At 48.8% G+C, this 57,671-nt stretch carries 49 protein-coding genes and 1 riboswitch (2 of these 50 only partly in view); of the genes, 23 read left to right on the forward strand and 26 right to left on the reverse strand.

What is annotated here, in order from left to right; translation table 11 throughout:
- The 3 genes from QCB44_RS03695 to QCB44_RS03705 all read left to right on the forward strand — a co-directional run.
- Positions 1-794 carry the 3' portion of a methyl-accepting chemotaxis protein gene (locus QCB44_RS03695; RefSeq protein WP_279407985.1) on the forward strand. 1,432 nt of this gene lie to the left of the window's left edge, so only the last 794 of its 2,226 coding nucleotides appear in the window; the start codon falls outside the window, past its left edge; its stop codon occupies positions 792-794.
- Complete coding sequence (locus QCB44_RS03700; protein WP_279407986.1) at positions 794-1,330, forward strand: chemotaxis protein CheW; 537 nt, start codon at positions 794-796, stop codon at positions 1,328-1,330. The genes QCB44_RS03695 and QCB44_RS03700 overlap by 1 nt, the downstream gene beginning before the upstream one ends.
- Positions 1,331-1,588: 258 nt before the next feature.
- A complete protein-coding gene (locus QCB44_RS03705; protein WP_279407987.1) occupies positions 1,589-3,685 on the forward strand; it encodes an EAL domain-containing protein in 2,097 nt (698 codons plus the stop codon).
- A gap of 259 nt (positions 3,686-3,944) precedes the next feature.
- Here the strand turns inward: QCB44_RS03705 and QCB44_RS03710 are convergent, their stop codons facing one another.
- From QCB44_RS03710 to QCB44_RS03725, 4 genes are all read right to left on the reverse strand, one after another.
- A complete protein-coding gene (locus QCB44_RS03710; RefSeq protein WP_279407988.1) occupies positions 3,945-5,162 on the reverse strand; it encodes an efflux RND transporter periplasmic adaptor subunit in 1,218 nt (405 codons plus the stop codon).
- A 3-nt stretch (positions 5,163-5,165) separates the two neighbouring features.
- Positions 5,166-7,529 carry an ABC transporter permease gene (locus QCB44_RS03715; protein WP_279407989.1) on the reverse strand — a complete coding sequence of 788 codons (2,364 nt, stop codon included), beginning with the start codon at positions 7,527-7,529 and terminating at the stop codon, positions 5,166-5,168.
- A gap of 6 nt (positions 7,530-7,535) precedes the next feature.
- A complete protein-coding gene (locus QCB44_RS03720; RefSeq protein ID WP_279407990.1) occupies positions 7,536-8,279 on the reverse strand; it encodes an ABC transporter ATP-binding protein in 744 nt (247 codons plus the stop codon).
- Positions 8,280-8,480: 201 nt separating this feature from the next.
- Positions 8,481-9,713 (reverse strand): hypothetical protein, encoded by a 1,233-nt coding sequence (locus QCB44_RS03725; protein WP_279407991.1) that lies wholly within the window; start codon positions 9,711-9,713, stop codon positions 8,481-8,483.
- Positions 9,714-9,913: 200 nt separating this feature from the next.
- On the opposite strand from QCB44_RS03725, the gene QCB44_RS03730 reads away from it, so the two are divergent.
- Positions 9,914-10,555: an arylesterase gene (locus QCB44_RS03730; RefSeq protein WP_279407992.1), complete on the forward strand. Its 642-nt coding sequence runs from the start codon at positions 9,914-9,916 to the stop codon at positions 10,553-10,555.
- A 58-nt stretch (positions 10,556-10,613) separates the two neighbouring features.
- Here the strand turns inward: QCB44_RS03730 and greB are convergent, their stop codons facing one another.
- The 5 genes from greB to QCB44_RS03755 form a co-directional block, all read right to left on the reverse strand.
- Positions 10,614-11,105 (reverse strand): transcription elongation factor GreB, encoded by a 492-nt coding sequence (gene greB / locus QCB44_RS03735; protein ID WP_279407993.1) that lies wholly within the window; start codon positions 11,103-11,105, stop codon positions 10,614-10,616.
- A gap of 106 nt (positions 11,106-11,211) precedes the next feature.
- Positions 11,212-11,622 carry a hypothetical protein gene (locus QCB44_RS03740; RefSeq protein ID WP_279407994.1) on the reverse strand — a complete coding sequence of 137 codons (411 nt, stop codon included), beginning with the start codon at positions 11,620-11,622 and terminating at the stop codon, positions 11,212-11,214.
- Between the two features lie 351 nt (positions 11,623-11,973).
- Positions 11,974-12,360, reverse strand: a complete 387-nt coding sequence (locus QCB44_RS03745) for a DUF6858 family protein (protein ID WP_279407995.1) — start codon at positions 12,358-12,360, stop codon at positions 11,974-11,976.
- A gap of 47 nt (positions 12,361-12,407) precedes the next feature.
- Positions 12,408-13,532 carry an FAD-dependent oxidoreductase gene (locus QCB44_RS03750; RefSeq protein ID WP_279407996.1) on the reverse strand — a complete coding sequence of 375 codons (1,125 nt, stop codon included), beginning with the start codon at positions 13,530-13,532 and terminating at the stop codon, positions 12,408-12,410.
- Positions 13,533-13,648: 116 nt separating this feature from the next.
- Entirely contained in the window at positions 13,649-14,587 is a 939-nt protein-coding gene (locus QCB44_RS03755; RefSeq protein ID WP_347710084.1) for a pyridoxal-phosphate dependent enzyme, read from the reverse strand.
- 75 nt (positions 14,588-14,662) lie between these two features.
- Here QCB44_RS03755 and QCB44_RS03760 point away from each other — a divergent pair, with 75 nt between their 5' ends.
- Both QCB44_RS03760 and QCB44_RS03765 read left to right on the forward strand, forming a co-directional pair.
- On the forward strand, positions 14,663-15,880 hold the full coding sequence (locus QCB44_RS03760; RefSeq protein ID WP_279407998.1) for an ammonium transporter: 1,218 nt from the start codon (positions 14,663-14,665) through the stop codon (positions 15,878-15,880).
- Between the two features lie 157 nt (positions 15,881-16,037).
- A complete protein-coding gene (locus QCB44_RS03765; protein ID WP_279407999.1) occupies positions 16,038-18,458 on the forward strand; it encodes an ATP-binding protein in 2,421 nt (806 codons plus the stop codon).
- A gap of 55 nt (positions 18,459-18,513) precedes the next feature.
- Here the strand turns inward: QCB44_RS03765 and QCB44_RS03770 are convergent, their stop codons facing one another.
- On the reverse strand, positions 18,514-19,080 hold the full coding sequence (locus QCB44_RS03770) for a DUF2062 domain-containing protein (RefSeq protein ID WP_279408000.1): 567 nt from the start codon (positions 19,078-19,080) through the stop codon (positions 18,514-18,516).
- Here QCB44_RS03770 and QCB44_RS03775 point away from each other — a divergent pair.
- The 6 genes from QCB44_RS03775 to QCB44_RS03800 all read left to right on the forward strand — a co-directional run bounded on the left by QCB44_RS03775 (position 19,079) and on the right by QCB44_RS03800 (position 25,626).
- Complete coding sequence (locus QCB44_RS03775; protein WP_279408001.1) at positions 19,079-21,661, forward strand: DNA internalization-related competence protein ComEC/Rec2; 2,583 nt, start codon at positions 19,079-19,081, stop codon at positions 21,659-21,661. The two genes, QCB44_RS03770 and QCB44_RS03775, sit on opposite strands and share 2 nt — an antisense overlap.
- A gap of 7 nt (positions 21,662-21,668) precedes the next feature.
- A complete protein-coding gene (lpxK, locus tag QCB44_RS03780) occupies positions 21,669-22,727 on the forward strand; it encodes a tetraacyldisaccharide 4'-kinase (RefSeq protein WP_279408002.1) in 1,059 nt (352 codons plus the stop codon).
- 109 nt (positions 22,728-22,836) lie between these two features.
- On the forward strand, positions 22,837-23,037 hold the full coding sequence (locus tag QCB44_RS03785; protein ID WP_279408003.1) for a Trm112 family protein: 201 nt from the start codon (positions 22,837-22,839) through the stop codon (positions 23,035-23,037).
- 34 nt (positions 23,038-23,071) lie between these two features.
- Positions 23,072-23,827: a 3-deoxy-manno-octulosonate cytidylyltransferase gene (gene kdsB / locus QCB44_RS03790; protein WP_279408004.1), complete on the forward strand. Its 756-nt coding sequence runs from the start codon at positions 23,072-23,074 to the stop codon at positions 23,825-23,827.
- 14 nt (positions 23,828-23,841) lie between these two features.
- The gene (locus tag QCB44_RS03795) at positions 23,842-24,039 is read left to right on the forward strand and encodes a hypothetical protein (RefSeq protein ID WP_279408005.1); all 198 of its coding nucleotides are present in this window, start codon (positions 23,842-23,844) and stop codon (positions 24,037-24,039) included.
- Between the two features lie 171 nt (positions 24,040-24,210).
- Positions 24,211-25,626, forward strand: coding sequence for a PilZ domain-containing protein (locus QCB44_RS03800; protein WP_279408006.1), 1,416 nt, complete (start codon positions 24,211-24,213; stop codon positions 25,624-25,626).
- 18 nt (positions 25,627-25,644) lie between these two features.
- Here the strand turns inward: QCB44_RS03800 and QCB44_RS03805 are convergent, their stop codons facing one another.
- The 4 genes from QCB44_RS03805 to QCB44_RS03820 form a co-directional block, all read right to left on the reverse strand.
- A complete protein-coding gene (locus QCB44_RS03805) occupies positions 25,645-26,550 on the reverse strand; it encodes a cobalamin-binding protein (protein WP_279408007.1) in 906 nt (301 codons plus the stop codon).
- A 62-nt stretch (positions 26,551-26,612) separates the two neighbouring features.
- Complete coding sequence (gene cobO, locus QCB44_RS03810) at positions 26,613-27,221, reverse strand: cob(I)yrinic acid a,c-diamide adenosyltransferase (protein ID WP_279408008.1); 609 nt, start codon at positions 27,219-27,221, stop codon at positions 26,613-26,615.
- Positions 27,222-27,326: 105 nt separating this feature from the next.
- Positions 27,327-29,315, reverse strand: a complete 1,989-nt coding sequence (locus tag QCB44_RS03815; protein WP_279408009.1) for a TonB-dependent receptor — start codon at positions 29,313-29,315, stop codon at positions 27,327-27,329.
- A gap of 222 nt (positions 29,316-29,537) precedes the next feature.
- Positions 29,538-29,773: riboswitch (cobalamin riboswitch) on the reverse strand.
- A 34-nt stretch (positions 29,774-29,807) separates the two neighbouring features.
- On the reverse strand, positions 29,808-31,958 hold the full coding sequence (locus tag QCB44_RS03820; RefSeq protein ID WP_279408010.1) for a copper-translocating P-type ATPase: 2,151 nt from the start codon (positions 31,956-31,958) through the stop codon (positions 29,808-29,810).
- 200 nt (positions 31,959-32,158) lie between these two features.
- On the opposite strand from QCB44_RS03820, the gene QCB44_RS03825 reads away from it, so the two are divergent.
- From QCB44_RS03825 to QCB44_RS03845, 5 genes are all read left to right on the forward strand, one after another.
- Positions 32,159-32,740, forward strand: coding sequence for a hypothetical protein (locus QCB44_RS03825; RefSeq protein WP_279408011.1), 582 nt, complete (start codon positions 32,159-32,161; stop codon positions 32,738-32,740).
- Positions 32,741-32,866: 126 nt separating this feature from the next.
- Positions 32,867-34,546 (forward strand): glutamine--tRNA ligase/YqeY domain fusion protein, encoded by a 1,680-nt coding sequence (locus QCB44_RS03830; RefSeq protein ID WP_279408012.1) that lies wholly within the window; start codon positions 32,867-32,869, stop codon positions 34,544-34,546.
- Between the two features lie 177 nt (positions 34,547-34,723).
- Positions 34,724-37,312 (forward strand): CHASE domain-containing protein, encoded by a 2,589-nt coding sequence (locus tag QCB44_RS03835; protein WP_279408013.1) that lies wholly within the window; start codon positions 34,724-34,726, stop codon positions 37,310-37,312.
- Entirely contained in the window at positions 37,305-38,423 is a 1,119-nt protein-coding gene (locus tag QCB44_RS03840) for a fused response regulator/phosphatase (RefSeq protein ID WP_279408014.1), read from the forward strand. The genes QCB44_RS03835 and QCB44_RS03840 overlap by 8 nt, the downstream gene beginning before the upstream one ends.
- A 275-nt stretch (positions 38,424-38,698) precedes the next feature.
- Positions 38,699-39,766, forward strand: a complete 1,068-nt coding sequence (locus QCB44_RS03845; protein ID WP_279408015.1) for a HAMP domain-containing methyl-accepting chemotaxis protein — start codon at positions 38,699-38,701, stop codon at positions 39,764-39,766.
- A 505-nt stretch (positions 39,767-40,271) separates the two neighbouring features.
- Here QCB44_RS03845 and QCB44_RS03850 read toward each other — a convergent pair.
- The 11 genes from QCB44_RS03850 to metG are packed head-to-tail and all read right to left on the reverse strand — an operon-like array spanning position 40,272 to position 50,582.
- A complete protein-coding gene (locus QCB44_RS03850; protein ID WP_279408016.1) occupies positions 40,272-40,520 on the reverse strand; it encodes a hypothetical protein in 249 nt (82 codons plus the stop codon).
- 19 nt (positions 40,521-40,539) lie between these two features.
- Positions 40,540-41,475 (reverse strand): rhodanese-like domain-containing protein, encoded by a 936-nt coding sequence (locus QCB44_RS03855; RefSeq protein WP_279408017.1) that lies wholly within the window; start codon positions 41,473-41,475, stop codon positions 40,540-40,542.
- Positions 41,476-41,489: 14 nt separating this feature from the next.
- Positions 41,490-41,924: a DUF1841 family protein gene (locus QCB44_RS03860; protein WP_279408018.1), complete on the reverse strand. Its 435-nt coding sequence runs from the start codon at positions 41,922-41,924 to the stop codon at positions 41,490-41,492.
- A 37-nt stretch (positions 41,925-41,961) separates the two neighbouring features.
- Positions 41,962-42,594: an endonuclease III gene (nth, locus tag QCB44_RS03865; protein ID WP_279408019.1), complete on the reverse strand. Its 633-nt coding sequence runs from the start codon at positions 42,592-42,594 to the stop codon at positions 41,962-41,964.
- Between the two features lie 2 nt (positions 42,595-42,596).
- Positions 42,597-43,364, reverse strand: a complete 768-nt coding sequence (locus tag QCB44_RS03870) for an electron transport complex subunit E (RefSeq protein ID WP_279408020.1) — start codon at positions 43,362-43,364, stop codon at positions 42,597-42,599.
- Entirely contained in the window at positions 43,357-43,995 is a 639-nt protein-coding gene (gene rsxG / locus QCB44_RS03875) for an electron transport complex subunit RsxG (RefSeq protein ID WP_279408021.1), read from the reverse strand. The genes QCB44_RS03870 and rsxG overlap by 8 nt, the downstream gene beginning before the upstream one ends.
- Positions 43,996-44,011: 16 nt before the next feature.
- On the reverse strand, positions 44,012-45,052 hold the full coding sequence (locus tag QCB44_RS03880) for an RnfABCDGE type electron transport complex subunit D (protein ID WP_279408022.1): 1,041 nt from the start codon (positions 45,050-45,052) through the stop codon (positions 44,012-44,014).
- Positions 45,053-47,356 (reverse strand): electron transport complex subunit RsxC, encoded by a 2,304-nt coding sequence (rsxC, locus tag QCB44_RS03885; RefSeq protein ID WP_279408023.1) that lies wholly within the window; start codon positions 47,354-47,356, stop codon positions 45,053-45,055.
- A complete protein-coding gene (gene rsxB / locus QCB44_RS03890; protein ID WP_279408024.1) occupies positions 47,353-47,901 on the reverse strand; it encodes an electron transport complex subunit RsxB in 549 nt (182 codons plus the stop codon). The genes rsxC and rsxB overlap by 4 nt, the downstream gene beginning before the upstream one ends.
- On the reverse strand, positions 47,898-48,476 hold the full coding sequence (gene rsxA / locus QCB44_RS03895; RefSeq protein WP_279408025.1) for an electron transport complex subunit RsxA: 579 nt from the start codon (positions 48,474-48,476) through the stop codon (positions 47,898-47,900). Before rsxA ends, rsxB begins: the two co-directional genes overlap by 4 nt.
- Positions 48,477-48,506: 30 nt before the next feature.
- On the reverse strand, positions 48,507-50,582 hold the full coding sequence (gene metG, locus QCB44_RS03900) for a methionine--tRNA ligase (protein WP_279408026.1): 2,076 nt from the start codon (positions 50,580-50,582) through the stop codon (positions 48,507-48,509).
- Positions 50,583-50,916: 334 nt separating this feature from the next.
- Here metG and QCB44_RS03905 point away from each other — a divergent pair, with 334 nt between their 5' ends.
- A complete protein-coding gene (locus QCB44_RS03905) occupies positions 50,917-51,219 on the forward strand; it encodes an STAS domain-containing protein (protein ID WP_279408027.1) in 303 nt (100 codons plus the stop codon).
- A gap of 63 nt (positions 51,220-51,282) precedes the next feature.
- On the opposite strand, the gene apbC is transcribed toward QCB44_RS03905, so the two are convergent.
- Positions 51,283-52,407 carry an iron-sulfur cluster carrier protein ApbC gene (gene apbC, locus QCB44_RS03910; protein ID WP_279408028.1) on the reverse strand — a complete coding sequence of 375 codons (1,125 nt, stop codon included), beginning with the start codon at positions 52,405-52,407 and terminating at the stop codon, positions 51,283-51,285.
- Between the two features lie 267 nt (positions 52,408-52,674).
- Here apbC and mutL point away from each other — a divergent pair, with 267 nt between their 5' ends.
- The 5 genes from mutL to hflK all read left to right on the forward strand — a co-directional run.
- Positions 52,675-54,567, forward strand: a complete 1,893-nt coding sequence (gene mutL / locus QCB44_RS03915) for a DNA mismatch repair endonuclease MutL (protein ID WP_347710085.1) — start codon at positions 52,675-52,677, stop codon at positions 54,565-54,567.
- A gap of 50 nt (positions 54,568-54,617) precedes the next feature.
- Entirely contained in the window at positions 54,618-55,568 is a 951-nt protein-coding gene (gene miaA / locus QCB44_RS03920; protein WP_279408029.1) for a tRNA (adenosine(37)-N6)-dimethylallyltransferase MiaA, read from the forward strand.
- 243 nt (positions 55,569-55,811) lie between these two features.
- Positions 55,812-56,060 (forward strand): RNA chaperone Hfq, encoded by a 249-nt coding sequence (hfq, locus tag QCB44_RS03925; protein WP_279409183.1) that lies wholly within the window; start codon positions 55,812-55,814, stop codon positions 56,058-56,060.
- 65 nt (positions 56,061-56,125) lie between these two features.
- Complete coding sequence (gene hflX / locus QCB44_RS03930) at positions 56,126-57,421, forward strand: ribosome rescue GTPase HflX (RefSeq protein ID WP_279408030.1); 1,296 nt, start codon at positions 56,126-56,128, stop codon at positions 57,419-57,421.
- Positions 57,422-57,569: 148 nt separating this feature from the next.
- Positions 57,570-57,671: the start of an FtsH protease activity modulator HflK gene (hflK, locus tag QCB44_RS03935; RefSeq protein ID WP_279408031.1), read on the forward strand. Its footprint extends 1,134 nt past the window's final position; the window shows 102 of its 1,236 coding nt (coding positions 1-102); its start codon is at positions 57,570-57,572; its stop codon lies off the right edge, out of view.

Consider the following 57,671-nt stretch of genomic DNA (forward strand, 5'->3'; position numbering starts at 1 on the left):
CCTCTGCAACCATGAACGAAATGAGTTCGGCGGTTGAGGCGAATACCAAAAACGCACAGGAAGCTGCCGGCGTGGCCAATGGCGTGCAGGCGCAAGCCAATGAAGGCAGCGAAGTCATGAGCAAAACCATCGAAGCGATGAACGCGATTCAGGAATCGAGTCACAAGATTGCGGATATTGTAACCCTGATCGACGGCATTGCTTTCCAAACCAACCTGTTGGCGTTGAATGCAGCGGTTGAGGCGGCTCGTGCGGGTGATCACGGACGCGGTTTTGCGGTGGTTGCCGGTGAGGTTCGTGCTTTGGCTCAAAAATCGGCCGAAGCCGCCAAGGATATCAAAAACCTGATTGACGAAAGCGTTACCCGTATCAGTCAGGGAACGGAGTTGGCTTCGCAATCCGGAGAGATGTTGAATACTATCAACGAATCGATTGATTCGGTTACGCAAATGGTTCAGCAGATTGCAGAGGCCTCTTCGGAACAGGCAAACGGCGTGGCTCAGGTGCATGTGGCCATTACCCAGATTGACCAAGTAACGCAGCAGAATGCGGCGCTGGTTGAAGAAACCACTGCTGCGGCAGAGAGCATGAGTGAACAGTCGAATGCATTGCGTGATGATATGGCATTTTTTAAAACAGGAGCGCCTGCCGTACCTGCTCGAGTGGAAGCCCGTAAGATCGCGCCGCAGATTGTGAATAAGCCTGTCGATGGTAATTCACCAAAGATGAACTCGAGCATTGAATCCAAGCCGGTTCACAAAGGCGATGACTCTGACGAATGGAGTAGCTTCTAATGGATATGGAAACTCAAAGAACTCAACAAGTGCCGGATACTGACGTTTTGAAAAAAGACAGGCGATCAGGCCAGTATCTGACATTTTTACTTGCCTCAGAGACTTATGGCATTGATATTTTACGGGTTCAGGAGATTCGCGGTTGGGAAAAAACTACCCAACTGCCTAGCGTACCAGATTATGTCAAAGGGGTGATCAATATGCGTGGGGCGGTGGTACCCATTGTGGATTTGCGTGAACGTTTTCACATAGGGCAAGCAACCTACGATGAGAGCACTGTTGTGATTATCACAAAGATGGAAAGCGGATCTGTTGAGAATTTGCACAAAACTATCGGTTTGGTGGTTGATGGGGTCAGTGATGTTGAGGATATAGATCTTGCAAGTTTGCATGAGGCCCCATCATTTCAATCGGACGAGCGAGTCAGTGATGAGTATATTCAGGGGCTGGCCTCTATTGGTGATAAGATGGCCATTGTTTTAAATGTCGATCATTTACTGAAAAAAGGGGTTTTTCAGAAGCTCGCTAAAGCATAAAAACGCCAATTTATCTTCTAAACGGATCTGCAAAATTCTCTCTAAAGATCCGTTTTTCAACTTAGCTATTAGCTTATATTTTTCTAGTTGATTATCACTAAGTAAATTTTTTGCGATTGTCCTTCTTTAAAGTTATATTGTCGTATAATTACTTATCACTTTGTTTGTGAAACGATTTATAAAGTGAGTTATAGGTGCATTTTTGACCTGTTTTTGTAAAAACAAAATTGATTTTCTTTCCATCCGGAAGCTTTAAAAATGAATCAACCTAGACATAGTGCACAACAACACAGTTTTTCTCTATTAAAACATATTCTAGAAGCTTTTCCCGATGGCGTTTTTACCCTCGATCATAACATGTGTTTTACTTACGTGAACCCTGCTTTTTGCAAGATGATGGGCTTTAGCGAGCAGGAGTTGCTCGAAAGCAAGATTACCGACTATCTCAGCGATTTAAATATTTTGTCTGCCTGTCAAGCTGAAGTTATGGAGAAGGGGGCTTGTCGTGACCAGGAAACTGTGTTTAAGCGTAAAGACGGGACCCTGATTAATATTTCCAAAAATGTGCAGATGTTACTGGATGACGAGGGAAAACCTGGAGTCATTGTCAGTATCCGTGATATGACGGAGCTCCATGAACTTAACAAGCAACTGGTTAAGACGAGCAGAACACTGGAAGGCTATAACCAGAATCTTGAAGCGATGGTTGAGGAACGCACTCATGACCTGAACCAGAAAATGGCCTTTTTAAGCGGTTACAAAAAGGCGTTGGATGTAAGCAGTCTTGTCAGTAAATGTAGCTTGGATAAAGAGATTACCCATGTTAATCCCGCTTTTTGTCATTTAACCGGCTATTTTGAAGCAGAGCTGTTGGGGCAGCCGTGTACCCTGTTATGGAGCGAAGCCTCGAAAAAGAAACTTCCTGAAATCATGAATTTGATCGGTAAAGGACACTCTTGGAAAGGGCGCCTTGTGTTCCATACCAAGTTTGGCGAAGCGGTGTATCTGGAAATGTGCATTGTTCCAATCAATGATGAAAACAATCATTTGAGAGAGGTGGTCAATATCGGCTATGACGTGACGCCTTTGGTGGAGTCATCCAATGCATTGTGTCATCGTCTGCATCATGATGCACTAACCGAGTTGCCCAATCGTTTGAAGCTGTTAGACGATACGGAAAACAATGCCAACGGTATTTTGATCGCTTTATTCAATATTGATAGTTTTAATGAAATTAACGCGTTTTACGGGATGGATGTTGCAGACAAGTTACTCAAACTTGTGGCCGAATGCCTGCAAAGCTGGGTAAAGGAGTTGCCAGCCAATGTTTACAAACTGCCTGTAGACGAATACGCACTGGTGTTGCATGCGGATTGGCCGCCGGCTCAATTTGAGCGCTATATTCAGGGATTTCTGGAAAAACTCTCTTCCCAGTGTTTTGTGGTGGAAGGGGCAGAAATTAATATTACCTCTACTGCTGGGTTGGCCTCTTCGGCCGAGTTTGACGGCAATACATCTGAGGTTCTGATCGCTGCGGATATGGCGCTGAAACGTGCTAAAAGAGAGCGCAAGCCCTGTTTGCTTTATGACCCGGAACTGAACATTAAGCAGGGGTATAAGGAAAATCAGCGCTCCATTAAACGTTTGCGCAGTGCGATGGAAGAGGATCGTTTGCAGCCATTCTATCAGCCGATTGTTAACAGGCTGACCTTGGAGGTTGAACGCTATGAGTGTCTGGTACGCATTGTAGAAGAGAGCGGAGAGGTCATTTCGCCGTATTACTTTTTGGATGTGTCTAAAAAGTTGAAACTCTATTCGCAATTGACGATGCGTGTGATTGAAAAATCCTTGGCGCGGTTTGCCAACGAATCTTATGAATTTTCCATCAATTTGTCGATAGAGGATATTACCGATCCCGTCATCAGTAGCTGGATTCTTAACAAGGTGCAAAATTGCCGGTTTGCGGAACGCATCATTTTTGAGATTGTGGAATCTGAAGGGATTCAAAATTATGACGATGTGAACCATTTTATTCAGAAGGTAAAGCGATATGGGGTAAAGATCGCAATTGATGATTTTGGAGCCGGGTATTCCAATTTTGCCTACATTATGCAGCTGGATGTGGATTACATTAAAATCGACGGTTCTATCATTCGCGACATTCATCGTAATCCCTCTTCTCAGGTGATTACGCAAACCATTTTGGATTTTGCCCGTAAACTGAATATAAAAACCGTTGCCGAATTTGTCTCTGACGAAGAGGTCTACCAGTACGTCAAAGAATTGCCGGTTGACAGTTTGCAAGGCTATCTTTTCGGCGAGCCAAGAGACGACATACTGGATTCGGTTTCTTAAAGTTTCAAGAGGGATGGGGCAGTCGTGAGAGTGTGAAAGTGCTAAGGAATTAGGTAAGAGGGTGAAAATAGTTGGGTTAAGTCTTTATTGTCCTTTTTGATTGATTTCATTATTTTTGTTACACATACTCCTTAGCCCACGAGACAGTGAATAAGGTGAATACGTTTCTATCGACTTCAACTGTCGTCGAAATTAGACAATATTCCGTATATCGTAGAAATCTTAAAGAGTGCGTGGTTTGCCTGCAAACAGTTTGTTTTTATGAGGATATACGTTCTTTAATGGCTACGCCGTCATCAACGGCATCGCTCGGATGACTAATGATCTTCTGGTTTTCCGAGAGGCCGGTCAAAATTTGAGCGGTAAGGCCATTGCGTTCTCCAATGGTCACCGTTTGACGCTTCGCATAGCCGTTTTCAACAGTAAAGACCGCCCAGCCTCCCTGATAGCGGAAGAGCGCGTTGGAGGGAATCTGTAATACATCGTCTTCATGCCAGAGGATGAACTTGGCTTCTACACGGTAGCCGTCACCGAGGCGTTGCCATTTTTCAGTCGGAGAGGTGAAATCAGAAATGACCAGAACGCGCTGTTCTTCTACGCCCAAAGCAGACACTTTGGTAAAGCCGACCGGCTCGACTCTGCGTACCATGCCCTCAAGTGGCTCAGGCCCGCCCCAGCGGTCAAATAGCACGGTCATGCCCGGTTTGATTTTGACGGCATCGGCGGAGAGCACGTCCACTTCGACCTCCAAAGCGGAAGGGTCTCCCACCTCGAGAAGCGACTCGCCGATCGTGACCGGGCCTTCGCATTCACGGGACACTTTTAAAATTTTACCGTCGATTGGAGAAGTCACCGGGACCCGTTCAGAGGGCGGCTCGTCTGATAGCGAAGGATTGCCAGCGGAGTACTCAAGTGCGGTTTGAGCCGCTTTTAACTCGTATTTCGCCACCTCAACCGCGAAGTCGGCTGAACGTTTGGCCGCTGTTGCGGTCATGGCTTCGGTTTTAGCTTGATCAAAGGTTTCTTGAGAGACCAGGCCTTTTTTAATTAACGGCTGATAACGCTTATATTTGTCATCGGCCAGTTGTGCCGATGCCGAGGCAGCAAGGGCCTGCTCTTTCGCGGCTTGCAGGGCAGAACGCGCGGCTAGCACTTGTGCTTCCGCCTGAGCGCGGCTGCGAGCGTCCAGCACCGGTGAATCCAAAGGGGTAATCCCGAGCAGTTCTTGTCCGCGGCTCACCGGATCGCCCACCTTAAGATGCATGCGACAGGTCATACCGTTAACGGGAGAGGAGATCACGTAGCGATCGATTACGCGGGTGCGTCCTTCTTCTTCAATCGTTACGGTGAGTGGCCCACGTTTGACTACGGTGGTTTCTACCATCACGGGTTGTGGCCAAAATCCCCATGCCAGCAGCGCCATGATGACTGCGCTGACAATCAGAATGCCGGGATGGTTGCGCAGGGGCATCTGCATGAATTACTCCTTGGTTTTTAATACCGCTACCATATCAAGATGCGCTAAATTGCGCCAGATCATCATAGCGGAAAGAATCGAAGAGACAATAACGACGGTGGCGGCAAAGGCATAGACATCCGTTTCCAGCACCAATGGAATTCGGTAGAGTTCGCTTTCAAACTTTTTAGCCAGATAAGCGCATAACCCAATCCCAAATGCGAAACCTAACGGAATTGCCGCCAGAGTCAACAGTGCCATTTCACCTAGTAGAATATAAGCGACTTCCGCGCGGGTAAAACCAAGTACCCTGAGACTGGCCAGCTCCCGATTTCTTTCCGAGAGGGCGATGCGCATACTGTTATAGACCACCCCAAATGCAATGCTTCCGCCTAAGAGAGTGCTGATAAAGGTAAAAAACAGGATGGTGTCATCCATCATTTCGTAGAAGCCCTCAATGGAGGATTTTTGTTCCACCGCGCCGACAATGCGCGGCATCTCCTTGAGTTTGGTAAAGATCTGTTTACGGTATTTTTCGTCAACCTGGAGGTAAGCGCCGGAAATCACATCGCCTTCTTTGAGCAGACGGTTAAGCGTTTGACGCTGCAGATAGACATTCATCCCTAAATATTCTTTGGCTGTCCCTATTACCGGCACCTGGAAAGTTGGGCGATTACCTTCCAAGACTTCAACGGTTAATAGGTCACCGGGCTGGATATGCATGTGCTTAGCCAAGTAATCGGTGATGATCGCACCTTCCTCTGGGATTTTGATTTCCTTGAGATCCTTATCCAATAAGCGAACTAACTGGCTGCCAGATTCGATTCCTCTGATCGAGGTACGGTAACTACGATGCTCGAAGGTAAGCCGTACGTTGGCGCTACGGAAACCTTCAGCATGTTCGACACCTTGCAGGTGTTCAAGCGAGTAGAGGGATTTATGAGCGGTCGGTTCGGAAAACAGCGCCATAAAGTCTTCACGCTGACTCATGTTATATTGCACTTCAACCATTTCGTTGATGGCACTCTCCTGAAAACTGCCCACCATCATAATGCCGCATGACATGCCGATACCGAGCGTGGTCAGCAACGATTTCAGTGGGCGGCGTTCAATATGGCGCAGAATCATGCGCGACGGCTGTGAAAAATGTTTTTGCAGTCCCAGGCGTTCGACCAGCGTGGCACGGTAGGCCGTCGGCAGCTCCGGACGCATGCCTTGGGCGGGAGGCAGTTTAATCGCTTTTTGCACTGCATACAGCGTGCCGACCAATGCCACGAAAATGCTGATCAGAGCGCCTGAAGCAATCACATGGGGGTTGAGCGTGTAATGCATAAACGGAAAGCTGTAGACTTCCATATAGAGTTTACTTAATCCTGTGCCCATCCAGATGCCGACGCCGGTACCGGCAATGATCCCGACGGTCACGATCATGAGCACCAGCTTGCTGTAGTGCAGACCCACATCAAAATTGCTGTAGCCAAATGCTTTGAGGACGGATATCTGTTCGCGCTCCAGGGAAATCAGGCGGCTAATAACCACATTCAATAAAAAAGCCGCCACTCCGAAAAAAATAATCGGAAACATGGTTGCCATATTTTGCAGGCCTTTGAGCTCTTCAGATATAAAACGGTTGGACAGTTGATCTTTACGCTCATAGGCTCCGGTACCGCCATAAGGTTTGAGAATGTCATCCACCCGGTCAATGACATCCTGTTCATTGATGCCTTTGCTGAGCGTCAGGCTCACATCGTTAAACGCGCCGGCCATGTCGTAGGCACTGGCTAACGGTTTGCGTGCCATCCACATGACACCGTAGCTTTTATAGTCGGGAAACATCGCGCCAGGCGCGATTTGAGAGATGTATTCGGGGGAATAACCGCTGCCGACGATCGTGAGGGTTTTACTGCGCCCATTGATGATTGCACGGATTTTATCGCCGGGTTTGAGGTGATGAGCATTGGCAAATTCCTGGCTGATAATGATTTCATTGTCGCGGCCGGATTCCGGAATGCGCCCGTCACGTAAAAAAAGCTGGTTAAGCAGTCCCAGACTGTTATCCGGCAGGGAAATGAGGTGGCCGCTGACCGGATCGTCGTATCCCTCAATATCCAAGTTAACATAGGTGACTACGCGGGTTTCTACCTTGTCGACTCCAGGAATGGCTTCAATGCGCTTGGCTACGGAAAGGGGCGCGCGCTTTAATGACGAAAAGATTTCAGCAAAATGGTGCTCCCGATAATAGTCTTCACGCGTTTCATAGAGCGAATCATAAGTACTCAGCGACATAATGAAAATGGCCACACCGCTTACAATGACCAGTGCGATGGCAATCGCCTGCATACGCATATTCCACAGTTCTCGCCAGAGTTTGATATCAATGGCTAACATCGCTTCTTACCAGCTCAGTTCGCGCGGCGAAACGCGGGTTTCATTTTGGTAGATCTGGGTGATTCGGCCGTCAGCCAGATGGATGACGCGGTCTGCCATTTGTGCGATCCCGGCATTGTGAGTAATCACCGCGGTGGTCGTGCCCAGTTCTTTATTGACCTGCTGCAACGCTTCTAAGACAAGAATCCCGGTTTGCGAGTCAAGCGCTCCGGTGGGTTCATCGCACAGCAGAACATCCGGATTTTTGGCAATGGCGCGGGCAATGGCCACCCGTTGCTGTTCCCCGCCGGAGAGTTGCGCGGGAAAGTGGTCCAATCGTTCGCTCAAGCCGACGAGTTCCAGTGCTTCTTCCGGCGTCATGGGGTGATGAGCAATTTCCGTGACGACAGCGACATTTTCGCGTGCGGTCAGACTGGGGATGAGGTTGTAAAATTGGAAGACGAAGCCGACATGGTAACGACGGTATTCGGTCAACTGGCTTTCGTTTGCGCGCGTCAAGTCGTGATCGGCATAGAGTACCTGCCCGTCGGTTGGCGTATCCAAGCCGCCGAGAATATTAAGCAGGGTGGATTTGCCACTCCCAGAGGCACCGAGCAGGACGGCGAGCTCGCCGCGATACAGGTCGAGATCGATGCCGCGCAGAGCTTGAACCTGGACTTCGCCCATCTGGTAAATTTTGGTGACACCGTGGACATGAAACACCGCTTCTTTTGTGGTTGGTGTATGTAATCCATTGTGCTGTTCGGACATGGGGACTCTCTTGCAGATATTGTCCCTAAAAGTATAGCAGTTCAAAGACAGTAATTCAGACGCAATAAGCAGATTATAGAAAGAAGATTCTAGGCGCGTGAAAAGAGGCCTCAAAGGATTGAAACCGGAATGACGGAAACGCAACAGGCCTGGAGGGGAACCAATCAGGCCTGTTGCGTTTTTGGAGAGTGATGAATGGACTTATACCGCCAAATCGATCTGTTGCACACTGCCGGCGCCGGAGCCGTCTTCAAACAAGAACAGGCCGGAACTGACGACCTGGCCTTGAAGTTGATTCTGCGCGTCTCTATGGCTGAATGGCGTATCGATGTTCTGCAAGGCAATGGCGCCGATGTTTAACTCTAAAATACCCTGCAACTGTTCCATGCCATTCGCGTCTTTATGCCAAATTTGCAGTTGAGAAAAAATGGCATCGTTTTCGTCAATCCAGCCGTTTTGATCTTCATCATACTGGCTTAAATCGGCAAAGCCATTACCGCTCTGGGTACCGAACAGTTCGAGACCATCATTGATCTGGCCGTCCTGATTGCGGTCCAGAGCCAAAAAACCTGAGCCGCTGCTCACAAAAGAGATGGAATCCTGGACACCATCGGCATCGAGATCGAATGCGGTTTTCTCAATGGCTAAACTGGCCGGACTGCCGCCGAAATTGACCACCAACGGGTCTTTAAGCACAAAACCTTGCTCTTTCTGCATGGCCATGTTCTGGCTAAAGCTGCGGCTCATCTGCAGTTTCATATCAAAGGAAATTTCCTGTCCGTCAGCCGTCGTAACGCGTCCAGCCGCCTCAAACTGCATCTGTTCCTGTTCGCGATAGGCACTTTGCAGTGTCCAACGTTCACCCGCTTGGTCTAAATTTAGGGATCGAGTCGGGTGTCCGAAACCTGAGGATAGGTTTAAAGCCAGTTCGGTTTCTGCATCGTGTACGGAAGACTCCGTTTTTACTTCGGTTGAGGTTTGCTTTACAGTTGGTTCATAGCCATAGACTTTGAGGTGGTAGGGTTTGCCAGTCATCTTTTCCATCAGCGATTCGATCGCTTCAATCATTTTCATCAGCTGAGGTGGTAGCGTGGCTTTAGGTTCCGCAGCGTTTTCGCTCACTGCTCTGTTGTCTAGCGCAAATTGCTGGAATCCTCTTTTGGGATGATCAGCAGTTATTTGTGGTTTGAACGGCTGGCTTTCCAAATGATGGCGATGCTGATTCTGTTGCGTTTCATTGGAAGCGAACTGCAGTGCATTTTTGGAAAAATTGAGAGAAGCTTCCGATTGCGTAAAGGAGGATTCCGACAGTTTTTCACTGCTTCTGGATGTCAGCATCCCTCCCGAATAGGTTTCGTGAGTACGCTGCATGCGACTTTCGCTCAGCGCACTATGACGTGAGGAAAGTTGCAGATTCTGGTCTAAAATGATCATGGTACAGTCCCATTTATTATTGTTTAGTGAACTTCCCTTGGGCGGTCTGTACTTGGTTATTATTTTTTGTTTCAATTCGTTAACGGCCAAAACCAGAGAAACTTGAGTTCAAATTTGTGTTTAAGCCGGTGGGTGTAATGAGTGGATGTAATGGGTGAAGAGGTGTGAGGATGAGAATCCTAGCCTGCAACGGTGTCGGAATGGTCTCTATACGATTCTCCAAAATGATTCGCTGGTGGCAAATTGGGCTGCTTGTCAGCCTGTTGACCGGATTAGGAGGTTGTAGCGACGTCCGGCTGACGCCGCTTGCTGAAGATGCGACTATTCTCGCCTTTGGCGACAGTTTAACCGCCGGCGTGGGCGTCAGGCCCGAATTCAGCTACCCGTCGATTCTGGCACAATTGAGTGGCCGCACGGTGGTGAATGCCGGTGTTTCCGGAGAAACCACCGGGCAGGGGGTAAAACGCTTTGCCAAGCTGATTGTCGAGCATCAGCCACAATTGGTGATTATTCTGGAAGGGGGGAATGATCTGCTGCGTAACGAACCAGAGTCTAAGATTGCAACGAATCTGGGGAAAATGATTCAACTGGCTCAGTCGCAGGGTATCCAGGTGCTTTTAGTCGGGGTACCGGAAAAGAAACTGTTCTCCGGCGCCGCCGACTTTTACGAGGAGCTGGCGGAAACCTATGAGGTGCCACTGGAAGAGGAGATCGTGCCGGACCTGATGGGGCGGTTGTCGATGAAATCGGACTATGTGCATTTCAACCAGAACGGCTACCGAGCGCTGGCGGAAGCGATTTATGAAAAATTGCGCAACAGCGGCGCCTTTCCAGATCAATAACCTGTCTAAAAACGTCTAAAAAACCGAACAGGCCTGGTCCGTTAGGTGTGTTTGAAGCTCAATCAGTGTGAAAAGGCTGATATTGAATGGCATTGATATACCAGATTTTTTTGCCTTCCGGCGTCTGTACCGTAACTTCGTCGTCGACCTCTTTGCCGATCAGCGCGCGCGCCATGGGGGAGTTGACACTGATGGCGTTTTTCTGCGGATCGAATTCGTCGGTGCCGACGATGCGGTAACGCGCAGTCTGGCCGTTTTCATTTTCCAGTTCCACCCAAGCACCAAAAAACACCTTGCCATTTTGTGCCGGGTCGTATTCGACCACTTTGACCACATCCAACCGTTTTCTGAGAAAACGAATGCGGCGATCGATTTCACGCAGGCGGCGTTTACCTTCTTTGTATTCGGCATTCTCTGAGCGGTCGCCGTGTGCGGCGGCTTCGGTCACCGCTTGAGTCACTTGACGGCGTTCCACGCGCCATAAATGATCCAACTCTTTTTCCAGTGCGATGCGTCCTTCTTGGGTAATCAGGTGAGAACGTGAATGCATAGAGCTCGATACTTCCTTTTAGCTAACTTTAAATAACCGTGATGTTGTAAACAGCCTTAAACCGTTTAAGACTTTTGTTATTTTATGAGGTGTTACTGGGTTTAGGCTATGACTCTAAGGGAAACCAGGTGGATTTATCGGCCTGGTCATACAAGAACTGAAAACGCTCTTGAAAGTTTTCCAACAGGCCTTTGTCTTTAGCCAGGTTGCAACCACCGAGTTCATTCAGTTTTTGGTAGAGAGATTGTTTGAGCTGTTCTTGGTGAGTACGCGGATTACGATTGATGTGTTGTTTGACAAAGTTATTCACGGTCAGCCCGTATTTTTGCAAGAACAGCCGGTTCACCTGATTGACTTCCTTGGAAACGCTAATGCCTCGGCAGCGTTTATTGTATAGGTCGTACTGTAAAGCGGTATTGACCAGTTCAATATGCAGCGCTTCACCATGCAGTTGCGTCAGGCTGGCTTTGGCTGAAAGCGGTTCCAGGGTCACTTCCGTTTGAGCCTGTGCATTCATAGCTAAGGCTGTCAGCAAAAGGAGAACCGTAGAGCGTGAAAACAATGTGATAAACCGAATGATCATAAAAACGATGATTTTATTTATTGTGGATTACAAATGGATTATAGCGTACCGCATAGAGTATAGCGTTAATCGGCGGCGGCAAAAAGCTTTAGTCGTATTAAGAACGCACCGCCTCATTAGTCATCTAAATAAAAGAATCAGGTTGAATTAAAAAATACAAGCGGATTTTAAATCTGAGCCGGCTTGATAAAGGTTGGCTGTGTATAAGGTTGGCTGTGTATAAAGAGAGGGGGGACAAAAAAGCCCTCTTTATGAGGGCGTTTAAAAAGCAGCCTAAGGAGTGGTTTATTTAACCAGCGCGTTTACCCAAGCTTCCATCGTTTCTTGAGCAACCGGGTTGGGTGCTTCCATAAAGTTGACCACAAAAGCGTCGCCTAAATCGGTGGCACCGATCGCACGTGGTCGTACTGCAACAGGGTCTGCGCCTGGAATTTGAAAGCCAAAACAGAAAATGATGTTCTGTGCGTCTTGGATTTGCGGGTTGATTTCGCCGTCAATGCTTTTAGTGTGGCTGAAATGGTCGAAACGCGAGATGTACACCGCTTTTGGGTGGGCATCGATTTGCGCTTGCAACTCATCCAGGATGGCGGGCACCGAATCAAACTTACAGTCGGTTTTGGCGATTTTCAGTTCATAGATCGGATATTTATCCTGGAACATTTTTTTTTGCATGGTGTGTTTCCTTAGTTGGTTACTTTCAATGAGGTTTAAATAAAACGTTAACGGTACTGGCGCAGGTAGAGCCATTCAAAAGCACGTTTGGCGATGTGCAACAAGCGGCACGGTGGCAGCAGGGTGGTGCCTTTTTCGGTGCGCTTGATCAGGATGCCGTGTTTAAGGGTATCGACAATACAGATCAGTTCGTGCTTAAAGTGTTCAAAGTCTGTTTCGCCGTTCAGTGACTTCACCAGGTTTTTGGCTGCCACCGTCGCTTGAAGATCGGCGGCATGTGCTTGTTTAGCTTGCCAGTCAGGGCCTGGGAAGCTTCCAGCATCTCCGGCTACAAACGTGTGCTGATAACCTTCCACTTGACAGGTCTGGCCGGCGACGATCATGCCGCCGGCTGATTTGGGCAGGTCACTGTTTGGCAACCAGGCCGGGCCGGTCATGCCCGGCATAAACAGGATCAGATCTGCATGGAATTCGCCACCTTCGGTTTTGACGGTGTTTTCATCAAAGCCGACCATTTTGTGGCCAAGGTGGGTTTCAATGCCTTTTTTGCGCATCATCTTAACCAGGTTTTCAGGCACTTTGGGCCCTAAACGTTTGCCTGGCTCTGGCGCCGGATTGAAAAATACCAGTTTGAATTTGTCGCGACGTCCCTGTTTTCGCAGTAAGTTGTCGATACCGAATAAAAACTCGAACATCGGACCACCACGCATTGCAGAGGGTTCGTTCGGGTTGGCGCCGAAGCCAATGGCAATGGTGCCGCCTGACATGGATTCCAAACGCTGCTTGATTTTTTCCGCAGCCGGAATGCCTTCACAAGGGGTAATCGCATGTTCGATCCCCGGTAGTTTTTTAATAAAGCGACCGCCGGAGGCGATGATTAAGCCATCGTTGTGAAATTCGCCTTCGTTAGTGACCACGGTGCGGCCGCCATGAGTGACGTTTTCGACCGTGGCTTCGATAAATTGAACGCGCTGACGGTTGAAGAAATTGTGCAAATTGATACGCAAATCACTGCCTTTGCGCAGGCCTGAGGGAATCCAGATTAAGCTGGGAAGATAAATAAACTCTTCCTTCGGAGCGATGACAGTGATCTCTGCGTTTGGTGCCTGTTTGCGTGCTTGTTTAACAGCCGTCAGGGCGGCAAACCCCGTTCCCAGGATGGTGATGTTCATAATGAATGGCTCCCAGCTTAATTCATTAAATAATTTTAGTCTATTATAAGGCCTGTTTATTTGTATATGGGCGTAAAGTTACTTAAAAACTTTTGATCCATCATACCAAAATAAATTTATAGAGTGGTAGAGTCCGTACCTTGTTGCAGGGCGTTTCCTTGAAGGCCTCCGGTGTGTAATAAAATCACTTTAGAGTGTGGGGGGATTTCTCCTCGTTGCAGCTGATCGTAGAAAGCGGCCACCATTTTTATGCTGTAAACCGGATCAAGCGGAATCGAGAATTGCGCTTCAAAGCGTTGTTTCAATTGCTGAAGTTCAGGTGTGATTTTGCCGTAGCCGCCGGCGTGATAGTCGGTCAGCATTTGCCACGCTACGGCTGGAGGGATTCCGACCCATTTACGGATGGAGGGCAGCAGGTAGTCCGCCTGTTTCAACACCGCCACCCCGTTAATTTTTCGGTTTGCGCGTGCAAGTGCATAGCGTACCAATCCGGCAAATGTAGCGCCTGTTCCCACTGGCGTGAACAGAGTATCCCATTGCGGGCACTGCTGTTCGATTTCGGTCATGAGACTCTCAAATCCTTGAATAGCGAGTTCATTACTGCCGCCTTCGGGGAGGAGATAGGCGTCGGGGTAACGCTGTTGTAGGTCGAGAAGAAAATCGGGATCGTCTCTGAGACGATAGACTTGTCGGGTTAGAAACTCTAATGCCATGCCGTTATCAACGGCTTGCTTGAGAGTATGGCTCCACGTATGGGGGGAGGCGGCCAATTCCTCCCCGCGAATCAGGCCGATGCTTTTAAGGCCTGCTTCCTTGGCGGCGTAAGCCGTTGCCGCAATGTGATTGGAGTAGGCGCCGCCAAAAGTGATCAAGGTGGTTTTACGCTGCAGTTTTGCCGCATCTAGATTGAATTTCAGCTTATGCCATTTGTTACCCTGGATGTGCGGATGGTTGAGATCATCTCGTTTTACCCATACTTTGACCCGGTAGCGATCGAATAAGGGATCGCTAATAGCCATGAGCGGTGTTGGAATTTCCATTATTTTTACAGGCATTTTTGATAAAATTCGAACTGCTTTTTAGATAAGAACAGATAATAAAATCGATAAAAAACCGTTTTGGAGCCTACTGTGGAGCAGTTAACTACAAGTATTGACGTTTTATTTATATTACTGGGTGCTATTTTAGTGCTCTTTATGCATGCCGGTTTTGCTTTTTTAGAAGTAGGAACGGTCCAGCATAAAAACCAGGTAAATGCGCTGGTTAAGATCATGAGTGATCTGGGGGTGTCGACAGTCGCCTACTTTTTTGTTGGGTATGGTATCGCTTATGGCGTTTTCCTTGGTTTTAACCTGGATGGTGCCTTGACGCAAGCGATGACGGAACGTTCTGGTTATGATTTGGTGAAGTTTTTCTTTTTGATGACCTTTGCCGCTGCGATTCCGGCGATTGTTTCCGGAGGGATTGCTGAACGTGCCAAGTTTTATCCGCAGTTGGCGGCGACCTTTTTTATTGTGGCGCTGATTTACCCGTTTTTTGAGGGCATTGCTTGGAATGGCAATTTTGGTATTCAAGCGTTGTTGGAGCAGAATTACGGGGCTGGCTTCCACGATTTTGCCGGTTCGATCGTCGTGCATGGTGTCGGTGGCTGGATCGCTTTGGTTGCGGTGATGTTATTGGGTGCGCGTAGCGGACGCTATACCAAAGATGGCGAAATCAAGCAGGCACATCCGCCTTCCAGTATTCCATTTTTGGCCTTGGGAGCGTGGATTCTGACTGTGGGATGGTTCGGTTTCAATGTCATGTCTGCTCAACAGATCGAAGGGATTCAAGGTTTGGTGGCTGTCAACTCGCTGATGGCCATGGTCGGCGGCATTCTGGCTGCCACGTTTATTGGCGATAAAGACCCTGGTTTTGTGCATAACGGACCTTTGGCCGGTTTGGTTGCGATCTGCGCCGGTTCCGACGTGGTCAGTCCGCTGGGAGCTTTAGTCATCGGTGCCATTGCAGGGGCGCTGTTTGTAAAAGCCTTTGTTTGGACACAAAAGAACCTGAAAGTGGACGATGTTTTAGGGGTGTGGGCGCTGCACGGTTTGTGTGGCGTTTGGGGTGCGATTGCCGTGGGTATTTTCGGTACTACTGCTTTTGGCGGCTTGGGCGGCGTGGCGATTGAGTCGCAAATTGTAGGGACTCTGATGGGGGTTTCTGTTGCCGTGGTCGGGGCCGCAATCGTTTACGGTCTGATCAAAAAAGTCGTTGGATTGCGTCTCAGCGAAGAGCAAGAATACAATGGTGCGGATTTGAGCCTGCATCGCATTCATGCCAACCCTCCGAGAGAAGATTATTAAACAGGGGTTATCTGTCTGTCTAAGCTGACGGAGCAGAGTGACTCGGGTAAGATAGAGGGAATGGTTTTTTTCAACCATTCCCTTTTTTTATGCCGCTCAAAACCCGTGGTTGGGGTGTTTGAGTAAAGGTAAATGAAAACAACAAGTTGGAACATCAATGCGAAAATTAACGGCAGATCAACTCTATCGACAAACCCATTTGGATTCAGAACGTTTTGCACCGGATAAGGTGACGATTGAAGAGCGGGATGTCATCGAGTTTATGAAGCGGTTCCATCCACGTGCCTATCAATCGTTGAATTTCGGTCTGCATATGAAGCGCAACCAGAACCATATTTTTATTATGGGGGAACCGGGTGTCGGGCGCATTGGCATGACCAAAGCGATGCTGAATCAAGCGGCAGCCTCTAAGCCGATGCCGAAGGATGTGGTGTTGGTCTCGGATTTTGCCGACAGCGATAAGACCAAATACCTTTACTTTAAAGCCGGTCACGGCCATGAATTTAAACTGGCGATGGAGTCGTTGGTGACTCAGTTGAAATCTCAGTTACCGATTGTATTTGATGGTCATGCTTATCAACAGCGCAGTCAGCAGCTGGAAAACGAACTTTTAGCCAAACAGCAGGCGATTCTGGAACCGGCATTTGAGTTGGCGGAAAACCTCAGCATCGAGATCATTCAGACCGAAAATAATTTTGTCCTCTCGGCGATTATTGATGATCAGCGTTATAAACTGAGCGATCTGAAGCAATTCGACGAACCGACTCAGAAATACTTTACCGAAGGGCTGGAGACCGTTGAAGATGCGTTAAATCAGGCGTTAACCCATTTTCCTTATCTGCAGCATGAATACCTCGATGCCGGCAAGAAACTCAATACTGAAGTGGCAACGGAGAACATTCGTCCCTTGATTGACGGTCTTAAAATGGAATTTGGCGAGACTGAAGAGATCAAGCAGTATTTGGATGATTTGCAGAACAGCCTGGTGTCCAAACTGCATCTTTTCTGGGATTCCAGTGCCGATCAGGTGACAACGTCAAGTACGCAAATCAGCATGGAAGAACTGCTTTCTGAGCAGCAAGGGCTGTCAATTTTTGAAGTCAATCTATTGGTCGATCATCGAGGTCTGAAGCACGCGCCGGTGATCTATGAGCAAAATGCGAGCATGCCCAAGCTGTTTGGTTATGCGATCAACTCAGCGACGGTTTCTACCGCCGATCCGCTGACCTTGGCGATGAGCCATCAGGCTGGTTTGTTGCAACAGGCGAATGGCGGCTTTCTGGTGTTGGGAATTCAGTCGGTATTAAAAGACCCGGATATTTGGTCGCACCTGAAAGCCGCGCTGATGAGCAAGAAAATCAGTTTTGAGATTCCGACCTCACGTAATGTGGTGCCGTATCATTTGCCGGACTTTCCATTGAATATCACTTTAGTGCTGGTCGGGCAAGCGGTGCATTTTTATGCGCTGCTGGAGATTGACCCGGAATTTAGCCGTCTGTTTAAGGTTCAGGTGGAATTTGAAGTCGAGTTGGAGCGTACTGAAGAGCACGAGCTGACGATGGCTAACCAGCTCGCGTACGAGGTGGGGCTGTGGGAAGATCTGCCGGTTGAGAGCAGCGCCTATGAGCGGCTGATTGAATACGCTTCGCGTATGGCCGAAGATGCCAGTCGACTGTATACCAATAAGGCCATTTTGCGTGATGTTCTGGCAGAAGCCAATGCCTATGCACGGGCCAACGGTGAAGAGAGGGTAACGCGGCAGACGGTGGAGGAGACCATTTTGCAGCGTGACTTCCATACCGGTCTGATGGAAGAGTATTACCACCGCGCCATTATCGAACAGCAGGTTTTGATTTCCGTCGAAGGCACGCAAATCGGTCAAGTGAACGGCTTGACGGTATTAACCGTAGGTAAATTGTCCTTTGGACAGCCGGTGCGCATTACCGCTCAGGCCGCCGCCGGAGATGAGGGGGTTCTGGATATCGAACGTGAAGTCGAGATGGCGGGGCCGATCCACTCGAAAGGCGTTTTGATTCTGAGTGGTTATCTGCGAGGACGTTACATGAATCAGCGTTCTCTAGGCTTTAGTGCTTCGATTGTGATGGAACAATCTTATAGTGGAGTGGAAGGCGATTCGGCATCGTCCGCTGAACTGCTGGCGCTGATCTCATCCATTGCGCGGGTGCCGTTACGTCAGGATCTGGCGGTGACCGGTTCCATCAATCAGTTCGGTGAAATTCAACCGATCGGCGGGGTAAACGAGAAAATTGAAGGTTTCTTCAAAGTCTGTCAGGCACGCGGTTTGACCGGGCACCAAGGAGTGATTATTCCGGAAGCGAATGCGCGCCATCTAATGCTCAGTACCGAAGTGCGCGAAGCAGTTGAAAGAGGCGAATATCACGTTTACACCATGAGTCACATTGATGATGCCTTGGGCTTGTTGACCGATATGGCGGTGGGGCAGGCTAATGAGAAAGGGGAATTTCCGGAAGGCAGTATCAACGCCAAAGTGGTGTCTGCGCTGGAAAGGATGAATGAAAAGCATGATGAGCACGACGACCATCATCACCATAAATAAAGCTTAAAAACCGCACAGGCCTGTTCGGTTTGCCAAATGTGCTTTGCAAGGGCGATTATTTATTGGCTTTCTTAGCCTGTTTTTCTTCGGCGCGGAATTTTTTGCGCCATTTGCGGCTACGGCGGGTTTTCCAGGCTTTAAGCACATGATGGCGCCAGAGCAGGTCGACGGTGAAGTAACCGATGACGCCGAGTACGATGCCAACCACAAAGCTGCCAAGGAACAGGGGTAACCATAATTCACCCAGGGTATTGACCATCCACTCCCAGCTTAATTCAAAGTGCCAGTTTTCACTGAGTGGGTGGCCGAGAATGTAGGCTCCGACCAGGTAGTTGAAATAGAAAATCGGTGGCATGGTAAGGGGGTTGCTGATCCAGACCAAGGCCACACTGATGGGCAGGTTGGCGCGAAACAGAACAGCAGTAATGGCAGACGCCAGCATTTGTGAGGGAATCGGAATCGTCATCCAGAAGAGACCGATTAAAAACGCTTTGGAAACCGAGTGCCGGTGCAGATGCCAGATGCTTGGATTGTGTAGCCAGCTTCCTAACACCCCAATCCCTTTCAGGTTTTTGATTTTGTCCGGGGTGGGCATATAACGTTTAATGAGCTTTTTAGGCATGTTTATCGGTTTTGTAATTGCGTTTGTCTTAAGCGTTTACGGTTTTTACCAGTTTTCAGAACGGCCTGGCTTGTGGCCGCCCTTGCTGGTTTTTCTAGCTTTTGCTGCACTGTCATTGTTGCTGGCGTTACAGCGAAGAGGAGCGAAGTGGCTGGCGCTGGCGCAAAACCGTTATACCCCCTTGCTGCCCGTAGTCGCTAATGTCGTATTGGGAATTATTATAGGCTGGTGTTGGGCGTTTGGGCAGACTTTTTTTAGTGCCGGCCTACCTGAAGAGAATTTAAACCGTCCCATTCTGATCCAGGGTGAAATCGTCGGGTTGCCGGCCGTTTTCCACGATTCGCAGAGAGTGCGCATTCAATTCAATATGGAGGTGCTGAGAATTGCTGAAATTGATTCTGAACAGGCCTGGTCAAGCTTGAAACACTCTGAACGTTCTACACTTTCGACTCCCAACCCAAAACTCCAGTTGAACTGGTACCTCCCTCTAACACAGTTTTCCGATTTAACTGTGCCTTTGAAGCCCGGACAAGTCTGGCAACTCCCGGTTAAGCTGAAAGCCAATCACGCGAGTATGAACCTGGCATCGTTGGATTATGAGAGTTGGCTGTTTCAAAACCGTATCGCGGCGAAAGGTTATGTGTTGAATCGCGCCGAAATGGGTCATCACCTGAAGCGCTTGCAAGCTTCGGATGGCGGCTGGCGCTTTCAAGTATCGCAGCGTTTGCAACAGGCTTTTGCCGGGAGTCCGTTTGCCGGATTATACGAGGCGTTAAGCTATGGCGATCGCAGCCACATCAGCGATGCCCAGTGGCAAGTCTTGCAGAACACGGGCACGATTCACCTGATGGCCATCTCCGGACTGCATATGGGGATTGTCGCCGCCCTGGGGTTTTGGTTGTTTAAAGGGTTATGGTGGCTGGGGCTTTACCGAATAGAGCGACTGAACTTACCGATGCTGGGTGCAAGTGGTGCCTTGCTGTTTGCCAGCTTTTATCTGATGCTGGCCGGATTTTCGATTCCGACGCAACGTGCTTATCTTATGGTGTTGGCGGTGATCCTGTTTTTGCTGGTCAAACGCCGGTTCCGTCCCTGGCCTGCGTTGGCATTGGCGGCCTTGTTGGTGGTGTTGTGGGATTCGCGTTCAGTATTGAGTCACGGTTTCTGGCTCTCGTTTCTCGCGGTCGCGCTCATTTTTGCGGTCATCCAGCGGCCCGGGTTTAGGCAGGCCTCACGCTGGCAGCAGTTGCTGTGGATTCAAGTCGTCTTGACATTGGGATTGGCACCGTATCTGCTCTACGCTTTTCATTTTCTTCCCTTGTATAGTCTGCCGGCGAATCTCATCGCGGTACCACTGGTCAGTTTGGTTTTATTGCCGCTGTTATTGCTGGTGTCTGTGGTCGCACTATTTTCCGTGCCGTCGGCGGCTTGGCTGACTCAGTATATGGACGATCTATGGCAGTGGCTATGGCAGGGTTTGACGCTGTTGGCTCTGCCGGATTCGACGACCCTGCCATTGGGCGGGTTGTCTCTAGAGCTGCTATTGATAGGCTATTTGACCCTGTTTGTTTTGCTGATGGCTCGTAGCAACAGGATTAAAGTGTTTGCAACGGCGGGCTTGCTGGCTATTTTACTCGCAGTGTTCTTTAACCAAACCAGTCAAAGAGCCAAAACCGGACAGGCCTGGGTCCATTTGCTGGATGTGGGGCAGGGGTTGGCGGTGGTGATTGAAACCGCCAATCATGTCATGGTGTACGATACCGGTGCCAAATGGGGCGATAAAATGGACGGCGCCAAACTGGCGATTCTACCGTTGTTGCGTTCTAAAAGCTGGAATCATATCGACCAGGTGATGGTGAGCCACTCCGACTTGGATCACGCCGGAGGCCTGGAGCGTTTGCTCAAGGAAATGCCGGTTAGGCGTGTCACCAGCGGTCAACCTGCCAAGGTGGCCGAGATGATCGCGGCAACGCAAGCCAATAAAGCCATGCCGAAGGTCAATCCGTGTCATAGCGGCCGGCATTGGGAGTGGGACGGGGTGGTGTTTGAGGTGCTTTACCCAGGGCTGTCTGAAGTGAGCGCGATGATTGGCAATGACAATGACCATTCCTGTGTGTTGAAAGTGAGCGCATCCAATCAATCGGTTTTGCTAACCGGGGATTTAAGCCAGAAGGCGGAAGAGCATCTTATTAACCGTTATCGACAACAAGGAGAGGTGGAGCGCTTACAGGCGGATCTCTTGGTCGCCGGGCATCACGGTAGCCGTCACTCAACGGGCGAGCAATGGTTAAAGGTGGTTAACCCCAAAGTGGTACTGTTTTCCTCTGGCTATCGTAACCGCTACGGTTTTCCCAATCAGCAGACGGTGCAGCGGCTTAAGCCGGGAACGAGCTGGTTAAATACGGCATGCTCCGGCGGCATTGGCTATTTATTGGGGGCATCGCAACCAGAGGGCAAGATTGGTGAGAATGGTGTGTCCTCCATTTTATTGCCAGAACCTAACTATGAAGCCAGAAAACAGCGTCAAAAATGGTATCATCACCAATGTTTGCCGCAAGGACAGGGAAAATTTTATCAATGAGGCATGTATGAGTTGGCCGTCATTTTGGATGCACAAAACAGGGATGTGGGCGCGCGTACTGCAACCGTTAGGTCGTCTGGTCTGTGCTGAGGCCAGGCGTCGTTTGCAGCGCTTTCGTAGTCAGGCTTCAGTTCGAGCAACGTCGGCTCCTGTGATTGTGGTGGGGAATGTCGTGGTCGGCGGCAGTGGTAAGACCCCGTTTATTGTTTGGTTGGCAAATCAATTACAGAATCAGGGACTTAGCGTCGGTATTGTCAGTCGAGGCTATGGCGGTAAATCCAAACACTGGCCGCAGGTGGTCACCGCCGACAGTGAACCTGCTTTGGTGGGGGACGAGCCCGTGTTGCTGGCCAAGCAACTGGGTTGCGGCATCGTGGTGTCGCCAAAGCGCAACGAAGCCATTGCAAGGCTTGAAGCGCAATTCCAACCGGATGTGATTATCAGTGACGATGGTTTGCAACACTATGCAATGGCGCGGGATCTGGAGATTGTTATGGTTGATGCGCAGCGCGGTTTTGGTAATGAGCGGTGTCTGCCGGCCGGCCCGTTGCGCGAACCTTTAGAGCGGCTGGAATCGGTCGATTGTATCGTGTTAAACGGCGAACTGGCGAGCAGCGCATTGCAGCAGACACTGAGCGTTTACGACGACAAATGTTTTACCATGCGTTTGGTGCCAGCCTGCTTTTGTCGGGTCGCCGATCCCCTGGAAAAACGGCCCATTGACGCGTTCAGTGGGCAGTCTGTACAGGCTCTAGCGGGGATCGGCAATCCGCAACGCTTTTATGAAACCCTGGAGGGGTTGAATATAGAGGTGGATGGTTGCGATTTCCCTGACCATCACCGTTATACCAACGCTGATTTTGCTGAGTTTGATCCGCAAAAACCTTTGCTCATGACCGAGAAAGATGCGGTAAAATGTCGCCAGATTGCGCAACACCAGCCGGATTTGAATCTCTGGTATTTGCAGGTGACCCCCGAAGCGGATGCGTTGCTGTTTGCAAGGTTGTACCAGCGTTTACAGCCATTGCTCCGGTCTCCGCGTAATAGTCTAAGCCAGAATATTTAAGGGTTTAGACAGGCCTGCTAGAAAAATCCAACGCAACCGAATAAATGAATTAACATGACCTGAGTTTTTCCTTTGCCTTGTGCACAGAAAGTCAGTCTGAGAGAAAATTATGGATCCAAAACTGCTCGAAATTTTAGTGTGTCCGGTCAGCAAGACCAAGCTGATTTACGATAAGAAAAAGCAGGAGCTGGTCTCTACGGCGGCAAATTTAGCCTACCCTGTACGCGACGGTATCCCGATCTTGTTGGAAGATGAAGCCCGCCAGATCAGTGCGGAAGAAGCGGAACATTTTCGGAAGTTAAAAGCGTGATCACGCAAGCGATGACAGGGATGAGAGCGGCACGATGAGCTTTAGTGTGATTATTCCGGCACGTTTTGAATCGAGCCGATTGCCAGGCAAACCTTTGATGGAGATCAACGGTAAGCCGATGATCGAATGGACCTGGCGTCAGGCGAAAAAGTCGGGCGCGGAGCGTATTATTATCGCGACCGAATCCGAGCAAGTGCAGCAAGCCTGCGCAGCATTTGGTGCCGAAGTCTGTTTGACGGCTGCGCACCACCAATCGGGTACGGAGCGCATCGCAGAAGTGATCGAACTTTGCAGTTTGGGCGGTGATGAGATCATTGTAAATGTGCAAGGTGATGAACCGATGTTGCCGCCCGAGCTGATTCACCAGGTGGCCGATGGCTTGCGAGATCATCCGGAGATTTCAATGGCGACTTTATGCGAACCGATTCACGATGTGGAAACGGTGTTCGATCCCAACGCGGTGAAGGTCAGCCGTGATGTGGCGAACCGAGCTATCAATTTCAGTCGCGCACCGCTGCCGTGGTCACGCGATACGTTTTGCGAAGGTTCAAAATCTTTGCCGGAAAACTGGGCTTACAAGCGTCATATCGGTTTGTATGCCTACCGCGCCGGTTTTGTAAAACAGTATGTGGCTTGGCCGGAGTGCGCTTTGGAGCAGGTCGAAAAACTCGAACAGTTGCGAGTACTGTGGCACGGTGAAAAAATTCTTGTATTGGATGCGTTATGTGAAGCGGGAATCGGGGTGGATACCGAGGCGGATCTGGTTAAAGTACGCGGTTTAATGGCCTAACAGAAAGTGAGATCATGCTTAAATACCTGACCTTGGCCGCGATTATTTATTTCTTTTTTTGGCTGATTAAACACAAAATTCGCACGCGCAAATTGGCTCAGCAGGGCATTGTCGTGGAACAAAAAGGGCTGCGTCCGATTACGCTGTTAAGTATCGTTATGCTGGTCATGTACGGCGGTTATATGCTCTATTATTTCTTTACCCGGGCCTGATCAGGCTTTATCTTGATGCCAAGGCCGTGTTACGGCCACTCATTCTCGAGTATTTATCCATTTTCTTAGCCGATTATTGGTATAGAATTTGTTAAATACCAGCCATCACGGATCTCCTTGTCAGCTGAGATCATTATGTAACAGAAGAAACAGGTTTGAAGCAGGTTTAAAGTGCCGGGAACGCATTACGACAACGATCACTCCTTTATCGAAATTCTACCTTTCGAATATAAGAAGATCGCCTATAGAATTCTGCGCAGCAGCTCGTTGGAAATTATGCTTCTGGATCTGAGGAGTCAGTATTCCAAGCATTTTGAAGAGTTCAAAAGCGCCGAGCCGCTCGACACGCAGATGGTCGAGAAAACGATCTGTGCCTGCATCGTTGCCAAAATCACTTCGTTTTCCAAAATGCTGTATATCAATGAGATTGAGTTCCAGTTTTTGGAAGAGACGCTCTATAAAGCGTTGAGTGTTCTACTTGATATTCCCGCTACAGAAACCCCAACCATTCAAACCGCCTTGGTTGAAGATCATCCCAAGACGCTGCACTGGATCACCAAGGAACGGTCCGATCATGGAAAATATTCCTTGGCGATCCGCAGCCGTCGTGAAAACACCCGCCGCTATTTCCGTTATACAGCGGATATGAGTTACCACTTTATTCGAATCGGCAGTCATGAAAAAGTGGAAGAGCTTCAAGGCGATATTTACAGTTCCGGGATCAAGCACTTCAATAAGATCGTCAATGAAAAACTTGACAGTATTGTGGTCAATTACAGTAAAAACATTCGCGCCGCACTCGGAGAAAAATATCCGGAAGCGCTCGACCTGTTCATGGTGGTGCTCGAGAAACTTGAGTATCTACGCGAGGTGTTAAACGGTATTTCTGTAGGGGTGATTAATATTGAAACCGCGTTGCGTTTTTTGAATGAGAACCTCAACAACACGCTGGATTACGCCTCTCTGAATAATAATATCCGTACTGAGAGTATTTTGAGGGATTTCGAGGAAAAGCTTAATCAGATCAATCACCATACGATTGAATTGCTGGAAAAATCCACGCCCCACAAACTGTATGAAGGGCCGGTGCTTGAAAAGTTGAAAATCGATCACGACATTCGCGGTTATATCGAAAAAAACAAGAAGAACGGCTCCAAGTTGCTAAAGGCGTTCATTGACCTCTATCACTACACATTGTTGATGGAGAAGATCTACAACAATATCTCCAGCAGCCATTACATCATTATTTTTCCGGAGTATTGGTCACAAGAGTTTCATGATATCTCGCCAGGCGGTTTTGCTTTCTATAGTGAATTTTTGGTGGAGAAAGGCGATATTCTTGAGCTGTTTTTACGCATCAATGTCGCGACGACTGGAGTCGAGGAATACGAGATTGTGCATCAGCGAGCTAAAGTGGTCAGGGTGGAACCGAAATACGACGAGGGGCGCTACCTGATCGCCTGTGAATTTATGATGTGTCCGGAAGAGACGCTTGAGCTGATTACCCATGCGACTCAGGGACAAGAAGTGAAAGACGCTTACGCTTCGTCGGGGCTGCTTGACGAAGACGACGCTTTTGCCATTTAAATTGGCAATGTCGTTTTTTTAGGGAGGTAAATCATAAGCTTTCCGAGCTTGGTCAAGTAGGTCACAAAGCGGTTCTAAGGCGCGCACAAAGCGAGCCGTTGGTCGTTGGTAGAGATTGTTGTTCAGCAAATAGATCTGCTGCCGCTTGACCGCCTTGAGCGTTGGGTAGCGCCGCCAGGATTGTAGCCAGGCCTGCTGAAAAGATTTTTGCCCGCCTAATAAAATGACATGAGGATTTCTTGCCAGCACCGTTTCCATGGCGACTTCAGCGGTTAAACTGGGCAGATCACTAAAAAGGTTTCGTCCGCCGCATAGCGCAATCCCCTGGCTGATAAATTGTTCTTTTCCCATGGTGATGAGAGGCTGATTCCAAATTTGGTAAAACACACTCACCGGTGTTTTACTGCCATAACGCTGTTGCAGAGAGGTGAGGAGTTGGCGAAGGCTTTGTGCTTCGGCTTTTGCAATGGATTGAGTGCCGGAAAGTTGGCCGATGCGTTCGATCAAGTCGGGGATATCGTTGAGTGTTGTGACTTCCGATTCGAATAGGTTCAGTCCCAGTGCTGCTAAGCGTTCGCTATCCTGCAAACGATTGCCTGACTTCCAGCCTAGAATCAGATCCGGTTTTAACGCAATAATCGCTTCCAAATTGAGTGCGTGGTGATCGCCGACAATCGGCAGTTTTTGCGCCGTTTCAGGGTAATCCGAGTAATTCACTACGCCGACCAATTTATCACCGGCGCCTGCTGAATAGACTATTTCTGTGAGATGCGGTGCCAGGGTAATGATGCGCTTGATTTCAGCGGGTGAGGAGTCGGTTTGTGACCAGGCCTGTTGAGAATAAAAAACGATCCAGACACAGAAAAATATGGCATAGAGTGAATCGATGTTGCAGCTGAATTTGATGCAAGTATTAAGACGCATAATCTAAAGCTCAGAAATAGCCAAGTGGTTGCAATGAAAAATAGAATCGTTTTCGGGAGACTCTAAAAGTCAAATCCGGGCTGCGCTTTGATGCCGCTTTTGTAGGCATGTTTTTCATCCTTGATCTCAGAGACGGTATCGGCCATCTCACGCAGTTCCGCTATGGCGGAACGGCCAGTGACCACCACGTGCTGCATTTCCGGGCGTTCGCTGATGGTGTTGAGTACGAGCTCCTTATCGAGGTAGTCATAGCTCAGTAGATAGGTCAGTTCGTCCAACACCACCAAGTCATAACCCGGATCGGTCAACATCTGCGTCGCGACGTTCCAAGCGTGTTCTGAGGTGGCAATGTCTTGTGCACGGTTTTGCGTTTCCCAAGTAAAGCCGTCACCCAACACATGCCATTCACAGTTTGGCTGAGTCTTGAAAAACGCCTCTTCACCCGTATCGGTCCGGTTTTTAATAAACTGACATACTCCGACCTTTTTGCCATGCCCCAACGCCCGTGCCACCATACCGAATGCGGAGGTGGATTTGCCTTTACCGTTGCCGGTGATCACCAGTAACAGGCCTTTTTCATGATTAGCACGGGCAATCGCCGCGTCAATCTGCGCTTTTTTGCGCTGCATACGGATTTGATGATAGTGGTTTTTTTGTGCTTGATCGACCATTTGAATTCCTGTGTTATGTCGATAGATCAATTTTATGTTTTTGTCGTCGAAAATGATGAAAAAAGGGGCTGAATTTAGCCCCTTGAATCAAATTTACCGATCAGCTCAGAACTGGTAGTTGGCTGACAGATAATAATAGCGTTCATAAACGCTAGGGTGAACATTGATTGTGTTGTCCCATTTTACAACGTAAAGTCCGTTGTTTTCGCCAAACACATTGTTGACTCCAATCTGAATCGACAATTGCTTGTTGGCCAGTTGGTAGCTCAAATCGGTGCTTCTGTAACCCGCAAAGCGCCCGTGTTCGTTGTTGAAATCCGAAATGGCATAACTGTCAGAGCTTTGTTTATGGGCGATGCGCAGACGCTGATTGGGCAGGGCTGCGAACCATGACGAGGTAAATTCATACTGGCCAAACAGCTTGAAGGTATGCTCTGAAGTGCCCGGTAACGCAGTGTTGTGATCCTCATTGCCGTTGAGGCTGTCGATGACGGCCTCAACGTAGCTGTAGTCAAGACCAGCGCTGAATGCCTGCCAGTTACGCGCGATGCTCAGGCTCACTCCCTGCTTGTGGGTCTTATCCAGGTTGGTGTTTATAGCCGAGTCAGGGTCATAATAAATCTCGTCGTTGATGTCCGCATGGAACAGTTCCGCGTTGAGCGACAGATTCTTATTTTTTCGTTTGTATCCCAAGGTATAGGTTTGGGTCTGTTGCGGTTCGATGAACTGATTAAATTCATAGGTGTAAGACCCAAAGTTAAAGCTGAAAAAACGGTCGATATTCGGTGCTAAAAATGCGTGATTAACATTAGCGTAAATGGAAGCAGACGGGGTAACCAGGTAATTGACGCCGAAGTTATAAGCATGCAGATTGTCATTTTGCGTCAGGTTTTGTGTCGCATTTGTAAAACGGTAGTCGAAATTTTGTTTGCGGTAGCCGGCGCTCATGGTAAGTGCTTCTGTTGCTTTCAGGGTCGCCAAGGCGTAGAGAGCGGCGGTGTCGCGCGAGGTGGTGTTATCACTGCCTTTGCGTTTGGCATCCTGCTGAGACAGTCCATACTGTAGCACCAGTCGATCTAACTGTGTTTTCATGTCCAGTTTTTGTTGTGTATGATCTGTGTCATAGCCAAATGCATACGGCCCCCATTCACCGTACCACACAGAATCAGAAGACTTGTCCTGCTGGCTGAGCGTGTAGGTTAATCGGGTGTGTGCCGCTAGTTCGGTGGACAGAATTAGGGTTTTGCTGACAGTTTCATAGGCTTGATGAGTGTTGCCGCTAGTCAGATCGGTGGAGGCGTCGTTGCGGAAGTCAGTCAGCGACATCGCTTCGGGATAATTAACCTTTGAATCATTTTTTTCAAGGGTCAAGGTTGCATAAGTGGTTCTTTTAGCCAACCCGACAGTAGCAGAGAGGTTGGTGTTGTCGACGGTATTTTGCGTGCCGTCTGTATTGATTTGCTTATCACCGTTGCTGTGCAGAGCTTCCGCGTTGATCGCTCCCAGCAGGTTCAGGCCATCCACTACTGTGCTCCTTTTAACATTCAGGGCCTGATGGGTGGTGGCATTGGAACCATAAGAGGTCGAAACCTTAGCGATGTCGTTAGCTCGAAAGTGACGGTTAGTGGTAATGATAATGGCACCCGCGCTGGCCCCGTTACCATAGAGAACGGAACCAGACCCCTTGATAAGAGTAATCTCTTCTACAGAATTGAGTGCAATGCGGCTTAACTGTGGGGTAGCTAAATCGATGTTGTTTATTGAAACACCGTCGACCACAATTTGAATGTTTTCATGGCCTGATTCAATGCCATAGCCGTTCATGTCGAGTAAAGGGGCTAACGGATTGCCATTGGACTGAACGGAAATCGTGGTATTTTGGTTCAGAAATTCACTGAGCGATGTGGCGCCACTGGCTTGAATCTCTTCGCGACTAAAACTGTATGCAGAATAGGGCGTTTGCAGAGCCTCGGGCACAACCGGGGTTTGCGAAACATAAATGGTGTCCAGAATAGAACCTTCCGAGGCATTGGCAAAACCGTAAGAGGTGTATAAAGCTGCGAGCACTGCAGTCGAGAGTCTAGAAAATTTCATTAGTTTCCTTCATTTCATTACTGTATATGAACGAAGGCAAAACGGACAGAACACGCTGGATGACAGCCATCAGGTCTGCTTAGATAAATGAATAGGCAAGATTAATCGGCGTTTGGACGGATTGCAAACGCAACAGGCCTGGTCGCGGCTTAGAATCTTGGATTGACTTATCTTCCGTATTGCCCACCGCAATCGGTTAGTGAACAAGCTGTTTTATGCTTAAGGCTTGTTCTCTTTTCAGGCCGGTATCCGGGCTTAAGAGCATTTTCTCTGGCCTTCCCAATCAAGCCGCTTGCACGAACTTGGTCAGTGGCATTTTCAGAGTCTTCTCTATTACCGTTGCGGGGGCAGCGCAGGAATTGAAGGTCATCAAACATTCGCACCTGACTTCCCGTTTAACGCCTTGTTGTTTCGGTTTGTTTAACCGTCAAAGGCGCACCTGAAAGACTATTTATTTTAGTAATTACTTATGTTTCGCGCAAGGCGCCCCGGTTAATTAAGCGTTTTATTTTTTAAACGTAACGCGTTAGCGATGACGGATACTGAACTGAAGCTCATGGCGGCAGCGGCAATGACCGGGCTAAGCAGCAAGCCAAATGCGGGGTAAAGCACGCCGGCGGCGATAGGAATGCCCAAGGTGTTATAAGCGAAGGCAAAAAACAGGTTTTGTTTGATGTTAGCCAGGGTTAAGTGACTCAGTTTTTTGGCCTTAACCAATCCTTGCAGGTCTCCTTTAACCAGGGTGACATCGGCACTTTCCATGGCAATGTCGGTCCCGGTGCCCATGGCAATACCAACGTCGGCTTGAGCCAGAGCGGGGGCGTCATTAATCCCATCGCCGGCCATGGCGACAACGCGGCCCTGAGACTGCAGGCTTTTGATGACTTGGGCTTTTTGATCAGGTAAAACTTCGGCCCTAACTTCTTTAATATTCAGTTGCTCTGCGACGCTTTGTGCGGTGATGCGGTTGTCTCCGGTCAGCATGACGACATGAACGCCTTGTTCATGCAATTTTCGAATCGCAAGCGGGGTAGTGGGTTTGACCGGGTCGGCGATTCCTAGCAGGCCAATAAACGTTTGGTTGTGAGCGATAAAGAGCGCAGTTTTGCCTTGTTGGCGAAATTGTTTGGCCTGCTCGAGAGCCGCAGTACAATCGATGCCGGATTCTGTTAAGAAGGTGTTGCTGCCAAGCAGCACATTGACGCCTAATAACGAAGCCTTAACCCCTTTACCTGGTATGGCCTTGAATGAATCCACCTCATCCAGATCCAGTGCCTGTTGCTTAGCCTGTCTAACGATGGCCGCCGCAATAGGGTGTTCGCTGTTGCGCTCTACACTGGCCGCAATCGTTAATAGGTTTTTTTCATCATAGCCTTCGCTGGGAATAAGGTCGACCAGTTCTGGGTGACCTTCAGTCAAGGTTCCGGTTTTGTCAATCACCAAGGTGTTTACTTGACGCAGACGCTCAATCGCTTCGGCGTTTTTGAATAAAATACCCAATCCGGCCCCTTTGGCGGTGGCCACCATGATCGAGATGGGGGTGGCTAATCCCAATGCACATGGGCAGGCGATGATCAGTACCGCAATGGCGTTGATCAGGGCGTGCGCCATGCTTGGTTCTGGTCCTAATAAGGCCCACACGATAAAAGTCGTCATGGAGATCAACAGGACACCGGGTACAAAATAAGCGGCAACCCGATCGGCCAGATTCTGAATGGGGGCTCGGCTGCGTTGCGCTTCGGAAACCATCGTGACTATGCGGGCCAACAGAGTGTCTTTACCGACTTTCTCGGCGCGTATTACCAAACTCCCTTCCCCATTTATCGTTGCGCCAATGACCGCTTCTCCTGCTTGACGGTGACTAGGGAGAGGTTCACCGGTCATCATCGATTCGTCGAGTGTGCCGGAACCGGATTCAATGATTCCATCCACCGGAATTTTTTCGCCGGGACGGACACGCAAGCGGTCGCCAACTTGAACATGTTCTACCGGAATGTCTTCTTCACTTCCATCTGCACCTATTCGGTGGGCCTGTTTAATCTGCATCCCCAAGAGAGATTTGAGCGCGTCAGAAGTGCGGCTGCGTGCGCGCAATTCCAGAACTTGCCCAAGCAATATTAAGGTGACGATGACGGCCGAAGACTCAAAGTAGACACCCACTTCGCCCTGTTCACGGAAAGAATCTGGAAACCAGTGCGGGAACAGGGTAGCAATCAGGCTATAGATAAAAGCAACGCTGACGCCCAGTCCTATGAGGGTAAACATATTGAGACTGCGTGACTTAATCGAGTCGATGGCGCGTAGATAAAAAGGCCAAGCAGCCCAAGTTGCGATAGGGGTACACAACAACAATTCTATGATGGTTCGCTGGGAGGGAGGAAACCATTGAGAAATAGGGGTTCCTGGCAACATCTCTCCCATGGAAACGACCAGTAGTGGGATAGAGAGCAAAACGGCAAACCAAAAACGCCGTGTCATGTCTTTAAGTTCGCTGTTTTCAGCGGGTGCACCGGAAAGGTCGAGCGCTTTCGTTTCCAGGGCCATCCCGCAAATCGGACAGTGCCCAGGGTGGTCTTGCACGATTTCGGGGTGCATTGGACAAGTGTACTGCGGTACCGGATTGGATTGGGATTTTGTCGCCATCGTTGACCCTCCCTTCTCCCGAATGAAATAGATTAAGTTCAGGAGTTGATGCCTCAATGCTACCGAAACCGGTGTAAATTCACAAGCTTAGTTTATCTTTCTTGAAAATCATGAATGTCAATTTTAGCAACGGCAAGGGTGTTAAAATATTGCGCTAGGTAAGGGTCAAGTATTTGCTCAATAATTTCAAGGAAAAATGGATGGCGATTTTAATTGAAGGATATTCGGTTGTAATCAATAAATCATTAGCGATGCAAAATGCGGACGCCTTGTCGGCACTCAAGTCTGTTGACGAGACCCTGCATCCATTGGCGATCTGCTCCGATGAGACATTGCTAAGAGTCGGGTTTTTGGACTTGAAGCAGGCGCAAGAGTTTTTGAATGAACTGGAAAAAGCCGGTGTAAAAGTGCCGAACAAAGAAGGTGAAGCTTCTAATGTCGAGGCGGTGATGGTCACGCAATTTGGCGAAATCGAGACGCCGTGCTCATGGTTGGGGGTGCAGTTTACAAAGTTAAAGGATCACACTCTGATCTGTTTAGGCAGTTTGAAAGAGGGCGGCAACGTTGCCCCGGTAAAAGGCGTGGCCTTTCCGAAGGGGTGGGACAAAGAGCGTTCCATCCTGAAACGTTACCATGACGAGCGAATCCATTATATGCATGAACACTATGATTTTGTCCGCAGTGAACCGATGCATGATATTTTCCGTCACCGTGAAACCCAGCGCGAAGTGCGTTTGCTTAAGCTCAATTATGTGGAACCCGACCAAGCTCAATTGCAATAAAAGGGTTTCTGAGTACGGTTTGAATTGGTGCTATAATTACTCGCATTTTAATCCGAACAGGCCTGGTTGTTTTCCGGGCGTAATTTTTTGAATAGCTTTAGCAGAGTCGAATAGGTTTTTGAATTCATGAGCAAACAGGGTAAGTCCGAAGCCGTTGAACGTCCGGTCAATTTTATTCGTAACATCATTAATGACGATTTAGCCAATCACAAGCACACTGAGGTGTGCACGCGTTTTCCACCGGAACCGAATGGCTATTTGCACATCGGGCACGCCAAATCCATCTGTTTGAACTTTGGTCTGGCAGAGGATTACAACGGCCGTTGTAACCTGCGTTTTGACGATACCAACCCTGCCAAAGAGAGTTTGGAATATGTCGAGTCGATTAAACGCGATGTGGCGTGGCTGGGCTTCCATTGGGCGGGTGAGCCGAAGTACTCGTCTAACTATTTCGACCAGTTTTACGACTGTGCGGTGGAGCTGATTCAAAAAGGCTTGGCCTATGTCTGTTTCTTGAACGCTGAAGAAACACGCGAATATCGTGGTTCGTTGAAAGAGCCTGGCAAAAACAGCCCTTATCGAGACACCTCACCGGAAGAGAATCTGGCCCTGTTCGAGAAGATGAAAAACGGTGAATTCAAGGAAGGCGAATGCGTATTGCGCGCCAAGATCGATATGGCGTCGTCGTTCATGTGTATGCGTGATCCCACTTTGTATCGCGTGCGTTTCGAACACCACCATCAGACGGGTGACAAGTGGTGCATCTACCCCATGTACGACTTTGCGCATTGTATTTCCGATGCGATTGAAGGGGTGACGCACTCGCTTTGTACCTTGGAATTCCAGGATAATCGGCGTATTTACGATTGGTTGCTCGAGCACCTGGACGCCTTCAATAAGCCGGATCGTCCTCATCAGTATGAGTTCTCACGTTTAAATCTCGAATATACAGTGATGTCCAAGCGGATGCTGCACAAGCTGGTGAACGATGGGCTGGTGGAAGGCTGGGACGATCCGCGTATGCCGACGATTTCCGGGATGCGCCGTCGCGGTTATACGCCGGCGGCTTTGCGAGACTTTGCCGAACGTATCGGGATTTCCAAAGTCGATAGCATGACCGAAATGGGGATATTGGAAGCCTCGATTCGAGACGACTTGAATAGGGTCGCGCCCCGCAGCATGGCTGTGATTGACCCAATCAAGGTGATTATTGAAAACTATCCGCAAGGTCAGGTTGAAACCCTGCAGGCGCCGGTTCACCCACAAAATGAAGCGATGGGCAAACGCGAAATTCACTTTAGTCGCGAATTGTATATTGACCGCGCTGACTTTATGGAAGTGGCACCCAACGGTAAGTATCAGCGTTTGGCTCTGGATAAGGAAGTGCGCCTGCGTAACGCCTATGTGATTAAGGGAGTGCGTGTGGAGACGGATGAAAACGGTGATTACACAACCATCTACTGTACCTATGACCCTGAAACATTGGGTAAAAACCCGGCCGACGGGCGTAAGGTAAAAGGGGTGATTCATTTCGTGGAAGCCACTCAAGCCTTGCCGGCGGAATTCCGTATTTATGATCGACTGTTCACGGTACCGAATCCGGCTAAGGAAGCCGATTTTGAAAGTGTATTAAACCCGGATTCTTTGGTGGTCAAGCAGGGCTTCGTTGAACCCGGCCTGCTTACGGCCGAAGCGGAAAAAGCCTATCAGTTTGAACGGGAAGGTTATTTTTGTCGCGACAATCGCAGTGGTGACGCATTGATATTCAACCGTACGGTAGCTTTGCGGGATACCTGGAGCCAGTAGTTGATACTGTTAAGCGCCACAGACGCTTAATCATGCCATTAACAAAGGTCGGATAAGCCAAGCTTTCCGGCCTTTTTTATTGTCCGTTATTCAGGGATGTAAAGGAATCCGCTAGAATGGGTGGTTAGGTTTGGCATTCATTTACTATTTTAGAGTACATCGTGTAAAGGGGCTTGTGTGCGCACCCAATCTCGTCAACGCATTTATGTCATTACATTGCTGGTCTTTTTGGCTGGTTTGGTCATCAGTGGCTTACGATATAGCTATTTGGTTGAAAAGGACCAAAAAGCGCTCGAATTGCATTTTAATGATTCGGCAAACAAGTTCTTCCTGGCCGTTGAAAGGGCCATGCGCAGCGAACTCGATCGTGCTAATAGTTTGTCAGCCGTGTTTAAGTTTAGTGAGGAAGTCACTCGTAAAGACTTTGCACATTATGCTCAGGTATTGACCTCTTCCAAACACGCTATTCAGGCGTTAGAGTGGCTGCCTTTGATCCACCATAATGAAAGGGAACCGTACGAAAACAGTCTGCGGCAACAAGGCTATGACGGTTTTAAAATTTCCGCGATGATCGATGGGAAGCTGCAAGCAGCGCCATTAGCCGATTTCTATCTACCGGTTGATTATATCTATCCTTATGCCGGTAATGAAAAGGCGATGGGATTGGATGTTTTAAGCTATCCCAACCAAAAAGAGGCGGTGGAAAAAGCCAGGGAACTCAGGCGAGTGAGCTTGACCGCACCGACGCGCCTTGTTCAAGAGACGGGAATTCAACAGGCCTCTCTCTTGTACAGTCCTGTTTTTGACGAAGCCGGGACCGGAGGTTTGAAAGGCTATGTTCTGTTGATTTTGCGAATGGGCGATTTTTTGGAATTCGTAAAACAGGATTACTTTTTGAACCGTGAAATCAAATATGCCATTTACGATGTCACCGACAGACATAACCCGATTCAGTTCATTGATGAGATTGCTGACGTAAATAGGCAACAGACTGAACAGATGCTTGCCTCTTCAGAACGCTTTTCAATTGGCGGGCGAGAATGGGAGTTGGCCGCAGCGACCTCTCTGCATGAGATCCCGGATTATGAGGTGCATCAAGCCGCAGACACGAATCGGCCATTAATCGGTGGAATGATGGTGAGTTTGTTCGTTGCTTTGTTGGTTTACGGCTACTTGCGTTATCGCCAGGATAATCTTGTTAATATAAGGATGCTTAACGAGGAAAAAGGGCGTTATCAGCAGCTGATTGAACAAAGTTCAGATGCGTTTATTTTGAAGGAGTGTTCGGGCAAGATCTTAAACGTGAATCAAAAAGCGTGTAATCTGCTTGGGTATAGCCGGGAAGAGTTCATGAAACTCGACTTTTTTAATCAAGTGGATGTTAAGTTCCCGCTGGAAGAGTTTTCTCAAGTTTGTCGTTCTTTGCAGCCGGGAGAAAAAATCGGTTTGGAAAGTGTTTATCAGCGAAAGGATGGTTCAACCTTAACGGTAGAAATACACGCTTCGAAGTTTGAAGTGGACGGGGTTCCGATTGTTGCCTCGTTTGTCAGAGACTTGACCGACCGAATTGCTAATCGCAATTTGTCACTGGATAATTTAGTCCTCCAAGAGGAGGTGAAGCAATATACGCAAGCGCTTCAAGAGCAAAAAAATGCCTTTGAAACCCTGTTTGAAAAATCAACAGATGGCATTTTTCTGATGAAGGGGAGGCACGCCATTGATTGTAATGAGGCGACCTTAAAGACGTTTGGTTATTCGTCGAAATCGGTGATTTTAAAACAGCCAATCAAACGTTTTTCTCCAAAATATCAGCCGGATGGCGAGCTTTCAATTTGCAAAGGGAATCGCATGTTGCAAACTTGTTTGCGTCAAGGTACGCATACTTTTGAATGGGTAAATGTGCGTTCCAATGGCGAACCGTTTTGGACGGATGTGGTTCTGACGCGATTGGAGTTGTACGGAGAAACGATTGTGCATGTCGCGTTCCGTGATATTTCAAAACGTAAGCAACTGGAAACCGAGTTGATTCAGGCTAAAATCAGTGCCGAGAAAGCGAATCAGGCCAAATCGGAATTCTTGGCGAGCATGACGCATGAAATTCGTACTCCGCTACATGGGATCCTTAGCTATGCCAACTTGGGTGAGAGTCGAGTTGAGAGTGTGGAACGCGAAAAATTGAAACGCTATTTCTCACTGATTAATGACAGTGCCCAGCGTCTCATGGCATTGTTAAATGATCTGTTGGATTCGGCCAAGTTAGAAACCGGAAAGATGGACTTCTTATTGCGTCAGCAGGACCTCAGCCAAGTGATTAAACAAGTCCTCTCTGAGCAGGCTCCCTTATTGCAGGACAAAAACATGACTGTGGTTTGGTCTGATGTCGCGCAAATGGCATTTTTTGACCAAAAACGTCTCACCCAGGTATTGGCGAATCTGTTGTCAAATGCCATAAAGTTTTCACCGCCATCGGGGCGTATTCAGATTGATTATGTGCCGTATGAGCAACATTACCTGCTGATCAGCATTCAGGATCAGGGAGAGGGCATCCCTGAGAAGGATCTGGAAACGATTTTCGATCGCTTTGTTCAGGCATCTCATAGCGCAGACAATCATGCGGGGACAGGGCTAGGCTTGTCGATTTGTCGGGACATTATTCATGCTCACGGCGGTAAAATTTGGGCTGAAAACGCGCCCAACGGTGGCGCGGTGATAAAGCTGACACTTTTAATGCAGCCTTTAGTCGAGCATGGAGGAGAAGATGACTAAACCCTATCTGATCGCCGTGGATGATGAACCGATTAATCGTTTTATTTTAGAGGATGTGCTCGAAGGGCGTTTTGAACTGACGGTACTGGAAAGTGGACAGGCCTGTTTGGACAGTGTCCAGAAGAGAAAGCCCGATCTGATTCTGTTGGATATTAATATGCCGGGTATCGATGGTTTTGAAGTATGTCAACGTTTACAGCAGACAGCAGCCACGGCAGACATCCCGGTTCTGTTCTTGACGGCACGGCTTGCCGTTGAAGACGAAAAACGGGGGCTGGAAACAGGGGCTGTTGACTACATCACTAAGCCATTTTCAGAGTCGTTATTAATGGCCCGAATAGAGACTCATTTGAGCCTTTCCCAATCAAGACGCTTACTGGCGCAACATAATGCACAATTGAACAATGAGCGCCGTTATATTGAGAGTGTGATCCTTAAGATGCGCGAGGATGAGCACTTTGTGCATGACAACCTTAAGTGTCTGGTGGCACCGTTGGATAAAACCAATGGCGATCTGGTGCTGTCTTCAAGAAGTGCTAATGGAAACCGTTATTTGTTGGTGGGGGACTTTACTGGTCACGGTTTGGCCGCAGCCTTGGGTGGCCCGCTGGTTTCTTCGCTGTTTTACATGCTGAGTGATCAGGGGGCGCCACTTGAACAGATTTTGTATAAGTTAAACGAAGCGCTTTATCGTAAAATGCCGCCTGACATGTTTATGGCGGCCATTCTTTTGGAATGGCAAGAAGACAACGGTTGCGTTGTGGTTTGGAATTTCGGTATGTCGGAATTGCTCCATTTCAGAGAATGTGAGCTGATTGATTCGGTTTCTTCGAGCTGTTTTGCTCTGGGTATTCAGTCTCATCAGTGTCGATTAACCCCAACCGCCGTGCTTCAAGTTGAAAGCGGGGATTCTCTATTCTGTTATTCAGATGGGGTGGTTGAAACACGCTCAGTCGAAGGCGACTTATTTGGAGTGACACGCCTGAAACAACATTTGCAAACGCTTTTGCAAGAAGGGTATGAACTTCATTGGCTGAATCAAAAGCTTGAAGTGTTCTCGGAACAGAATGGGTTAGCGGATGATGTCACTTTAGTACAAGTTTTGGTCTAACGGACTCATGTTTTCAAATTTTGGCCGTAAAATTGCTTTAGATCAGGGTAGATAAGTTCAGAGGTGGGATTTCCTGCCTTAAACTTGATCGAGGATCGCTGCATCAAGTTTGAAATAATAAATAATAGATAGAATAGAAGGCGCTTATGTTCTCTTTTGATTTTAGAAGACCAAGCATTTTAAGGAATATGTTTCTGGCTTTTATGGCTTTCGGGTTCCTAATGGGAGTGGCCTTTCCATTTTTTGCTGATTTATTCGTGGAATGGAAAGATGGCATGCTGCTTTGGTTTAGTCTGTCCTGCATTGTTGCCGGAATCAGTATTGGTTTTTTCAATTTCTGGCTGCTCAATAAGATGCTGCTGCGCCGCTTGCAGAGAATTGGTGAAGTGGCGAATGCGATCAGTAATAACGATATTTCCCAGAAGTGTTCTTTACAAAGTCATGATTTTATTGGGGATATGGCGCAAAGCTTTAATCTGATGTCGCAAAACTTGCGCAATATGGTGCAGCGTATTTCTGGGGTGGCGGATCAGTTGAATGTGGCTTCTTCCGAAATGAATATGATTACGGAAGAAACACAAAGCGGTATCGAGCAGCAAAAACGAGATACCGAAAGCGTGAATGCAGCGATGCAGAATATGAACAGTGCGGTTGAGGCGATGGCGCAGCAGGCACAGAATGCGTTGGATGCGGTGGACGAGGCCAGCAATGCAACGCACAAGGGCTCTCAAGTCGTAGAGCAAACCGTTAATTCCATCAGTGCCTTGGCCGATGAAGTAGAACGCGCGGCCAATGTGATTAAACGTTTGGAGCAGGACAGCGAAACCATCGGCACGGTTCTGGACGTGATTAAGGACATTGCCGAACAAACGAATTTGTTGGCCTTGAATGCGGCAATTGAAGCCGCACGTGCCGGCGAACATGGCCGGGGGTTTGCCGTTGTCGCCGACGAGGTTCGCGTGTTGGCAAGCCGTACGCAGGATTCCACTAAGGAGATTGAAGCTACGATTGAAGGCTTGCAAAATGCAGCGCGTGAAGCGGTAGGAGTGATGAAACATGGACGTGAACAGGCTCATGAAAGTGTGCAGCATGCTCATGAGGCGGGAGATTCATTGAAATCGATCGAAAGTGCAGTCATGACTATTTCGCAAACCAATACCCAAATTGCCAATGCCTCCAAACATCAGAGAGCGCAAGCCATTGAAGTTAACAAGAGTGCGGAACAGATCAGTCATGTCGCTCAGAATGTGGCTTCTGGCGCTGAACGAGTGAATCTGTCGAGTGATAAGGTGGAAGCCTTGTCTAAACAGTTATGCAGTTTAATGGAAGAGTTTAAAACCTGATTAGACTCGTATTGTTTTGGATATTCATTAGAAAAAGGCCGGTTTTGTTACCGGCTTTTTTGTCTGTTAACGTCTTGATAGTCTAGAGGGTATCGGTCTTTTTTGATGAAGTTTCATCATGAAAATCCTATGTTTAAGTGATACCCTTGGCCGCCTGTCTTTCAAGACCAGTTTACCGCAAGCGGATGTGGTTATCTTTGCCGGCGATTGTTGCCACATGGGCAACCTCGAGCAAATACAGCCGTTTTTAGACTGGTTTCGTCTTTTGCCCGTTGCACATAACATTATGGTGGCCGGTAATCACGATTTTGCTTTTCGATCACAGCACCCTATTCAGGGGAAAGCGTTCAAGACTCTTTGAATTTAGCGGGAATTCATTACCTGGCGGACGAGTTCATATGATCGATGGCATACCGTTTTACGGTTCTCCATAACAGCCTGACTTTTGTAATATGACTTTCAATATGCAGGGGATGAGTTTGGGAAGCGTTAATGGCTGTAACCGCTATTTATGTAAATCTGTATTGCGTTCTGTCCGTTTTTCAACGGCACGCGCATCATCTTGATACTTAGCCATAATGTTCGATGTATATCGAAAAGAGAGCCATAGCGCTGGGAAGGTGACGACAAAAGTGAACAGGCCCGTTAGCACACTATCGGTGGCGGTTTTACCCTGATAGACAACCACGGCCGCGACCACCAGACTGATCATAATGCTATTACGCAGTGCACGTTTTAAAGGAGAAATTGGCATTCTGTTAGCCTGTATTTAGTTAAGGTTGATAGCCCAATTTAAGCGGCAATTTTTGATCCACTTCATATTCCTGCATGGAGGCATCGTAAAGTTTCACATTTTCAAATCCTAGGCTTTGCAACATGGTAAAACTGCGTGCTGCTCGGTGACCAGAGTTGCAGTAAATGATAATAGGTTGTTTCGCCTTTGTGATGTCGAGTTCGGCCAGTTTTTTGAGTAAGCTTTCGGAGCTTGCCTGCTTAAAGCCGTTTTCAGTATCGACCGCTTCGGTCCAGTCAAACCATTTTGCGGTTGGGATATGGCCCGAGCGGTTGCGTTTAGGGTGTCCGGAGTATTCATCTTGAGTGCGAATATCCAACAGAATGATATTGGGATCCTTTATCGCGGCTTGTACATCTTTCTTGTCAGCGGTCAACGCATCTGTCAGATCTACTTTCGGCATTGGGTAGCGGCTTTGAGGCTTGCGTGGCGGGATATGCTGGGTCACCGGATAACCTCTCAACACCCATTCGACGCTGCCGCCGTCAAGCAACTGCACTTTAGCATGATTCAGTTTTTTGAGCTCCCAATAGAGGCGGCTGGCATCCAGGTTGCCCATATCGTCGTAAATGACAATGTGATCTTCCGGCTGAATGCCCAGTTCGGAGAGAATGCGAGTCATATAGGAAGTGCCGCCACTTAAAGCGATGCCGTTTTGCGGCTTAATCAGCCAGTTATAGTTAACCCAAATTGCATTAGGAAGGTGGTATTTCTGATAAGCCTGCTGGCTGCTGAGATCAATCAATTTGAGTTCGTTGTGATGCTGATAGACCCACTCTGCAGAGACAAATAGCGGCAGCTTCTTGTTTTGTTTGGCGCTATTTGCCGAGGCCATTGTAAAAGCGCTGGCCCAGAATAGAGCGATCAAGACGAAGAGGGTGCTCGTACGTTTCAGATAAGTGTCATAACCAAACATCAATACCATCCTGGTTAGTTTTTGTGTAACAGACTTTGCAGGCAAGTTAAATAGGCCTGCTCATTCGGTTCCGTTTGCTCGCGCTGTGCCTGCCATAACGATTCCGCCAGGCATTCCATCATGGCATGTTCGGTAGCCATAACGTCTCCCAGTTTTTCCCCTAACTGCTGATAGACGGCTTGAATACCCTGAGGACGATCCAGGGCCACTTGTTCCTGCAGTGCCAAATGCATGCCCATATGCAGAAACGGATTGGTTTCGCCGTCTTCCGGTTTGTATTCATTACCTAAGTGCCGCTCATTGGCGAGCATGGCATGGTATTCGGGATGCATTTCGATGACGCGTGCCACCATCTGTTCCATCGCATCCATGGGCTGACCGGTTCTTGCCTTATTCCAGGTGTCGACGTAAAACTGGCGCAGGCGGTCGCGTTCTGTAGTATAAAACATAGTTGTTGGTTTTGTTATGGGTAATAATTGGGGCTCATTAAGCCGTTTTATCTTTATACTCGCACAGGTCGTAAATGCAGCAGGCCCCACAGCGTGGCTTGCGCGCGGTACAGGTATAGCGCCCATGCAGGATCAAAAGGTGGTGTGCCGGAATAAGGTACTCTTTAGGCACATTTTTCAGTAGTTTTTTTTCGACTTCAAGTACGGTTTTTCCCGGAGCCAGATTGGTGCGATTAGACACTCGGAAAATATGGGTGTCCACCGCCATGGTCGGGTGGCCGAAGGCGGTATTCAATACCACATTGGCGGTTTTGCGACCAACGCCGGGCAGGGCTTCAAGGTCCTTACGATTGTCGGGCACTTCGGAACCGTGCAGCTCGATCAACATCTTGCAGGTTTTGATGATGTTTTCGGCTTTGGTGTTAAACAGACCAATGGTTTTAATGTACTCCTTCAGCCCGTCGACCCCGAGTGCATAAATGGCTTCCGGGGTATTGGCGACCGGAAACAGTTTGTCGGTGGCGATATTGACTCCTTTATCGGTCGCCTGGGCTGACAGGATGACCGCAATCAATAGTTCAAACGGGGTAGAGTAATTCAGTTCCGTTTCCGGTTCCGGAATGGCTTCACTGAGACGTTGAAAAATTTCGAGACGTTTCTGTTTGTTCATTTTTAATCGGGTTGTTTTGTGGGGTTAACAGCGATTTGAATGCCCAAATCATTAGTTTGTTTAGCGACTTTTTTCTGATCCAAATAGTTTTTAAAAGCAATCAACAGGCCCAGGCTGATAAAAGCTCCCGGTGGCAATACGGCCAGTAACACGCCTTGATAATCCTCACCGAAATGAATGGTCCATGCGCGTGCACTCTCACCGAACATCAACCAGGCCTGGTCAAAGAGGGTGCCGTTACCGATCATTTCACGCAATGCGCCAAGAATCACCAAAACCAGCATAAATCCGATGCCCATAAAAAAGCCATCCGCCGTCGCTTTGCTGAGCGGATTTTTCGATGCGTAAGCCTCGGCACGGCCCAAAATCGCACAGTTGGTCACAATCAACGGAATAAAAATACCGAGAATGCCATGCAGGGTATGGAAGTAGGCGTTCATCAGCAGGTCAATAATGGTCACCGCAGTAGCGATAATGGCAATAAAGACCGGAATGCGAATTTCGTCAGACACATGGTGACGGATCAAGGAAACCAGAATATTGGAGGTCATCAGCACCAGAAGGGTGGCCAAACCCAGGCCGAGACCGTTAATGGTATTGTTGGAAACCGCCAGCAGGGGGCAAAGTCCTAACAGCGCCACCAGCGCCTGGTTATTGCTCCACAGACCGTTTTTCGCAATTTTTGTGTATTCCTGCCAGTGAGGGCGCTGTTCAGCCGAGTCAGCCGGTTGCGTGATTTGCCCGCCTGTGTGTTCGATCGCACTACTCATAGAGTTTGTCCCCGTGTTCGTTAACCAGTTGCAAGGTGCGTTTTACCGCTTGCACCACGGCACGCGGTGTAATCGTGGCGCCGGTGAACTGGTCAAAGTCGCCACCGTCCTTTTTAACCGCCCAGCGTGGGTCGTTGTTGTCACGCAAGTTGCGCCCGTCAAATTCCATGATCCATGGGCTTTTCTCCGCTTCGATCTTGTCGCCGAGCCCGGGAGTCTCTTTGTGTTTCAATACCCGCACGCCGGCAATACGCCCATCGCTCAGTACGCCCACTAGAAGATAGATATTTCCGCTGTATCCATTTGGTGCTATGGCCGGCAGTACCAGGCCTGCCGGATTTCCATTTTTACGCGCTCGATAAATGGTCACCGGTGAGGTGGCACCCAAAGACTCCAACCACGGCGTTTGAGTGATGGTCAAGGTATCCTTCATCGGCTGATTGTCGTAGTATTCGGACGGCATAACCTGGTCAAGCAGGGTTTGCAGGGTTTGCTGTTCCGCTTCGGTAATCACCGGATCTGTCAGGGATTTGATGCCCAGCAACAGCAAGATACTGAGCAACACAAACGCACTGAGCTTGCCTGCTGAGCGCAGCATAATCTGTATAAGAGGCGTAGAAGGGGCTGACATACTCAATTCTTCCCTGTTAACCTTTGAGCTTGTGTCCGAAGACGCGCGGTTGGGTATATTGGTCAATTAGGGGGACCGCAATATTCATCAACAGGATCGCAAAAGCGATGCCGTCCGGAAAGGCGCCCCAGTTTCGAATCACGTACACCAGAATGCCGATGCCACAAGCGTAAACCAACTTGCCGCGAGGCGTGGTGCTGGCGGTCACTGGATCGGTGATGATAAAGAAGGCCGCGAGCATGGTGCCGCCGGAAAGCAGGACAAAACTCACCGGCGGATAGAGTGTCGGGTCAACTTGGTGGAAGATAAATGCCATGCCGGCTAGCGCACCCAAAAAAGCCACCGGAAACTGCCAGCTAATGACGCCGGACAAAACCATCCATAATCCGCCCAGTAAAAACGCGAGATTGATCCATGCCCAGGCACTTAAGCCAAACAGTAACCCGTATGGCTCCCTGTTAAGCGTCTCAAGCGCTGTCACCCCTTGGGTAAGGGAGGTTTTAAGTTCACCCAAAGGGGTCGCGCCGGTGAACATGTCCATGGTGTGAGTATGTGCAGCGCCATTGAAAATGATCTGTGCCGACTCAATCAAGCCGAGTGTGGAGCCGGTGATATCCAACGGCATGGTCCACTGGGTCATCTGTACCGGGAAAGAAATCAGCAGGAAGGCATAGCCAAGCATCGCCGGGTTAAAGGGGTTGTAGCCCAGCCCACCGTAGAGATGCTTGCCGAAAATCAGAGCAAAAGCACTGCCCGATACCACCACCCACCAAGGGGCTTCCGGAGGAATGCAGAAAACGAGCCCGGTTACGGTAATCAGCGCACTCAGGTCGCTCATAAATGGCCACACCGGACGGCCACGCAATTTCAACATGCTATATTCAACGACAATAAACGTGGCAACCGCCAGCATCCATTGAATGACGATCCCAAAACCAAACAGATAAATATGCGCCATCAATGCTGGAAAAGCAGCGATTTGCACCTGCATCATGACTTTGCGCACATTTTGATTATTGTGTGCATAGGGTGAGGAGGAGAGCATGGACCGATTCACTTATTTATCTCCCTGTTGCGACTCGTTGGCGGCATTGCGTTTTTGTGCGGCGCGGTTACGTGCCGCTTCAATCGCTTTTTTGCGTTTATCTTCATCCGGCTTCGGCGTTGCTGTATTTTCGGTTTGCTCGGTTTTTGACGGTGAAGCCGCTTTGCGTTTTGCCACTGCCTCTTTGGCCGCTTTAATCGCCGCTCTACGGGCGGTTTCTTTTTCAGAAGCCGGTGTACTTGTGGTGGTTTCGGTTAACTCGGTTGCTGCCGTAGTGTTATCCTTCACATCGGCTTGTTGAGGGAAGGCAGAATCTGAACAGGCCTGCTCAGTTTCCATTTCTGCCATCGGCTGTAACTCTGCTTTTTTGGCTGCGGCACGCTTTTTAGCCGCTTCGATCGCACGTTGACGCGCATCCTTTTTTGCAGATGTAACCTCAGAAGCACTCTCCGTTGAGGCTTGTTTTTTGGCCTGAGTGCGTTTTTGCGCGGCTTTCATGGCCGCAGCCTTGGCAGCCGATTTAGCATCCGGTTTTTTTTCGTCCTGTTCAGATTTGGGCGGCTCACGATTGACTTTTGAGCTTGCCGAAGACTCCTCATTCTTTTGCTGCGCTTTTTGCGCAGCGGCTTTTTTAGCCGCTTCAATCGCTTTCAAGCGTGCAGGTGGAATGGGCGGGTTGTTTGAGTCGTCAGATTTTTGAGACTGCTTCTGTGCGGCCGCTCTTTTGGCTGCAGCTGCACGAGCTGCCTCTGCGGCCGATTTGGCTGTAGCCTCTGGTTTTTTAGCGGATGGGCTTTCTTCGGCAAGCGCCTCTTTTTTGACCGCTTCTTTTTTGGCTTTCAAACGGGCTTCACGTTCCCGTTTTTCGCGCTCGATACGTGCCAATTTGAACTCGTGGCGCTGCTTAGCCAGTTCGGTGGCTTTTTCCTCCGCATGCATGGCCTTGATTTCCGATTTGGCATGACGATAGTACTGTACCAATGGGATGTGGCTTGGGCAGACATAGCTGCAGCAACCACACTCGATACAATCGAAAACATTGAGCTTTTCTACCTTATCGTATTCGTGCGCTTGAGTGTGCCAGTACATTTGTTGCGGGAGCAGATTAACCGGACAGGCCTGCATACATTCGCCGCAGCGAATGCATGGCATTTGCATTGCAACCGGTTCAGGCGGGTTGGCGAGAATGCAGTTGGTGGTTTTGATTACCGGAACATCGTTGTTCTGCACCTGGAATCCCATCATCGGTCCGCCCATCACCAAGGGGTAATCAAGCGTCACTTTCGGCTCAGCCAGTTCGGCCAGTGCTGAAAAGGGGGTGCCGATGAGGGCATGAATATTAAACGGTTTATTCAAGCCGAGTCCGGAAACGGTGACCAAGCGTGAGGTGAGCGGTTCGCCATGCACGACCGCACGATAGATGGCTGCGTAAGTAGCGACATTCATCATCAACAGACCGAGATCGACCGCATGCGCTTTGTGTGGCATTTCCACCCCGGTCAACTCCAGTGTCAGCTGTTTTTGTCCGCCCATTGGGTAAACGGTTTCCACGCTACGGATTTCAACCGGCGTATTGGATGCCGCTTCCTGCATGGCCCGAATCGCTTCGGGTTTATTGGTTTCAATGCCGCAGATGATTTTGCTCGCACCCAGGGCGTGGGCGGTAATCAGAGCACCTTGTACAATCTCTTGCGCCCGGGTTTGCATCAGCAGGTCATCGCAGGTAATGAAAGGTTCACATTCGGCTCCATTGATTAGCAGGGTGTGGATTTTGCCACGCTGATTTGGAATTTTGGCATAAGTCGGAAAGCCGGCTCCGCCCATACCGACAATCCCCGCATGCAGAAGGGTGGATTTGAGTGCTTCGGGGGAACCGGGATGCGAGCCGTCTACTTCCAAAGCGTTCACAATGGCTTCATCAAGGCCGTCCGGCTGCAGAACAATGCATTGATCCTGTAAGCCCGAAGGGTGAGGCAAAGTCATCGGTTGAATGGCCATTACGGTACCGGAAGTCGGCGCATGAACCGGTACGATTAGCGCTTTTTGGGGATCTTTGGAGGCCTGAGCCAACAGCTGGTTTTTTTTGACGCGCTCGCCGACCTTCACCAAGGTTTCTGCCGGTAATCCGACGGGTTGTTCTAATGGCAGAATCAATTTTTCGGGGATAAAGGCTTTGCGAATCGGCTGTGTGGCTGACAGGGATTTATAGTATTGCGGAAAGACGCCACCATGGAAGCGGTGAAGCCAACGCTTGGAAGCCGGGTACAGTTTTGCCAAAAAACGCAAGGCTACGCTCAACAGATTCGATGGGTTCATTTGCCCTCCTGAATCGTTTGGGGTTCGGGCCACTTCCAGTTTTTGGTGGTGACTTCAACCGGGCGCATTTCAATACAATCCACCGGGCACACAGGGACACATTTTTCACAGCCGGTGCACTCTTTCTCGATGACGGTATGCATCTGTTTGGTGGCCCCTAAAATCGCATCAACCGGACACTCTTTGATGCACAATACGCAGCCAATGCAGAGGTCTTCGTCAATAAAAGCGACTTCTTTGGGTTTGGGTTCCGCCGCACCTTCTGCCATCGGCTTCTGTTCCAAGCCGGTGATTTCTGAAATTTCGATCATTACCTCGTTACCGCCCGGAATACACAAATTGACCTCTGCTTCACCATTAGCCAGTGCTTCGGCATAAGGGCGGCATCCCGGGTAGCCGCATTGCCCACACTGCGTTTGCGGCAGAACCTTGTCGATCTGGTCGGCCATCGGGTTGCCTTCCACTTTGAAACGCACCGAGGCATAGCCCAGCAAAATGCCGAACAGTAACGCCAAGCCCAGAAAAATCAGAACCGCTTCGATCATTTAACCAACCCGCCAAAGCCCATAAACGCCATGGACATCAGGCCTGCTGTGATCAAGGCGATCGGTGCGCCTTTAAAGGGGGTGGGCACATCGGAGGCGTCCACACGCTCACGGATGGAAGCGAACAAAATCATCACCAAGGTAAAGCCGACAGCGGCGCCAAAGCCGTAGACGGCGGACTCAATGAAGTCGTTTTTTTCCCCTACGTTCAACAGGGCGACACCGAGCACGGCGCAGTTGGTGGTGATTAACGGGAGATAGATGCCTAACACCTGATAAAGCACCGGGCTGGTTTTGTGAATCGCCATTTCGGTAAAGCCAACCACTGCGGCAATGGCGAGAATAAAGCCGATGGTTTGCAGGTATTCAAGACCGAAGGGGTGCAGCAGGTAGGTGTAGATAATGTAGCTGAGCACGGAAGAGAGTGTCATGACAAAGGTGGTGGCCAATCCCATCCCCAATGCCGCATCGGTTTTCTTGGAGACGCCCATAAAAGGGCATAAGCCAAGAAACTTAACCAGTACAAAGTTGTTTACCAGCACGGTGCTGATCAGAATTAACACATATTCTTGCATAAACACTCGATTCCGTTAATGAGCGTGGGGCTATTTGACTCGCATGCCCGGTTGCGCCCCCTCATCCGGCGAAAGCACAAACAGGTCTTTGCCGCCAGGCCCTGCTGCCAGCACCATGCCTTCGGATAGGCCAAAACGCATTTTACGTGGTTTTAAGTTGGCGACCATAACGGTCATTTTACCGATTAACTGCTCAGGCTCGTAAGCCGATTTGATCCCGGCAAACACCTGACGTTTCTCGAAACCAATATCCAACGTCAGTTTGAGCAGCTTGTTGGCTTCCGGAACGGTCTCTGCATTAATGATTTTGGCGACGCGTAAATCAATTTTAGCAAAGTCGTCAATCGTGATTTCTTCAGCCAACGGGTCAAAATCGGCCGCCGGTTTTGATGCTTGTAGGGCTGCGTCAGAAGATGCGGCAGCCAGCGTCTGTTTGGAATCATCAACCATTTTTTCAATCTGCTCCATTTCGACACGTGTTAACAGCGCTTTAAATTTGTTAATTTCATGTCCCATTAGCGGGGTGGCCACATCAGACCAATGCCACTCGCTTAAGTTTAAGAATTGCTTCGCTTTATTCGCCGTATCCGGAATGACCGGCGCCAAATACGTCATGAGGATACGGAACAGGTTGATGCCAACACTCACGGATTCATGCAGTTCTTTTTCTTTGCCTTCTTCTTTGGCCAACACCCAAGGGGCGGTTTCGGCAATGTACTCATTAGCGCGATCCGCCAAAGCCATGATCTCGCGCATCGCCTGACCGTATTCACGCTTCTCGTAAAGCTCAGCGATCATCTCGGCTTCATTGGCAAAACCGTCATAAATAGATTGCGCTTCAGCCGTCCAGCTCGTGGCCAGTTTGCCATCAAATTTTTTCACAACAAATCCGGCACAGCGGCTGGCGATATTGACCACTTTGCCTACCAGGTCGGAATTCACACGTTGTGCGAAATCCTCCAGATTGAGATCGATGTCATCAATGCGGCTGGTCAGCTTGGCAGCAAAGTAGTAACGCAGATATTCCGGGTTTAAATGGTCCAAATAGGTTTTGGCCATAATAAAAGTACCGCGGGATTTGGACATTTTTTGGCCGTCTACAGTCAGGAAGCCGTGGGCGTAGATCGCATCCGGGGTTCTGAAGCCCGCACCTGCAAGCATAGCCGGCCAGAAGAGGGCGTGGAAGTAGATGATGTCTTTACCGATGAAGTGGTAGAGTTCGGCCTCACTGTCCGCCGCCCAGTAGTCGTCAAAGTGTAATCCGCTTTTTTCGCAGTAAGCTTTAAAGCTGGCCATGTAGCCAACTGGCGCATCCAGCCAGACATAAAAGTATTTGTCTTTTTCCCCTGGAATTTGGAATCCGAAATAGGGCGCGTCACGCGAAATGTCCCAACCCCGCAGACCGGATTCAAACCATTCGTCGAGTTTATTGGCGATCTGTGATTGCAGGTGGCCTTGGTGGGTCCAGTTTTTGAGCATTTCTTCAAAGTGCGCCAGTTCGAAAAACAGGTGGTCAGTTTCTTTTTCAACCGGTGTTGCGCCGGATACGACCGATTTCGGGTTTAGCAGCTCTGTCGGGCTGTAAGTCGCTCCGCACACTTCACAGTTGTCGCCATACTGATCGTCAGCCTTACACTTAGGACAGGTTCCCTTGATAAAACGGTCCGGCAAGAACATCTCTTTTTGAGGATCGTAGAACTGTTTAATGGTTTTACGGCTGATATGGCCTTTTTCTTTTAGTTGGGTGTAGATGTAGCCGGCCAGCTCTTCGTTTTCTGGAGAGTTAGTGCTGTGATAGTGATCAAAACCAATGTGGAATCCGGCAAAGTCAGCCTGGTGTTCTTTCGATGAGCGTTCGATCAATGTCTCGGGCGTAATGCCTTCGGATTGCGCGCGCAACATGATCGGGGTTCCGTGAGCATCATCCGCACAGACATAAGTACACTGGTGCCCGCGCATTTTCTGAAAACGAGCCCAAATATCCGTTTGAATGTATTCAACCAGATGGCCCAGGTGAATCGGCCCGTTAGCATAAGGCAGGGCGCTGGTGATCAGGATTTTTCGAGGCGAAGAATTGGTAGTTTGCTCACGGACTGTGTCAGACATATTTTTTAACGATCCATTCATGTAATCAAAATAATAACGCGGCCTTTCCTTCCTTTTACATAGAGGAAGTTTTGCGGTTACTGAGTTATGTTTTTTAAGACCGGTTCTGTTTGGAATTAACCGGATATTATAGCGGTTTTGACTGGGCGGGTGTGTTTTATCTTTTGTGGTTTTGAGGGCTTTTTCCATCCCAAATGGCGGTGATTAACCTGAATCGTAACAAGTCGTTGTGAGGTATGCGCTCAAAAATAAATCAGCTTATTATGGTTTGCAAGGTTTGGGTGGTCCCATATAATAAGTAATTATATTTAGCTGATAAAAAGAAGTGAGTGCTGTGGGTGTTGAATGTCAGGTTTCCGGAAAATATGTGACGATTTCAGTGGATGGCAGTTTTGATGTGAGTTGTTATGATATGTTCAACAATTCATACAAAAGCTACCTTGATCAAGCTGGTTCAATGTTTATTATCGATATGGCTCGCACCACCTATATGGATAGTTCGGCCTTGGGGATGTTGTTATTGTTACGAGAGCGTACCGGCGGAGATAAGAAAAGGATTAAGATTGTCAATGTCGGAAAACCGGTGATGGAGATACTGAAGGTGGCTCATTTCGACCAGTTGTTCGATATCGAGTAGCTTGGAAAAAATAACCGTTTAAATTGAAAAGCGCTCCTGTGAGCGCTTTTTTGTTTAATAGGTTCAAGTATTGTGAATTTCGATTTTAGGGAACAAGTTGCCGTAATTACGTTTACTGACGCCGATTTTGGCGCTCACTTCATGTGCGATGTGTCGATATTTTTGGGCAATAGCACTATTGGGGTCGGCGGTTACCGTCGGTTTGCCGTTGTCAGCTTCTTCGCGAATACGTTTTTCAAGTGGCAATGAACCTAAGAAATCCACATGATAGGTTTGCGCGAGTGTTTCACCGCCTTTTTCGCCGAAAATAGCCTCTTCGTGCCCGCACTGGCTGCAGATGTGCGTGGACATGTTTTCAATGATTCCAAGGATTGGAATTTCGACCTTTTCGAACATCTTGAGGCCTTTTTTGGCGTCAATCAGCGACACCTGTTGCGGCGTGGTGACAATGATGGAGCCGGTGACCGGGATCTGCTGTGCCAAAGTAAGTTGGACATCCCCGGTGCCAGGCGGCAGGTCGATAATCAGGTAATCCAAATCTTCCCATGCGGTTTCTTTAAGCAGTTGGGTGAGTGTCTGGGTTACAATCGGGCCGCGCCAGATCATTGGAGAATCTTCCTCAATCAATGCACCGATGGACATGACCTGCAGCCCATAGGCCTGTAACGGTTTCATGGTTTTGCCATCTTCGGATTGCGGTTTTTCGTGGATGCCAAGCATGGTGGGAATGCTTGGACCATAGATGTCCGCGTCCAAAAGGCCGACACGAGCGCCTTCCTGTTGCAGAGCCAGCGCCAAGTTCACGCTGGTAGTGGATTTTCCTACTCCGCCCTTGCCAGAGGCGACGGCGATGATGTTTTTAATGTTCGGCAGCGGCGTGGCGCCTTTTTGGACGTCATGAGAGACGATTTTGGTTTGCCAGTTTACACGGACCTGTTTAATCTCGTCAATCTGCTCCAAATGGTGAGACAAGGTTTGCTCGATTGCCGGCCACAGGCTTTTGCAGGGATAAGGCATGCTGACTGATAGAGTGAGTTCGCCTTTTTTAAATTGCATGTCATCGACGGCTTTTAACGACAGCAAATCTTTTTGAGTGATCGGATCCAGAGTTGTTTTTAGTTGGTTTTCAACTGCTTGTTGAAGCGCTTCCGTCAAACCGTTACCAAAAAGTTTGTTAAGTAATCCCACTGAGAATCCTTTTGTTCTTTTTTGAAAGATGCCTATTTTATCAGTTGAAGGCGGTTTAAAAAAACGCCATCTTTAGAAGGGAATCTTTGCGCCTTTTTAGAGTTGTAGATAAATGCGGCTTGAGGCAAAGGCAAGGTTTTTGGATGGTATAATCCATTTATTGTTTTTTTTGTGATTAAACGTTCTGGTTTAAATTAGGTGTTAATAGGAATGCTTTTGAACGCTTCGAATGCTTGTCTGGTATCCCTTTGCGGGGTAAATGATTAGATGTCTGAAACGCAAGAATTATCCATCAACGTGCCTGAGCACGAGCCAGTTATGGAACGATCGGCGATTGAATCTCTTCCTTCGCATCTCGCTGATCAGATTGCCGCGGGTGAGGTGGTCGAACGCCCGGCATCGGTGGTTAAGGAGTTGTTGGAAAATGCGTTGGATTCCGGTGCCACCCAGATCGATATCATTATCGAACAAGGCGGCACTCAGCGAATAGAGGTCATTGATAACGGGTGCGGTATTCCCAAAGCAGAGCTCGTTTTGGCGGTGAGCCGGCACGCGACCAGTAAAATCAAAACCGTAGAAGACCTGTCTGCGGTTGCCACACTTGGGTTTAGGGGGGAGGCCCTGGCCAGTATCAGCTCTGTTTCCCGTTTTGAAATCATCAGTCGGATCGATGGCGACAGTGCTGCTTGGCAACTTAAGGCTGAGGGTGAGGGGCAGTGGGGGCCGTTGACCCCGGTGGCGGGTCGTCAGGGAACCACGGTCAAAGTGGAAGACCTTTTCTTTAACACTCCGGCGCGTAAACGGTTTTTGCGATCGCCACAAACCGAATTTTCACATATCGACCAACTGGCCAAACGCGTGATGCTGAGTCGCCCTCAAGTTGGCTTTAAGTTGGTGCATAATGGACGTACTGTGCGTCAGGTTATGCCGGTGACGGATGAGCGTAGCCGCAATAAACGTCTTGCCCAGTTGTTGGGCCAGTCATTTGTGGAACAGAGTCTGGAGATCGGCTTTGAAGCACAGGATATTCGTTTGCACGGTTGGGCAGGCCTGCCTACTTTTAACCGTAGTCAAGGCGATATGCAGTATCTTTTTGTCAATGGGCGTATTGTGCGTGATCGTACGCTTTCGTATGCAGTGAAACAGGCTTATGCGGACGTGCTCTATCATGGGCGTCATCCTGCGTATCTGCTGTTTTTAGAGATTCCTGCCGCGTTGGTGGATGTGAATGTGCACCCTGCAAAATATGAAGTACGGTTTGCTAATGGGCGTTGGGTGTATGATTTTTTGCGCCGATCGGTAAGGGATGCGGTGGCCAAACCCCTGAATGCTCAGCATGGCAGCGGGCGAAGCTTGGTGTCGGAAAGCGAAAGAAATGTAAGCTTGAAGCCGCAAAATGTACCGGGTTCTGCGAACACTGGTGAAGCTTACCGTCAGGCCAGTATGCAGTTTCAGGCACCGGCAAAAACGGCACAGACCTTCTATCCGGAGTATGCTGTGTCAAAAGGTTCGGACAAAGTGGCGGAAGCATTGAGTCCAGCCTATGAATCGCTGGGCACTGAAGAAGGGGAGCAAGAGCACCGGCTTGGATATGCGAAGATGCAGCTGCATGGTGTGTTTATCTTGGCGGAAAACCGGCAGGGTTTGGTGTTGGTGGATATGCATGCGGCCCACGAGCGCGTGGTTTATGAGCGTCTGAAAGTACAATGGCAGCAGCATAAGTTGGTCAGTCAGCCTCTGTTGGTACCAGTCGTGATCGCTCTGGAACAGGGGCAGATTGCAACCTGGCGAGAGTACGCCGACTGGTTTGAGCGCCTGGGATTTCAGTTGGAGGCGATGGGGCCTGAGCAGCTTAAAGTCACTGCTGTTCCTGCGATTTTAGCCAAAAGCAATGTCGTCGGTTTGGTTGAGGATATTCTCGCCGACCTGGGTGTGGCGGGTGACAGTGAACAGGTTGAACAGCGGATTAATCACATTCTTTCCACCATGGCTTGTCACGGTTCAGTCAGAGCGAATCGCCAGTTGACGATTGAAGAGATGAACGCCTTGCTGCGTGAGATGGAGCGTACCGAACGGTCGGACCAGTGTAATCACGGACGTCCCACTTGGGTGCAGTTATCCATGGAACAGCTGGACGGCCTGTTTATGCGCGGTCAGTAAGTAAAAAAAACAATAGCTTAAAAGAATGGTTTACAAAGGTTGTTAGCTGCATGACCATTGAGAAATGGATTGAAGAAAAAAAGTGTCTGGCGATTATGGGGCCGACCGCTTCCGGCAAAAGTCAGCTTTCGATGGATGTGGCGGCGCATTATCCGGTCGAAATTATTAGTGTCGATTCAGCGTTGATTTATCGCGGCATGGATATCGGTACCGCGAAACCAAGCAGTGAAGAGTTGGCGCGGGTGCCACATCATTTGATCGATACGCATGATCCGGCGGAAAGCTATTCGGCCTCTGAATTTGTAGAAGATGTACATGATCTGGTGGAGGCGATTTTTGCACGGGAGCGGTTACCATTGCTGGTAGGCGGCACCATGATGTATTTCAACGCTTTGCAGCATGGGATGTCCGATCTGCCGTCCGCCAATCCGGAAGTTCGTGAACGCCTGCAATTGCTCTGGAAGACTCAGCCTGATGTTTTGCACGAGCGCTTGAGAGAAGTGGATCCGGAGTCTGCACAGCGTATTCATAAGAACGATCCGCAAAGATTGATTCGGGCTTTGGAAGTGTACGAGATTACCGGTAAAACGCTGACTGAGCATCGCGCTTTGCCAAAACACGGGTTGAACGCTTTTCAATTGGTTAAAGTCGGTTTGATTCCACAAGATCGCGCCCGCTTGCATCAGCAGATAGCCAAGCGCTTTGAGCTGATGTTGGAGAATGGGTTTTTACACGAGGTGAAAGCTTTAATGGCGCGCGGTGATTTAAATCCGGAGATGACGTCGATTCGTAGCGTAGGCTATCGACAGGCCTGGTCATTTTTGAGTGGCGAATACGATTATGAGACGTTTGTGCATAAAGGCGTTGTGGCGACTCGGCAATTGGCTAAGCGTCAACTCACCTGGTTGCGTAAAGAAGAGGAGCTGTTGGTGATGGATCCTTTTGCGTCAACTCGCGATGAACGTCTATCTTTCGTGAGTAAACTCATTGAAACTGCCTAAAAAGGCTATAGAATATAGTTTTTCGTATTTTTGTCTTATTTGTAAATAAAATTGATTGATAAAAAGAAACGAATTCACTGTGGTATGCTTTTATGTCAGGTGAAGTTTTTTCGAGTCCTTTAAGGAAAAAAACTTACAGAGGCTTGAAGAGCAGGGTGATTTGCCAGCATTATGCTAAAACAACCAATAAAAACGATAATAGAAACAAAATAATAATAGGAAATAATCATGGAGAGTAAAAAGGTGGCTAAGGCTTTACCAATTCAGGACCCCTATCTGAATGCGTTGCGTAAGGAAAAAATCAGTGTATCCATTTATCTGGTAAACGGTGTTAAGCTTCAAGGGCGTGTTGACTCGTTTGATCAGTTTGTGGTGCTGCTGCGCAGTAATGTAACGCAAATGGTTTATAAGCATGCCATTTCTACTATCGTGCCTATGCGTGATCCAAAAGGGTATGAGCATGGGGTTGAAGACAGCAACAGTGGTGAATGACTTCTCTAAACGTGTTTCTTTGCAGTCAATTCCGTTTGCATTTTAAAGTGAATTGAACTGTTTGAATGGAATTATTTGATCGTCTCGAACGGCGTGAACTGGATAAAGCAATTCTGGTTCATGTCGATTTTCATAATGAAGCTGACCGTGAAGAATTAGACGAGTTTTATGAGCTGGTAGACTCTGCCGGTGCTGAAATCTGTCAACTTATCACGGCGAAGCGACACACTCCAGATCCCAAGTATTTTGTTGGTAAAGGTAAGGCTGAAGAAATTCAGCAGGCTGTGCAACTGCACGATGCGGATGTGGTGATCGTGAATCATGCCTTAACTCCGGCTCAGGAGCGGAATCTTTCTAACTATCTCGATTGTCAGGTGTTGGACCGTGTCGGTCTGATTTTGGATATCTTCGCGCAAAGAGCACGTTCTCATGAAGGGAAATTGCAGGTAGAGCTGGCTCAGCTTAAACGCATGTCCACGCGTTTGGTACGCGGGTGGTCTCACCTTGACCGACAAGGCGGGATTGGTGCGCGAGGGCCGGGGGAAACCCAGTTGGAAACCGACCGTCGTTTGGTGCAGGCCCGCATTAAGCAGCTGGAGTCCCGGATCGAAAAAGTGCGCAAGCAACGTGATTTGGGGCGCAGGGCGAGAAAGCGTTCCGAGCTGCCTACCATTACCATCGTGGGGTATACCAACGCGGGTAAGTCGACATTGTTTAATCATATGACCGCGGCGGGTGTTTATGCAGAGAACCGTTTGTTCGCGACTTTGGACTCTACCTTGCGACGCGTACATTTGCCCGGAGCGGGTCCGGTGATTTTTGCTGATACAGTCGGTTTCATTCGTCATATTCCGCACGATTTGGTGACTGCATTTCGTTCGACCCTTGAGGAGACTCGAGAAGCGAGTTTGCTGATTCATTTGGTGGATGCGGCCGATCCGCATCGTGATGAAAAAATACAAGATGTGATTGAGGTGATTGACGAGGTGGGGGCGTCAGAGGTTCCGCAATTGATGGTCTTTAATAAGATCGATAAGCTGGAGCCGAAAATGGAGCCCAAGGTCGATTGTGATGATCACGGGGTCCCTCAGCGCGTCTGGGTTTCCGCTGTCAGCGGTGAAGGAATTAATCTGTTGATGGAGGCGGTGGCCTCGTTCTTTAAAGGTCATTTTCATACCGTCGCGCTGACCCTGGATGTGGCAGCGGCAAAGAAACGCGCTCAGCTTTATCAGTTGGGGACCATTCTTGAAGAAGGGTTTGATGAATTTGGCAATAGTCATTTCAAAATGCATTTGACCGATCAAGAGTGGAATGAAGTCAAACAGTGGAAAGAGTTGCTAGAGGCAAAAGAGTTGGTCTAGCACGAGAGTGAGCAATCGCTTTTAGCATTTCTATTTGCCTAATAAAAAGTTTTAATGGGTGACATTTTTGGGTTTTAATTCTAAAATGTACCCTATTTCGTGTCTAAAAAAGACGCTTCTCACACCTCAATGTATGGAGAGAGATTAAATGGCTTGGAACGAACCAGGTAAATCCGGTCAGGATCCTTGGGGAAACTCGGGGAATTCAGGGAATCAAGGAGGCTCCAATCGTCCTCCGAAGAGAAATGAC

It is taken from the genome of Thiomicrorhabdus sp. zzn3 (assembly GCF_029767755.1).
Taxonomy (GTDB): domain Bacteria; phylum Pseudomonadota; class Gammaproteobacteria; order Thiomicrospirales; family Thiomicrospiraceae; genus Thiomicrorhabdus.

Coding starts and splice junctions, on each gene's coding strand:
- QCB44_RS03700 (WP_279407986.1), top strand. CDS start 794: ATGGATATGGAAACTCAAAGAACTCAACAAGTGCCGGATACTGACGTT.
- QCB44_RS03705 (WP_279407987.1), top strand. CDS start 1,589: ATGAATCAACCTAGACATAGTGCACAACAACACAGTTTTTCTCTATTA.
- QCB44_RS03710 (WP_279407988.1), bottom strand. CDS start 5,162: ATGCAGATGCCCCTGCGCAACCATCCCGGCATTCTGATTGTCAGCGCA.
- QCB44_RS03715 (WP_279407989.1), bottom strand. CDS start 7,529: ATGTTAGCCATTGATATCAAACTCTGGCGAGAACTGTGGAATATGCGT.
- QCB44_RS03720 (WP_279407990.1), bottom strand. CDS start 8,279: ATGTCCGAACAGCACAATGGATTACATACACCAACCACAAAAGAAGCG.
- QCB44_RS03725 (WP_279407991.1), bottom strand. CDS start 9,713: ATGATCATTTTAGACCAGAATCTGCAACTTTCCTCACGTCATAGTGCG.
- QCB44_RS03730 (WP_279407992.1), top strand. CDS start 9,914: ATGGTCTCTATACGATTCTCCAAAATGATTCGCTGGTGGCAAATTGGG.
- greB (WP_279407993.1), bottom strand. CDS start 11,105: ATGCATTCACGTTCTCACCTGATTACCCAAGAAGGACGCATCGCACTG.
- QCB44_RS03740 (WP_279407994.1), bottom strand. CDS start 11,622: ATGAATGCACAGGCTCAAACGGAAGTGACCCTGGAACCGCTTTCAGCC.
- QCB44_RS03745 (WP_279407995.1), bottom strand. CDS start 12,360: ATGCAAAAAAAAATGTTCCAGGATAAATATCCGATCTATGAACTGAAA.
- QCB44_RS03750 (WP_279407996.1), bottom strand. CDS start 13,532: ATGAACATCACCATCCTGGGAACGGGGTTTGCCGCCCTGACGGCTGTT.
- QCB44_RS03755 (WP_347710084.1), bottom strand. CDS start 14,587: ATGCCTGTAAAAATAATGGAAATTCCAACACCGCTCATGGCTATTAGC.
- QCB44_RS03765 (WP_279407999.1), top strand. CDS start 16,038: ATGCGAAAATTAACGGCAGATCAACTCTATCGACAAACCCATTTGGAT.
- QCB44_RS03775 (WP_279408001.1), top strand. CDS start 19,079: ATGTTTATCGGTTTTGTAATTGCGTTTGTCTTAAGCGTTTACGGTTTT.
- QCB44_RS03770 (WP_279408000.1), bottom strand. CDS start 19,080: ATGCCTAAAAAGCTCATTAAACGTTATATGCCCACCCCGGACAAAATC.
- lpxK (WP_279408002.1), top strand. CDS start 21,669: ATGAGTTGGCCGTCATTTTGGATGCACAAAACAGGGATGTGGGCGCGC.
- QCB44_RS03785 (WP_279408003.1), top strand. CDS start 22,837: ATGGATCCAAAACTGCTCGAAATTTTAGTGTGTCCGGTCAGCAAGACC.
- kdsB (WP_279408004.1), top strand. CDS start 23,072: ATGAGCTTTAGTGTGATTATTCCGGCACGTTTTGAATCGAGCCGATTG.
- QCB44_RS03795 (WP_279408005.1), top strand. CDS start 23,842: ATGCTTAAATACCTGACCTTGGCCGCGATTATTTATTTCTTTTTTTGG.
- QCB44_RS03805 (WP_279408007.1), bottom strand. CDS start 26,550: ATGCGTCTTAATACTTGCATCAAATTCAGCTGCAACATCGATTCACTC.
- cobO (WP_279408008.1), bottom strand. CDS start 27,221: ATGGTCGATCAAGCACAAAAAAACCACTATCATCAAATCCGTATGCAG.
- QCB44_RS03815 (WP_279408009.1), bottom strand. CDS start 29,315: ATGAAATTTTCTAGACTCTCGACTGCAGTGCTCGCAGCTTTATACACC.
- QCB44_RS03820 (WP_279408010.1), bottom strand. CDS start 31,958: ATGGCGACAAAATCCCAATCCAATCCGGTACCGCAGTACACTTGTCCA.
- QCB44_RS03825 (WP_279408011.1), top strand. CDS start 32,159: ATGGCGATTTTAATTGAAGGATATTCGGTTGTAATCAATAAATCATTA.
- QCB44_RS03830 (WP_279408012.1), top strand. CDS start 32,867: ATGAGCAAACAGGGTAAGTCCGAAGCCGTTGAACGTCCGGTCAATTTT.
- QCB44_RS03840 (WP_279408014.1), top strand. CDS start 37,305: ATGACTAAACCCTATCTGATCGCCGTGGATGATGAACCGATTAATCGT.
- QCB44_RS03845 (WP_279408015.1), top strand. CDS start 38,699: ATGCTGCTTTGGTTTAGTCTGTCCTGCATTGTTGCCGGAATCAGTATT.
- QCB44_RS03850 (WP_279408016.1), bottom strand. CDS start 40,520: ATGCCAATTTCTCCTTTAAAACGTGCACTGCGTAATAGCATTATGATC.
- QCB44_RS03855 (WP_279408017.1), bottom strand. CDS start 41,475: ATGTTTGGTTATGACACTTATCTGAAACGTACGAGCACCCTCTTCGTC.
- QCB44_RS03860 (WP_279408018.1), bottom strand. CDS start 41,924: ATGTTTTATACTACAGAACGCGACCGCCTGCGCCAGTTTTACGTCGAC.
- nth (WP_279408019.1), bottom strand. CDS start 42,594: ATGAACAAACAGAAACGTCTCGAAATTTTTCAACGTCTCAGTGAAGCC.
- QCB44_RS03870 (WP_279408020.1), bottom strand. CDS start 43,364: ATGAGTAGTGCGATCGAACACACAGGCGGGCAAATCACGCAACCGGCT.
- rsxG (WP_279408021.1), bottom strand. CDS start 43,995: ATGTCAGCCCCTTCTACGCCTCTTATACAGATTATGCTGCGCTCAGCA.
- rsxC (WP_279408023.1), bottom strand. CDS start 47,356: ATGAACCCATCGAATCTGTTGAGCGTAGCCTTGCGTTTTTTGGCAAAA.
- rsxB (WP_279408024.1), bottom strand. CDS start 47,901: ATGATCGAAGCGGTTCTGATTTTTCTGGGCTTGGCGTTACTGTTCGGC.
- rsxA (WP_279408025.1), bottom strand. CDS start 48,476: ATGCAAGAATATGTGTTAATTCTGATCAGCACCGTGCTGGTAAACAAC.
- metG (WP_279408026.1), bottom strand. CDS start 50,582: ATGTCTGACACAGTCCGTGAGCAAACTACCAATTCTTCGCCTCGAAAA.
- mutL (WP_347710085.1), top strand. CDS start 52,675: ATGTCTGAAACGCAAGAATTATCCATCAACGTGCCTGAGCACGAGCCA.
- miaA (WP_279408029.1), top strand. CDS start 54,618: ATGACCATTGAGAAATGGATTGAAGAAAAAAAGTGTCTGGCGATTATG.
- hflX (WP_279408030.1), top strand. CDS start 56,126: ATGGAATTATTTGATCGTCTCGAACGGCGTGAACTGGATAAAGCAATT.